The following is a 43,763-nucleotide window of genomic DNA, read 5'->3' as shown; positions in this document are numbered from 1 at the left end:
ACTAAAATATTCGACTTAACTCAAGTTGGTGGAAATGTGAATGACACACAAGTGGCAAACGATAACGATAACAAAGTTAACGGTTACTTGATGTTTGGTTTCTTAGGATTTATTTACCTAATTACAATCTACTGTCTTCTTAATTATGGACACTTTCCTTTGATGAGCGACTCCGCGTCTGAACACGGACCTGAAGTTGACAGACTGATGATGATTTCGATGGTTTTAATCTTTTTTGTGCAAACCGTTACACAAGCATTATTACACTACTTCGCTTTTAAATACAGAGGAAGGCAAGGACAAAAAGCACTTTATTTTGCAGATAATAACAAATTAGAATTTATTTGGAGTGTTATTCCTGCGATTGTTCTAGCCGGATTAATTCTATACGGTTTATATGCTTGGACAAATATCATGTTTGTGGATGAAAAAGACGAGCAAGACGCTATTGTTATCGAACTTTATGCACAGCAATTTAAATGGGAAGCCAGATATGCCGGAACAGATAATGTTTTAGGTAAAGCTAATGTTAGATACATTGAAGGTGTAAACACTTTAGGAGTTGATTTGTCTGACCCGAATGCACAAGATGATTTTACTTCAACTGAATTGCATATCCCAAAAGGGAAAAGAGTAATTTTTAAAATGCGTTCTCAAGATGTATTACACTCAGCCTATATGCCACACTTCAGAGCACAAATGAACTGTGTCCCGGGAATGGTAACCAACTTTTCTTTTATCCCTACATTGACTACTGCCGAAATGCGAGATAAACCGGCAATGATTGAAAAAGTAGCTACTATCAATGCGATAAGAGCTAAAAAAAGTGAAAAATTAGTAGCAGAAGGACAAACAGGTCTTGATCCGTATACTTTCGATTATATTTTGTTGTGTAACAAAATTTGTGGTTCTTCTCACTATAACATGCAAATGAAAATAGTAGTAGATACACCGGAAGAATATAAAAAATGGTTAAGTGAGAATGCTCCAAAAACTATAGTACAAGCGGTAAAAACAGCAACCGCAGAAGCAAAAGCTGCTGAAGTTCCGGCAGTAACAACTAAAGATACTACTTCTTCTAAAAGCAAAGACACAACTGTAGTTGCTCAAGCAGAAACTAAACATTAATAAAATTTAAAAGTTTACCAATATGTCAGCAGAAGCTCACAATCACGATCACGGTCACGACGAACACGAACACCACCATAAAGACACGTTCATTACTAAATATATTTTTAGTATTGATCACAAAATGATATCCAAACAGTATTTGATTACCGGTATCATTATGGGAGTAATTGGTGTTGGGATGTCAATGCTTTTCAGAATGCAATTGGCTTGGCCTGAAGAATCTTTTAAAATCTTTAGTTTTTTCCTTGGCGAAAGAATGGCTCCGGGTGGTGTTATGAATAACGAAACCTATTTGGCTTTAGTAACCATACACGGTACCATCATGGTATTCTTCGTATTAACAGCGGGTTTAAGTGGTACGTTTAGTAACTTATTAATTCCGTTGCAAATTGGTGCACGAGATATGGCTTCAGGATTCCTAAACATGGTTTCCTATTGGATGTTCTTCCTTTCAAGTGTGGTAATGGTTATATCGTTATTCGTTGAATCAGGTCCGGCTTCAGCAGGATGGACGATTTATCCGCCATTAAGTGCATTGCCACAAGCCATGTCAGGTTCAGGAGCTGGGATGACTTTATGGTTGGTTTCTATGGCCATCTTCATCGCCTCATCATTATTAGGTTCATTGAATTATATCGTTACGGTAATTAACTTAAGAACTAAAGGTATGTCAATGACAAGATTACCACTTACTATTTGGGCTTTCTTTATCACAGCCATTATCGGGGTTATTTCATTCCCGGTTTTATTGTCTGCCGCATTGATGTTAATCATGGACAGAAGTTTCGGAACTTCATTCTTCTTGTCTGATATCTATATAGCCGGAGAGGTTTTACATTACCAAGGTGGTTCACCGGTACTGTTCGAGCACTTATTCTGGTTCTTAGGTCACCCGGAAGTATACATCGTATTGTTACCTGCATTAGGAATTACTTCAGAAATTATTGCTACCAACTCACGTAAACCTATCTTTGGTTACAGAGCGATGATCATGTCAATTATTGCCATTGCATTCTTGTCAACCATCGTTTGGGGTCACCACATGTTTATTTCAGGAATGAATCCGTTCTTAGGTTCGGTATTTACCTTTACAACTTTATTGATTGCAATTCCGTCTGCGGTAAAAGCATTCAACTATATCACTACATTGTGGAAAGGAAACTTACAGTTAAATCCTGCCATGTTGTTCTCTATAGGTTTGGTTTCGACTTTCATCACAGGAGGTCTAACCGGAATTATTTTGGGAGACAGTACTTTGGATATTAACGTTCACGATACATATTTCGTAGTGGCCCACTTCCACTTGGTTATGGGTATTTCTGCACTATATGGATTATTCGCGGGTGTTTACCACTGGTTCCCTAAAATGTTCGGAAGAATGTTGAACAAAAACTTAGGATACGTTCATTTCTGGGTAACAGCTGTGTGTGCTTACGGAGTTTTCTTCCCAATGCACTTTATCGGAATGGCCGGTTTACCAAGAAGATATTATACCAATACTAACTTCCCGTTATTCGACGATTTACAAGATGTAAACGTAATCATTACAACGTTTGCTTTAATTGGAGGTGCTTTCCAATTGGTATTCTTATACAACTTCTTCAGTAGTATTTTCTACGGAAAAAGAACGGTTCAAAATCCATGGAAATCAAACACTTTGGAGTGGACTGCACCTATCGAACACATTCACGGTAACTGGCCAGGTGCTATTCCTGAAGTACACAGATGGCCATATGATTACAGCAAACCGGGTCATGATGATGATTTTGTGCCTCAAAATGTACCTATGAAACCGGGAGAAGAAGTATTACACCACTAATTCTTTCTATAAAATATAACAAATGCCTTTCCTAACCGAAAGGCATTTTTATTTGCAACCAACTTTGTTATATATTTGTGAGATGAATGAAAATTTAGATCCAACAAACCATAATTTTAATCCCGAAGAACTCGACCTCGAAAAAAAGTTAAGACCTTTAAGTTTTGACGATTTTACCGGTCAGGAACAAGTACTAGACAACTTGAAAGTCTTCGTTGAAGCTGCCAATCAAAGAGACGAAGCCCTCGACCATACGCTCTTTCACGGACCACCGGGATTAGGGAAAACTACTTTGGCCAATATCTTAGCCAATGAATTAGGCGTTGGAATAAAAATCACCTCCGGACCTGTTTTAGACAAGCCCGGAGATTTAGCCGGATTGCTGACCAATCTCGAAGAAAGAGATGTGCTTTTCATTGATGAAATCCATCGGTTGAGTCCTGTTGTAGAGGAATATCTCTATTCCGCCATGGAAGATTTCAAAATCGATATCATGATTGAATCCGGTCCAAATGCCAGAACCGTACAAATCAATTTGAATCCTTTTACTTTAGTTGGTGCAACAACACGTTCAGGATTACTTACCGCTCCAATGCGCGCGCGTTTCGGAATCCAAAGCCGTTTACAATATTACAACACCGAGTTGTTAACTACGATTGTCCAACGCAGTTCTGCTATTTTAAAAATGCCAATTACGATGGAAGCTGCGATAGAAATTGCCGGAAGAAGTAGAGGAACGCCTCGTATCGCTAATGCTTTATTGCGTCGTGTTCGAGATTTCGCCCAAATCAAAGGCAACGGAAAAATCGATATCGAAATCGCTCGTTTTTCCCTAAAAGCATTGCATGTTGACGCCCACGGTTTAGACGAAATGGACAACAAAATCCTTACAACCATCATCGAAAAATTCAAAGGCGGACCGGTCGGTTTATCCACTTTGGCCACAGCCGTTTCCGAAAGCGGTGAAACCATCGAAGAAGTATACGAACCATTTTTAATTCAAGAAGGATTCATCATCAGAACACCACGCGGAAGAGAAGTGACTGAGAAAGCTTATAAACACTTGGGAAAAATTAATACCAATATTCAGGGCGGACTATTTTAGGGCATTACCCTGCGGGTCGGGTTTTCCGCACTCGCTTTTTTTGCTGCACAAAAAAAAGCTCAAACAATCGCTCCAACCCCTAATGCAACATGAACTCCAACAAAGAAAAACATACCCAATTCATCAAGACCGAAGCCAAACGCCTCGGTTTTATGTCTTGTGGAATTTCCAAGGCGGGTTTTCTGGAGGAAGAAGCACCAAGATTGGAACATTGGTTAAACCAAAACCATCATGGGCAAATGAGTTACATGGAAGAGTATTTCGACAAACGCTTAAATCCAACATTATTGGTTCCCGATTCTAAAAGTGTTATTTCACTTCTTGTCAATTATTATCCTTCAGAATTCCAAAACCCCGAAAGCTATAAGATTTCTAAATATGCTTATGGTAAAGACTATCACAATGTCATCAAAAAGAAAGTAGTCAAACTTTTAAAATCTATCAAAAGAGAAATAGGCGACGTTCCGGGAAGAGCTTTTGTAGATATGGCACCCATTATGGACAAAGCGTGGGCCGCCAAAAGCGGTTTGGGATGGATTGGCAAAAACAGCAATTTATTGACTCAAAAAGTGGGCTCTTTTTATTTTATCGCGCAATTGGTCATCGATTTAGATTTAGAATACGACCACGCTACAACCGATCATTGTGGTTCTTGTACCGCTTGTATTGACGCTTGTCCGACGCAAGCCATAGTCCAACCTTATGTCGTTGACGGTAGCAAATGCATTTCCTATTTCACCATAGAACTCAAAGAAAATATGCCCCAAGAAATGAAAGTTAAGTTCGACGATTGGATGTTTGGTTGCGATGTCTGCCAAGATGTTTGCCCGTGGAATAAATTCTCTAAACCACATAACGAACCAGCTTTTTCACCTTATCCCGAATTGCTGTCTTACACCAAAAAAGATTGGGAAGAAATCACCGAAGATACTTTTGCCAAAGTTTTTACCAATTCACCACTCAAAAGAGCACAATGGGAAGGCGTAAAACGAAACGTTAATTTTCTGAAGTAGATTGTCTTTCAATAATATTGGTGTCCAGCTCTATAGTTTTAGGCTGAAAAGCGAGTAATTCTTTTTTAGTATTAATTTCTTCCAATAATAATTTAAACGACTGTACGCCCATTTCAAAACTAGGCTGGTCAACAGTGCTCAATTTCGGTGTAATCACTTGCGACATAAACCAGTTGCTGAATCCGATGACTTTTACTTGTTCCGGAACTTTGATTCCTACTTCATTAAAATAGGCCAAAACCCCAACGGCTACCAAATCAGTAATTACAAAAATACCATCCACATCAGGATGTTCTGTTGCTATTTGTTTGGCAAAAGCCAATCCTTCTTCAAAAGTCACATTTTTACAAGTATAAACCAGTTTTGAGTCAAAAGGGATGTCATTTTTCTCTAAAGCTTTTTTGTAACCCAAGAATCGGTCAATAGCATTTTGTGGATTCACCGGTCCGCGAATATGAGCAATTTTTTTACAACCTTTTTGAATCAGATGTTCTACCGCATTAAAAGCCGCTTTTTGGTCGTTGATAATCACTTTGGAACACGGAATTAATTTAGAGATTTTGTCAAACATCACAAAAGGAACTTCTTTGCGAAGTATTTCTTTGATATGTTCATCGTCGTTAGATTCATTGGAAAGCGACATGATAATGCCATCGACTCTTTTATTCATCAAAAGTTCGACTTGCTTTTTCTCCAATTCCAAAGATTCATTCGATTGGAGGATAATCACCAAGTAACCATTCTTCTCGGCTTCATCAATAATACCGTTAATTACATTGGAGAAAAAATGATGCACCACTTCCGGAATAATCAATCCGATGGTGCGTGATTCTTTAGTCCTGAGGTTTACGGCAAAACTATTGGGCGTATAACTGAGAGACTGTGCCAAATCCAAAACGGCTTTTCTCGTTTTCGGACTAACATCAGGGTAGTTTTTCAACGCTTTGGACACCGTAGTAATAGATATTCCTAAGGTTTCAGCAATTTGTTTCAAAGTAATGTCTCTCATTTAACAAATATCATAAAAAAATCCCAATCTTGTATCGAAAACGTTTTCGGTCTTTTCGAAAACGTTTTCGGTGATGATTTCCTAAAATTTTGTTAACTAAAAATATAATTTCGAAAAATAAACCAACAAAAATTACTAATCAAACAAATTACAAATGATGAAAAAAAGTACCTTATTTTTGAAAAGGATATTGTTTTTTATAGCCATAATGCTATGCAATCTCTCTTTTTCACAAAGCAGTAGCTTATCAGGAAAAGTTACCGATGCCAAAGGTGAAGCCGTTGTCGGCGCCAATGTGGTGTTGAGTAGCGGTTCTAAATCTACTTCAACCAATGCCGAAGGAGTATATACCTTTTCGGGCTTGACAGACGGTTCGGTTACAGTAACAGTTTCTTACATCGGTATGGCTACCGAAAAGAAAACGGCTAACTTAAGCGGAAACACCACTTTGGATTTTCAACTACAAGATGATTCTAAAGCATTAGAAGAAGTTGTGGTAACCGGTGTTGTTAATCCGAGAGCCAAAATTAAATCGAGTGTTTCCATCACAACTTTAGATGTGAAACAAGTAGAACAATCAGCGCCAAGATCAACTGCCGAAATCTTCAGAACTATTCCGGGGATTCGCTCAGAATCTTCAGGTGGTGAAGGAAATGCCAATATCTCAGTTCGTGGGGTGCCAATTTCTTCAGGAGGTTCAAAATATTTACAAATTCAAGAAGATGGATTACCGGTATTGTTATACGGTGATATCGCTTTTGCAACGTCAGATATTTTTACCAGATTCGATAGAAATGTTGCCAAAATTGAAGCTATTCGTGGAGGTTCTGCTTCTACACTTTCTTCTAATTCTCCTGGAGGTATTATCAACTTTATCAGCAAAACCGGTAAAACAGAAGGCGGAAGCATGGTGACCAGCTTTGGTTTAGACTATAATGACTTCAGAACAGATTTAGAATATGGTGCTCGTATCGGAGACGGATTGTATTTCCATGCAGGTGGTTTCTACAGAACCGGAGAAGGTGTAAGAAGTCCGGGTTTTACTGCCAATAATGGTGGTCAATTCAAAATGAACCTTACCAAAGAATTCGAAAACGGTTCGGTAACGGTTTACGCTAAATTCTTAAACGACAGAGCGGCGGCTTATATGCCAATGCCTATAAAAGTTACAGGAAGTAATTCTAGTCCGAATTGGAGCAGTATCAGCGGATACGATGCAACATCTGGAACGCAACAATCGCCTTACTTACTACACAATGTAGGTTTAGACGGAAACGGAAACGTAAGAAGAGGCAATGTAGCCGATGGAATGCACCCGGTTTCTAAAACCATCGGAGCTTCTGTTAACTTCGAATTAGCCGAAGGTTGGAAAGTGACCAACAACGGTCGTTTCTCTTCTAACAGCGGACAGTTTATTACTCCATTCCCGGCGGAAGTAGCTTCTGCAGCCACTATTGCTAACTCTTTCGGAGCTGGTTCAACATTGACTTATGCTAACGACGGAACTGCTTTTAACACGCCTAACGGTTTAGTATCAAGAATTCACATGTTTGATGTTGAATTGAACAATTTCAACAATTTCATGAACGATTTAAGAATCACTAAGAAATTTGATAAAGTTGGAGTAACTGCCGGTTATTTCAAATCGATTCAAAATATCTCTATGTCATGGTTGTGGAATTCATACTTACAAGAAGTATCAGACAACAATCCAAGATTAATCAATGTAACTGATGCAGGTGGAAATATGCTTTCTACTAATGGATTGTACGCCTACGGAGTTCCGGCTTGGGGTAATTGTTGTACCAGAAACTATGATACCCAATACAACGTGTCTGCGCCATATGCTAACGTGTCTTTCGAAGCCACCGATAAATTGTCTCTAGAGGGAGGAATTCGTTTTGATATGGGACAAGTAAACGGTTCTTTCGCAGGTTCGTCTCAAACAGTTTATGACATCAATAATGACAACGTAATTTCTGCACCTGAAACTAGTGTTTCTGCTATCAATACAGCCAATACAACAGCTGTTGATTACGACTACGATTATGTATCTTACACTTTAGGAGCTAATTATTTAATCGATGCCGGACAATCTGTTTTTGCTCGTTATAGTAAAGGTGCTTCTGCTAAAGCTGATAGAATTTTATTTTCAGGTTTAGATTACCTTGACGGAGATAAAATCAACTCTTTAGATTATTTAGCGCAAGCGGAATTAGGATACAAAAGAAAATTCTCTAAAGGTTATGTTTATGCTACTTTATTCAGCTCAACCACTACGGAAGAAGGCGGATTTGAAGCCACATCAAACAGCATCATCGAGAATGATTACCGTTCAATGGGTCTTGAGTTAGAAACCTCTTATAACGTTAACAACGATTTGAACTTACGCGGTGGATTTACTTACACTAAAGCCGAAGTTACTTCAGGAGCCAATAATGGTAACGAACCAAGAAGACAACCTAAAATGATGTACAACTTTATCCCAACATACAAATTCGGAAAAGCTAATAATACATTCGGATTGAGCTTTATTGGTCAAACCAAAGCTTATGCACAAGACAGCAACGAATTGGTGATGAACGGATTTGTAATCGTAAACGGATTTGTAGAATTCGGAATTACCAAAGGCTTATCTTTAAACTTAGCCGGTAATAACTTATTCAACACTTTGGCTATTACGGAGTCAGAAGAAGGAAGCATCACAGCCAATACCACTAATATCGTTAGAGCAAGACCATTACCGGGAAGATCACTTTCTATGGCATTGTCTTACAAGTTCTAAAACAACCTTTTCATGTTTAATTTGAGTAATTCCTATACCATAGTTTTATGGTATGGGAATTATTTTTAACCAAAGATTTTTTATCTTTAAATACTTCTTAAAAGTTATTCCAATGAAAAAATCAGTCGCATTATTTTTTTTCTTTATGTTTTTTGCCAGCAATAATTTGTCGGCACAAGAAAATCAGGCCCAAACCACAACAAAATCTGAAAAAACAGTAATGATTGTTTACGGCAGCGACGAGTGCCATCATTGTACAGATACCAAAAAATACCTCAAAGAAAACAACATCGAATTCGTATTTTACGACATCGATAAAAATCAGGATGCGTTGAAAGAAATGCTGTTTAAGTTAAAGCAAGCCAATATCAGCACCAATAATTTGTCCATTCCGGTAATCGATAAACAAGGCGTGATTTTTACCAATAACATTCCGTTTGAAGAATTTCTCAAGAAATTAAATTAACATCATGACTAAAAAAATACACCTAAGCTTTTGGCAAATTATCAATATGAATGTTGGTTTTTTTGGTATTCAATACAGCTTTGGGTTGCAACAAAGTGCTGTTAATCCTATTTACGATTTTTTAGGGGCTCATCCCGATGAAATACCGCTGCTAAATTTAGCCGGACCTTTAACAGGTTTGCTAGTCCAGCCTATTATTGGCGCTTTGAGTGATAAAACGTGGTCGCCAAGATTAGGCGGTAGAAGAAAACCATTTTTCCTAATCGGAGCTTTGATTTGCAGTTTGGCACTTTTTGCTTTCCCGTTTAGCAGTTCTTTATGGATGGCTGCCGGATTACTTTGGATTTTAGATGCAGGAAACAACACCGCCATGGAACCGTATCGCGCTTTTATCGCCGATAAATTAGACGAATCGCAACAGCCTATGGGTTTTCAAGCGCAAAGTTTTTTTACGGGATTCGGACAAACCCTAGCCAATATTTCTCTTTTTATTTTCCCGTTAATTTTTATTGGAACAACCGGTAAATTGCCCACTTGGGTTTTTGCTTCGTTTTTCCTGGGTGCAATTTGTTCTATTGCATCAGTTTGGTGGAGTTCACATACTACCAAAGAAATACCACCAACAGCAGAAGAGCTGCAAAAAATACAATCCGAACGCATTAGTCTTTTTACGCCTTTTATAGACATAGCAAAAGCCGTAAAAGAAATGCCCAAAGTAATGTGGCAACTGGCCTTAGTCTATCTGTTCCAATGGTATGCCCTTTTTTGTTATTGGCAAAATTCGTCCAAAAGCATAGCGCTTTCGGTTTGGAATACAACGCCCGAAAAAGACATGAAATTATATGGAGAAGCAGTCAGCTGGACAGGTTTGGTCAATGGTTGGTATAATGTAGTAACTTTTTTATGTGCCTTTTCCTTAGTTTATTTTGCCAAAAAATATTCGCCAAAATATGTGCATTTCAGCTGTTTGCTATTGGCCGCCATCGGATTTTTAGCATTTCCACACATTCATAATAAATACCTATTGTTCCCTGCCATCACCGGTTTTGGAATTGGTTGGGCCAGCATGATGGGCATTCCTTATTTAATGATTGTGGCCAATATTCCTAAGGAACGTTACGGTGTTTACATGGGAATTATCAATATGATGATTGTCATTCCAATGTTTATACAAACCATCACTTTTGGATTTATAATGAAGCATTTTTTAAATAATGATGCCAGATTAGCCATCACTTTCGCTGGTGTGTTGCTGGTAATCAGTGCTGTTTTAACCCTTTTTATTTCAACCAAAAAACAAGTTCTCAGTGAATAATATCGCCTACCATAAAGCCATTAACTTATTGCGAGATGTTGCCACACCCAATGGTTTTTTGGCCAGTGCCGAAAATACGACCAATTACAAAAGGGTTTGGGCTCGAGACGGCGTCATTTGCGGATTGGCTGCACTAGCTTCAGGCGATGATAAATTGATTGCGACTTTTAAAAATACTTTAGATACTTTGGCTAAAAACCAACATCCCATTGGCACTATTCCTTCCAATGTTTTAATATCTGACGAAAAAAGCGAAGTGAGCTATGGCGGTTTGGCCGGAAGAGTTGATGCCGTTACTTGGTTTATCATAGGCGTTTGCCAATATGCATATTACAAATCTGATGCTGCTATCGTATCCGAATACAATTCCGAAATAGAAAAAGCTTTGGGGTTGTTGGACGCTTGGGAATTCAACAACAAACACCTTTTATACGTGCCGCTTTCCGGAAATTGGGCCGATGAATACATTACTGATGGTTATGTTTTGTACGACCAATTGTTGCGCATTTGGGCTTTAAAAAGTTACAATCATTTTGTAAAAAGTGAGGTGCTTACAGACAAAATCGAAAAAATAACCACCCAAATAGAAATCAATTTCATACCCGATATCAAAGGAGAGAAATACCATGAACGAGCATATAATGAAGTCAGTTTTCAAGATTACATGCCGTGCTCGTTCTCTCCGTCGGGCTACAAAACCCAATTTGATGCTTTTGCCAATTCATTGGTTTTATTGTTGAATATTGGTTCGGCCGAATTCCAAACTAAGCTTTTAAATTATGCTGATACATTGGCTTCAGAAACGCATTTAGGATTATTGCCTGCTTTTTGGCCACCTGTTTTTGAAAATGACGAACATTGGAGTTTACTCAAAAACAATTGCAAATATGAGTTTAGGAATTATCCTTATGAATTTCACAATGCTGGAAGTTGGCCAATGGTCAACGGTTTTTTTGGATTAGCGCTTGTCTCTAAGGGAGAAAAGAAAAAGGCAACAACCATTTTAGAAAAAATAAATGAAGCTAATGCCAAAAAGGACTTTTCATTTTATGAAAATTTCAATACGCAAACATCTGAAACCAATGGGGTTTCTCTTTGTGCTTGGAGCGCTGCGGCTGCAGTATTAGTTAATCAATCATTACATAATAATTTTAAAATATTAATTTAATTTGAAATCAATTGACATCATATGCATAGGCGAAGTGCTAATCGATTTTATTGGACATGAAGTCAATACTTCTATCAATAGAACTAAAGATTATCATCGATTTCTGGGCGGTTCGCCAACCAATGTAGCCGTAAATGCTTCGCGTTTGGGGTTGAATGCAGTACTGGTAGCTTCTTGCGGACAAGATGGTTTAGGCGATTATGTCATACGAAAATTAAAAGCCAATCATGTAAATATTTCCTGTATCGGAAAATCGGAAACCGTACCAACGTCGGTGATTTTTGTGTCTAAATCAACTGAAACACCCGATTTTATTCCGTATCGCCAGGCCGATTGCGAAATTTTTGAAAGTCAATTACCTGATTCAGTAATAGCGGAAGCCAAAATATTTCACACTACTTGTTTTGCTTTAAGCAAGAATCCCGCAAGACAAACGATTTTAAATCGAGCCCAAAAAGCCAAAGCATTAGGGTTGCAACTGAGTATCGATATCAATTTTTCCGAACGCATTTGGCCCGACCGAGAAGAAGCTAAAAAAGTGCTTAAAGAATATTTGGCCAATGATCCGTTAGTAAAATTAAGCGAAGACGATTGTTACCGACTTTTCGCCGCCGTCAAATCAGAAGAATATATTTTCGACTATTTCCATAGTTTAGGCGCTTCGACCATTTGTTTGACCAAAGGAAAAAACGGGGTAGTGGTTTCAGATATTCATCAAGGTTTGTTTTTTCAAAAAGCCATTCCAATAGAGGAAGTAAAGGACACAACCGGCGCCGGTGATGCTTTTTGGACCGGATTTTTATACGCCCAATTGCATCAAAAAAGCTTAGAAGAAACCATGACCGTGGCGCAGAAGTTAGCGGCTATCAAATTGCAAAACGTAGGCAGATTGCCGGATAACATCAACATCAAAGCATTAATCCAAGAATAACCGCCATCCAGAAATTAAGTTAGTTAGAATGCCAAAAAGCTGTAATGATAAATTACGGCTTTTTTGTTTGTGAGTTTGTGTAAAAAGAAATCGTCAAAAATTTCCTTTTTACACCGATACTTCTACCTTTGTAAGTCAGAATAAAACAATCCAAAATGAATAAATACAGTAAGCGAAGAGAAGCACTTTTGTACCACGCCAAACCTACGCCCGGGAAAATTCAAGTAGTGCCTACCAAAAAATATGCGACCCAAAGAGATTTGTCTCTCGCCTATTCTCCCGGAGTTGCTGAACCTTGTTTAGAAATTGCCAAAGACGTCAACAACGTTTATAAATATACCGCCAAAGGAAACCTGGTAGCCGTAATCACTAACGGAACTGCCGTTTTAGGGTTAGGCGATATCGGTCCCGAAGCTTCAAAACCAGTAATGGAAGGGAAAGCATTATTGTTTAAAATCTTTGCCGGAATCGATGTTTTCGATATCGAAGTCGGAACAAAAGACATCGATGCGTTTATCGAAACCGTAAAAAATATTGCACCCACTTTTGGAGGAATCAACTTAGAAGACATTAAAGCACCGGAGTCATTCGAAATCGAAAGACGTTTGGTCGAAGAATTGAATATTCCCGTAATGCACGATGACCAACACGGAACGGCGATAATATCGTCGGCCGCGTTGTTGAATGCTTTAGAAATCGCCAAAAAGAAAACTACCGATGTCAAAATTGTAGTTTCCGGTGCCGGTTCTGCTGCTTTGGCTTGTGCTAATTTGTATATTTTATTGGGCGTCAAAGCCGAAAATATTATCATGTTCGACAAAGACGGTGTGCTTTCTTCTGAACGTACTGATTTGTCCGATTTGCAAAAAAGATATGCTCATGGTAAACCCGGAACGACTTTGGCGGAATCCTTAGTTGGTGCCGATGTTTTTTTAGGTCTTTCTGCCGGTAATATCATGTCGGCCGAAATGCTTTTAGGCATGGCCAAAAACCCTATTGTGTTTGCGATGGCCAATCCTGTTCCGGAAATCGATTATGATTTGGCAGTAAAAACCCGAAAAGACATCATCATGGCTACCGGACGTTCGGATCATCCTAATCAGGTGAATAACGTTTTGGGTTTTCCTTATATTTTCCGTGGAGCTCTAGATGTTAGAGCGACAAAAATCAACGAAGAAATGAAAATGGCAGCGGTACATGCTTTGGCTGAATTAGCTAAAGAACCCGTGCCTGAACAAGTGAATATTGCTTATGGCGAAACCCGTTTGAATTTTGGGAAAGAATACATTATTCCAAAACCATTCGACCCAAGATTGATTACGCAAGTGGCGCCGGCTGTAGCCAGAGCCGCGATGAATTCAGGCGTGGCTTTAAATCCGATTGCCGATTGGGACAAATATGAAGAAGAATTACTAGAACGATTAGGTTCCGATAATAAAATGGTTCGTTTGTTAACCAATAGAGCCAAAACCGATCCAAAACGAGTAGTTTTTGCAGAAGCTGATCATTTAGATGTATTAAAAGCAGCCCAAATTGCATACGAAGAAGGCATTGCTCATCCTATTTTGTTAGGAAATAAAGAATTGATTTTGGAACTCAAAGAAGAACTTGGTTTTGATGCTGATGTGCCTATTTTTGATCCAAAAACAAAAGAAGAAGACCAACGCCGAATGAAATACGCGGAAATTTATTGGCAGTCAAGACAACGAAGAGGAATCTCGTTATTCGATGCTCAGAAATGGATGCGCGAGCGGAATTATTTTGCCGCAATGATGGTAAACGAGGGCGATGCTGACGCTATGGTTTCGGGTTATTCGAGAAGTTATCCTTCAACGGTGAAACCTTTGATGCAATTGATTGGAAAAGCACCCGGAATTACCTTGATTGCAACCACCAATATGATGATGACCAATCGCGGACCAATGTTTTTATCCGATACGGCGATTAACCCGAATCCGACGGCAGATGAACTGGCAAAAATTGCATTGATGACCGCAAAAACCGTTAGAATGTTCGGAATGGAACCCGTGATTGCGATGGTTTCGTTTTCGAATTTTGGTTCATCAGCGCATGAAAGTGCTACCAAAGTTAGAGAAGCTGTAGCTTATTTGCATAAATATTATCCTGATTTAGTGGTGGATGGCGAGATTCAAACCGACTTTGCCTTGAATGCTGAAATGCTCAAAAATAAATTTCCGTTCTCTAAATTGGCCGGAAAAAAAGTTAACACGCTTATTTTCCCGAATTTGGAAGCCGCCAATATCAATTACAAACTGCTGAAAGAGTTATACAAAGTGGATTCTGTTGGGCCAATTATGTTGGGAATGGAGAAAGCAGTTCACATTTTCCAACTAGGTGCCAGTGTTGAAGAAATGGTAAATATGGTAGCCGTTTCGGTGGTTGATGCCCAAGAAAAAGAGAAGAGAAAAAAGATGACAACTAAATAGTTTTTGTAATATTGTTCAGATATTGCAAAGTGTTGATGTCAGTTGAAGAATTTTGCTATATTTGGAATAGATTTCAATTAAAATGATTGCACATATTCAAGGGAAATTAGTAGAAAAAACACCAACGGAAGTTGTAATCGACTGCAATGGTGTGGGCTACCATATTAATATTTCCTTGCACACTTTTTCGTTACTTCCCAACACTGATTTTATTAAGTTATACACGTATCTTCAAATTAAAGAAGATGCTCATTCGCTATTTGGTTTTGTGGAAAAATCAGAAAGGGAATTATTTAAGTTGTTGTTGTCCGTATCAGGAATAGGCGCAAGTATTGCCCGTACCATGCTGTCCTCTTTAGACCCGAAACAAATCATCCATGCCATTGGAGGCGGCGATGTGGGAACCATACAATCCATTAAAGGAATTGGCAATAAAACCGCCCAAAGGGTAATCTTAGATTTGAAAGAAAAAGTGTTAAAAATCTATGATTTAGAAGAAATTTCAGCTTCTCAACACAATATTAGCAGAGAAGAGTCGTTATCTGCTTTGGAGGTTTTGGGTTATGTTAGGAAAAATGCCGAAAAAGTGGTGGATAAAATCATCAAAGAAAACGCTGAAGCCACCGTTGAAACAATAATCAAACAAGCATTAAAAAATTTATAATTCTTGGAAACAATATACGCTACGAAATCATTTTTTAACTTGAAGAAATTCCTTTTGGGAGTGATTTTTCTTGTGGGAGCAAATGCCTTTTCTCAAGTTACGCCAACGCCAACACCAACACCTCAAGACAGTACAGGATATTCTACCGGAAGACTGGAAATCAAAAACCCCAACAGTATTGTTAATGCTTATAAATATGATCCGGTGACCAATCGGTATATTTACACCAGTACTTTTGAAGGATTTAACATCAATTATCCACTTATTTTAACGCCAAAAGAATACCAAGAATTAGTACTTCGCGAATCTATGCGCGAGTATTTTAAGAAAAAATCAGACGCTATTGACGGTAAAAAAGAGGGTAGTGAAGCCGATAAAAAAGATTTATTACCAAGATATTATGTGAATTCAGGGTTCTTTGAAACTATTTTCGGTGGAAATACCATAGATGTAAAACCAACCGGTTCCGTCGAAATGGACTTGGGCGTGCGTTATACCAAACAAGACAATCCGGCATTTTCTCCGCGAAACAGAGCACAAACTACCTTTGATTTCGACCAAAGAATCAGCATGAGTTTGATGGGAAAAGTGGGTACGCGTTTGAATGTAAATGCGAATTACGATACCGAATCGACTTTTGCTTTTCAAAACCTAATCAAATTAGAATACACCCCAACCGAAGACGATATCATTCAGAAAATTGAAGTCGGAAACGTGAGTATGCCGTTGACCAATTCGTTGATACGCGGTGCCCAAAGTTTATTTGGGGTCAAAGCCCAATTGCAATTTGGTAAAACCACCGTAACCGGAGTTTTCTCTGAGCAGAAGTCACAAACCAAATCGGTTTTGGCGCAAGGCGGCGGAACGATTCAGGATTTTGAAATCTTCGGATTAGATTATGACTCAGACAGGCACTTTTTCTTGTCCCAATATTTTAGAAATAATTATGACAGAGCGCTTGAAAGTTATCCTTTAATCAACAGCCGTGTTCAAATAACCCGTATTGAAGTTTGGGTAACCAATAGACAAAATCGCGTAAGCACTACCAACAATAACTTAAGAAATATTATTGCGCTTCAGGATTTAGGAGAAGCTAAATTGAACGGTTTTAACGATGATATCATTGTAGCTGTAGAACAAAACGAAATTGACAACAACAACTTCTTTTTAAGCACGCCGCTTGATGCGCCTTCAGACAATAAAAATAACAAGTACGATCCGGGATTGATTGTAACCGGAGGAGGTATACTTAACTCAAATATCCGCGATATTGTTACTTCTTCCGAAGGGTTTACTTATGCACCGGTAATTCCGCCAACGCCCGAATCTATTGCTGATGAAGGAACAGATTATTCGAAGTTGGAGAATGCCCGAAAATTAGCACCCAACGAATTTACTTTCCACCCGCAATTGGGTTATATTTCCCTGCAACAGCGATTGGCAAACGATGAGGTTTTAGCCGTAGCTTACCAATACACCATCGGAGATGAGGTATACCAAGTGGGAGAATTTGGTACAGACGGTGTAGATGCAACGATTGTAGACGAAACCGATCCTGCTAATCAAACCGTGTCTTCACAGAGTTTGATTTTAAAAATGCTGAAAAGTAACTTGACCAATGTGCAAAAACCAATTTGGAACTTGATGATGAAAAACATCTACCAAATTCCGGGTGCTTTTCAGTTAGAGCAGGAAGATTTCAGGTTTAATATTTTATATACAGATCCTTCGCCAATAAATTACATTACTCCGGTACAGGGAACAACATTCCCAACTACTACTGATCCGGACATGTTAGTGGCGGAAACCCCGTTGCTAAAAGTGTTTAATGTAGACCGACTGAATTATAACAATGACCCGCAAGCAGGAGGTGATGGTTTTTTCGATTTTATGCCTGGCTTAACTGTAGACCAACAAAACGGGCGAATCATTTTTACCACAGTAGAACCTTTCGGGAAATTGATTTTTGACAAACTAAAAACGCCCGGCTCTCCCGAAAATTATTATGGTGACCCAAATAGTTCAATTGATTATAATGCCAACCAACAAAAATATGTTTTCAGAAGCATGTATTCGAGTACACAGGCTGGGGCTTTACAAGATGCTGCTAAAAATAAATTCCAATTAAAAGGAAGATTTAAATCGGCTGGTGGTGATGGTATTCCAATTGGAGCTTATAATGTTCCAAGAGGTTCAGTTGTTGTTACTGCGGGTGGAAGAGTTTTACAAGAAGGCATTGATTATAGTGTAAATTACCAAGCAGGAAGAGTTCAAATCCTAGACCCTTCGTTACAAGCGTCAAATACACCGATTCAGGTTTCTGTAGAAAACAACGCCACTTTTGGTCAACAAACCAGAAGGTTTATGGGGATTAATGTTGAACACAAGTTTTCGGATAAGTTCTTGGTAGGTGGTACTTTTATCAAAATGACCGAAAGACCTTTTACTCAAAAATCCAATTACGGACAAGAATCTGTTAACAATACAATTTTTGGATTCAATGCCAATTATTCTACGGAGATTCCTTTTTTAACCAGATTGGCCAACAAGTTGCCTAATGTGGATACAGATGTGCCGTCAAACTTATCGGTAAGAGGAGAAGTTGCCTTTTTACAACCGGATACGCCAAAAGCAGATCAATTTCAAGGAGAAGCTACCGTTTATGTAGATGATTTTGAAGGTTCTCAGACTACTATTGATATGCGTTCTCCATTATCATGGACATTGTCCAGCGTACCGAAATGGCAATCCGGTGTAAGTTATCCCGATTTTGGTTCAACATCAGCGGATTTAAATTATGGACACAAAAGAGCCAAACTAAATTGGTACACCATTGACCCGACTATTTATGTACAAACGCCGGGAGATATTGGCCAAGACGGGATCTCTTTAAACAGCACGCGTAGAATTTTCAACAGAGAATTATTTCCGAATGAGGAACTTAGCGTAGGGCAAACAACTGTAATTAACACTCTAGATTTAACCTATTATCCACAAGAAAGAGGACCTTATAATTATAATCCTGAAGCATTGAATCCGTCAGGGTTTTTAAACCCTGAAAATAATTTTGGAGGGATTACTCGTGCGATTAATTCAACCAACTTTGAACAAAGCAATGTAGAATACATTCAGTTTTGGGTGATGGATCCTTATTATGATCCGGCCAACCCTTCGGCTGTTCCGAGTAATACCAATGTGGGCCAGCTGTATTTCAACTTAGGAGAAATCTCAGAAGATATATTGAAAGATGCGCGCAAACAGTATGAAAATGGTTTGCCTTCCAATGCTACTTCCACCGCACTGACTAGTCCAACGGTTTGGGGTAGAGTTCCTTCTTCTCAATCTTTGATTTATGCTTTTGATGTGGACGGTGCCAATAGAGCAGCACAAGACGTTGGTTATGACGGTATCAATGATGATGCTGAAAGAAACTTAGAGGATATTGGTGGCTATGCCACTTTAACCGATCCGGCAGCGGATAATTATCAGTACTTTTTAAGTGCTCCGGGAACCAGTGTTCAGGAACGCTACAGAGACTACAATGGTTTGGAAGGTAATTCGCCGGTAAGTGTTTCTGATGCCAATAGAGGTTCAACCACTATTCCGGATGTAGAAGACATTAACCGAGACAATACCATGAATACGGTGGATGCTTATTATGAGTATAAAATCGATATCCAACCTAATATGGTTGTAGGTCAAAATTATATCACTGACATAAGAGAGACCGAAATTCCCGACTTGCCTAACGGCACCACTACTAGTGCACGTTGGTATCAATTTAAAATACCCGTATCGCAACCTACCACTACCGTAGGAAGTATTTCCGATTTTCGCTCTATCCGTTTTATGAGAATGTTCATGACCGGATTTACTGCGCCGGTGACCCTTCGTTTTGGGGCTTTGGATTTGGTTCGTGGCGAATGGAGAAGATATGACCAATCATTCCAACCAACTGATAATGATCCGGATGATGATGACACCAACTTTGACGTATTGGCTGTAAATATTCAGGAAAATGCTCAAAGAGTGCCAATTCCTTATGTTTTGCCTCCGGGAGTTGTTCGTGAAGAAGCCAACAATAACAATCAAGTCATTAGCCAAAATGAGCAATCTTTATCTTTAAGAGCTTCAGGTGATGGTTTGGAAGTTGGTGATTCAAGAGCCGTATTTAAAAATGTCCAAGTCGATATGCGTCAGTTCAACAAACTGAGAATGTTTTTACACGCAGAAGCCTTGCCAACCGATGCTTCTCCGCTTCAAGATGACCAAATGTCGGCCTTTATCCGTTTCGGAAATGACTTCACCAATAACTATTACCAAGTTGAGATTCCTTTGAAAGTAACCGTTCCTAGTGTCGGTTCGGCAGATCCCGAATTAATTTGGCCGGAAGAAAACGAAATCAATTTGGCTATGACTTTATTGACCAGAATGAAAGTCCAGGCGCTAAGCTTTGATTTCACTTCTTTGCCACCTGCAGCTGACGGAGTTTACTATCCGGATGATAATACCACCGATGGGGATGGAGATGATGTATTAAGATTAGGAATCAAAGGAAATCCAAACTTCGGTCTGGTAAGAACCTTGATGGTCGGAATCAAAAATAACCACACCGATAGGGTTAGAGGGGAAGTTTGGTTCAACGAATTGCGTATCGCAGACATGAACAACAAAGGCGGTATGGCCGCAGTTTTAAATGTGGATTCTAATATGGCTGACTTTGCCACAATTTCGGCTACGGGAAGAATGAGTACCATTGGTTTTGGTGCTCTAGAAGAAGGGCCAAACGAAAGAAGCAGAGAAGATGTTCAACAATATAATATTGTAACTAATTTTAGTTTAGGCAAATTATTACCAAAAAAATGGGGTATCAATTTACCTTTCAATTATGCCGTTGGAGAGGAAACAATTACGCCGGAATATGATCCTTTTAACCAAGATATCAGGTTAGAGCAGTTGATAAATAATACTGCGGATGCAGCTGAAAGAGACAATATCAGAAACCGCGCGATTGATTATACCAAAAGAACCAGTATTAATTTTATAGGGGTTAAAAAAGAACGTGCCGCTGAGCAAAAACCACGCATTTACGATCCGGAAAATTTGACACTTTCGTATTCCTATAATGAAGTGGAAAAACACAATTATGAAATCGAAAACTATATCGACCAACAAGTAAGCACTTCTGTTGATTATACTTATGCCTTCAAACCAAAAACAATAGAACCATTCAAGAAAAGCAAGTTTTTCAAGAAAAGTGAGTATTGGAAAATGTTGAGTGATTTTAACTTCAACTATCTTCCGGCAAGTATTTCATTCAGTTCCAATATTATCAGACAATACAACAGACAACAGTTCAGACAAGTTGATGTTGACGGCATACCATTAGACCCATTATTCAGAAGAAACTATATGTTTAATTACCAATATGGTTTCAACTATAACATTACAAAAGCCCTAAAAGTAAATTTCACAGCTGCGTCACACAATATCGTTCGCTCTTACTTAAATGAAGACAACGTACCGGATAACAGTTATACCATTTGGACAGATTTTTGGAATATCGGAACGCCTAATCAACACAACCAACAGATTGTAGTGAATTACGATTTGCCAATCAACAAATTGCCTTTCTTGGCTTTTGTCAAATCGAGTTATTCTTATACCGGTGATTACAGTTGGCAGCGTGCTTCTTTAGCCATGCAAAGTGTGCCGTCTGTTGATGACCCGAATGTTTTCAATAATTTAGGAAACACTATTCAAAATTCAGGGTCACACCGTTTGAATACGGCTTTCAATATGGAGACTTTTTACAAATACATCGGATTGGGTAAAAAACCGGCATCGGCACCATCAAGACCGGCCGCCTTACCAAAACCGGGAGAGAAAATCACCAATACCAAAGCACAACCTGCAGGCAATACTAATGTGTTTTTGGATGGATTGAAAGGAGTTCTGACCAGTATCAAAAATGTTCAGATTAACTATACTCGAAATGAAGGAACGATGCTACCCGGATTCTTGCCTAGTTTAGGATTCTTTGGATCGGCCAAACCGAGTTTAGGTTTCGTTTTTGGAGCACAAGACGACATTCGTTATGAAGCCGCCAAAAGAGGTTGGTTAACCGACTATCAAGCTTTCAACCAAAACTACACTCAAGTTATTACCAAAACATTGGAAATGACCGCTAATGTGGATTTGTTCCCTGATTTCAAAATCGATTTGACTGCCAATAGAACTTATGCTGAAAACTATTCTGAACAATACGATGTTGATCAGAATACGATGCAATATATGCCACGTTCTCCTTATAGTTTTGGAAATTTCTCTATCTCAACAGTTATGATAGCCACTTCTTTCAGTAAAAGCGATGAAAATGGTTCGGCCACTTTTGATGATTTCAGAAATAACCGTTTAATTGTTGCCGACAGATTAGCGGCTCAATATTATGGTGGTGGCACGATTCCAAGATACGGCGATGCGATTCCGTTACCATCAGATCCAAATTATGATTTTTATGTCGCAAATGCCGAATATCCGATAGGTTTTGGGAAAAATAACCAAGCGGTTTTAGTTCCAGCGTTTTTAGCGGCTTATACCGGCGCTTCGGCCGATGGAGTTTCTTTAGGTGCTTTTAGAAATATCCCAATTCCAAACTGGAATGTTAAATACAGTGGGTTGATGCGCTATAAGTTCTTCAAAGATACTTTCAAACGTTTCTCCATTCAACACGCCTATAGAGCTTCTTATACCATAAATTCTTTCCGTTCTAATTTTGATTACAGCGCTACCAATAATGGTCAAGACAATGGCGGTATTGGTAACTTCTACAATAAAACGATTATTGCCAACATCAACTTGGTAGAACAATTCAACCCGTTAGTTCGACTTGATTTTGAAATGAAAAATTCCTTTAAAATTCTAGCCGAAATGAAAAAAGACAGAAGTTTATCAATGAGTTTTGATAATAATTTGTTGACCGAAGTGCAAGGTCATGAATACATACTTGGTTTGGGTTACCGATTTAAAGATGTGATTTTCTCCTCTCAACTGGCCGATGATCCATCCGGTATTATCAAAAGTGATATCAATGTAAAAGTTGATTTCTCATACAGAAATAACAAAACCATAGTGCGTTACTTAGATTATGACAACAACCAATTAGGCGGTGGTCAAAACATTTGGTCAGCCAAGTTAACCGCCGATTATTCATTTAGCAAAAACCTAACAGCCATTTTCTTTTATGACCATTCGTTCTCTAAACCGGTAATTTCAACCTCGTTCCCGCTAACCAACATCAGAACCGGATTTACCATGCGCTATAATTTCGGAAATTAATAAAGTTTTGAGCTAAAGATTTTATTAATCTCTGCAGAAATTATACTTTTGAGGAAAATTTTAAAACAACACAAAAAACAAACAAACTAATGAATATACCAAGTAATTTAAAGTATACCAAAGACCACGAATGGGTTTTAATTGATGGTGATGTTGCGACAGTAGGAATTACAGATTTCGCCCAAAAAGAATTAGGCGATATCGTATATGTTGAAGTCGAAACTTTAGACCAAACGCTAGATAAAGATGAGGTGTTCGGAACTGTTGAAGCAGTAAAAACGGTATCAGATTTGTTTTTGCCACTTTCAGGCGAAATCATCGAATTCAACGAAGACCTAGAAGTAACTCCGGAAAATGTGAATTCAGACCCATACGGAAAAGGTTGGATGATTAAATTAAAAATCAGCAACCAAGATGAAATCGGCGAATTGCTTTCAAGTGATGATTATAAAGCCTTAATCGGTGCTTAAAAAAACAATACTAAGTCTGGCCATTGGCTGGACTTTTTTAATAGCCGTTTTGTGTTTGGTCAAATTTGGTGATTTGCCAACAATTAAAGTTTCCGGTTTTGACAAGTATGGTCATTTTAGCTTTCATTTTGTTTTTACTATGCTTTGGGGTTACTATACTTGGCTTAAGCAACACTTGCTTAGCTTCAGAAAACTATTAGTTATAGTAATGATTTCACTTTGTTACGGAATCTTAATCGAGTTTTTACAAGAAACTTGTACCCAAACAAGACAAGCCGATGCGCTGGATGTATTGGCTAATTTTAGCGGAGCTATGACCGCTTTGTTGGTTTTTGTTTTGCTAAAGAAAGTAAAAAGAATATAAATCTGACCATCCTCACGGATAACCCTAAATGCCCGTCTTGTTTTTTAAGAATGAGACGGATTTTTTTTTACTTTTATGGCATGAAATCGCCACTAACTAGGAGTTTGTCGAAAACAATTGAAAATCATCGAATACCAACGAAGAATAAAATCATTGTGAGATAAACACCAATTAATAAAAAGCGATACCATTTATACCTACTGACAGATTGATTTTTACCTATATGAATATAAAACAGTATCTCGATTCTACCTATTTAAAAACAGCAAGCCAATCCGGTTTGTCGGAAGCAGAGAATGACACGATTGTTCAAGGTTTTATTCAGGAAGCTATTGAAGAAGGTTTTAAATTAATTATGATTAGACCCGATAAAGTTAAAATGGCAAAAGCGATGATTGTTAAAGCCAAATCTAAATTGTTTATCGGAACCGTGATTTCTTTTCCGGAAGGAACCAATTCATTAGAAGAAAAATTAGCCGAAGCCCAACAAGCTATTGAAGACGGCGTTGACGAAATTGATTATGTGTGTAATTACGAGGCATTCAAAAAAGGCGAAACCGATTTGGTAAAAGCAGAAGTATTGCAAGGCACCAAACTGGCATTCGAACACCATAAAGTAGCCAAATGGATTATCGAAGTAGCTGCTTTAACGGATGCTCAGATTATTCAAATTTCGGCTTTGATAAAAAATGTAGTCATCGCTAATTTTAAAGAAGATTGCTACCCGAATGTTTTTGTGAAATCGTCTACCGGTTTTTACAAAACAGAAAATAATTTACCCAATGGCGCTACTTTTCATACAATTGTCATGATGCTCGAAAACGCTTCACCTTTACCCGTAAAAGCAGCCGGTGGCGTACGCACTTATGAAGAAGCAGAAGAAATGATTCGTTTGGGTGTAAAACGCATTGGTACTTCTGCCGCCAAAACTATTGCTCATGGTCAAATCGCCTCGGGCAATTATTAATATTATTATTCCATTACAATGAAAAAGATATTCTCCATTTTATTTCTATTTACATTAGTTTCCAACGCCCAAGTAAGGCAAAAAAACACCGAGCGATTTCCGGTATTTCCGGCTTGTGAAGGCATGGAATTTTCGACTTTAGAGACTTGTTTTTATAACGAAGTGCAAACCTTTGTGTACAACAATTTCAAAGTGCCCGACAATTTAAAACAAAGCAATTTCAAAGGAAATGTCATCGTTCTTTTTGAAGTAACCGACCAAGGAAATTTCAAGGTGATTTATGTCGATGCCGTTGACGAAACATTAATAGCAGAAAGCAAAAGGGTTTTTGGGCAAATGCCAAAAATAAGTCCGGCCACTTATAACGGCAATCCGACTTATGCGAAATACACGATTAAAATTGCCATTCCACTACAAAGTGTGGCCGAAATGCAAGCACAAAAAGAAGCTGAAAAGGTATTAGAGAAAACGGCTCCGGTATATAAACCTAACGACAAGTTTTTAACCGAATTGGACAGCATTAAGTATAAAAAATTTGACAATCCTCAGTTTCAAAGTCATTTGAATATTTCGTTTTCGCACAGTTATTATGCGCAGTTTGATGATGAATTAAACCAAGTTGGGGCCAACAATCATACGGCATCAAAACCATTTTCATATTCGGATGTTTCCAAATATTACGATTTGGCTGCCGAAAATCAAAAATTAGCCAAGAACAAGCAAAGTTGGGGGGGCAAGAAGTTTTGGAATGAAAATTTGGTCCAAATCCAAGGTGAAGACTATTGGTTTACCCTAAACCCGATTTTAGATTTACAATTTGGAAAAAGCGACCCAAGTGAAGCCAGTTATACCTATGTCAATACGCGTGGAATTCAGTTCAATGGTGGATTAGGTAAAGAAATTAATTTCACTACAACCGTTTATGAAAGCCAAGGTCGTTTTGCCGATTATTTCAATCGCTATGCTGAATCGCTTGCACCTGCTGGTGGAAATCCAGCAATTATTCCCGGAATTGGTATTGCAAAAAGTTTCAAATCGGATGCGTATGATTTTCCTTTGGCGGAAGCCAATTTGGCCTATACACCAAGTAAGTTTATCAATATGAATTTGGGTTACGGTCGCAATTTTATTGGCGATGGCTATCGTTCGCTCTTGCTTGGTGATGGCGCGAGTCCGTATCCTTATTTTAAGTTGAACACTTCTTTTTGGAAGATAAAATACACCAATATTTACACTTGGCTAAAAGACGTTCGTCCGGATGTTACTTTAGACCGAACTTATGCCACCAAATTTGCAGCCAGCCATTATTTGAGTTTGAATGTGACCAAAAGATGGAACATTGGCTTGTTTGAATCGGTGGTTTGGACTAATAAAAACAATCGTGGTTTTGACATGAGTTTTGTGAATCCGATTATTTTTTATCGTTCGGTGGAGTTTGCTTCTTCGGCTCGAAGTGGGAATGCTTTGTTAGGCCTGACTTCTAAATTAAAGTGGAACAACCAAATACAGTTTTACGGACAGTTTTTGTTGGATGAATTTTCTTTGAACGATATCAAAGCAGGAGATAAGAGTTGGAAGAATAAATTTGGTTACCAATTGGGCGCCAAATATTTCAATGCCTTCAACATCAAAAACCTTTTACTGCAAGCCGAATACAATGTCGTTCGACCTTATGTGTATGCCCACAGTGAAGCGATAACCAATTATGGGCACAACAACCAAAGTTTGGGTCACCAATGGGGAGGAAACTTCAGAGAATTGATTGCCATTGCCAGATATCACAACGGACGTTATTTTGCTGATGCTAAAATCACCATAGGAGAACGCGGATTGGATTTTAACAACGCAACCGACACCTATAATTATGGTAGCGACATTTACAGAGACTATGATTTACAAAGACCTTATGACATTGGAGTGGTTATAGGTCAAGGAAACAAAACCAATATTTTCATCGCCGATTTGCAAGCAGGTTATTTAATTAATCCGGTCACAAATATGAAATTGTACGGTAGCTTAATCTACAGAAATTTTACACCGGCTACCGAAACTGCTTTAGCGGTAAAAGAGAGCACCACTTGGTTCTCTATCGGGTTGAGATGTGATATCTTCAATTGGTATTTTGATTATTAGGCATTTTGAAGTCCGTGCTTAACGGCTAAGCTGTTGCTTATCAGCAGTATTTTTTGTTTTTATTTAAGTTGAAACGATTGTTAAACTAATGCTAAAGTTATTTGGGCAGTAATATTTTGTTTAACTTTGTGTTGAAATAATTAAACAAAACCTGTTTCTTTATTTAACCCAAATCGTTTCCTACTAGTTTTTTTAACCATTTTTTTATTTGGTTACGCTTTTTTTGAAAATTAACAATTTCAATATTAACACAAAAACTATTCACTATGAAAAACAAAAACTTCAAAACAATTGCTGCTTTAAGAGCATTAGTATTAACCGCTTTCATTTCATTAGCCTTTTCTTCTTGTTCAACTGATGAAAATATTTCTGAAGATACAACTGCCTCAAAACTTTCAATTAAACAGACTTTTGATGAAATCAATCGTGCTCCGGCACCAGGAAATACATCTATAGCCGGTATTGCTGTTGGGGCAGGATTTAATGAATTGGTTTCTGCTTTAGTATATGTAGATAGCGAACTTAATACTGGTTTGGTTAATCTTTTCGCTAATGGAACAGAACAATACACAGTATTTGCTCCGACAGATCAAGCGTTCCAAAATTTGTATGCAGCATTAAATGTTGACAGTATTACAGATCTTCCAGCGCCACTGGTTCGCGATGTTTTATTATATCATGTAACGGAAGGTAGACGTGCTGCGAACAGTGTTGTGCCAAAAAGAGGTACTCGTGAAATAACTACGCTTTTGGGAAGTTCATTTTCGGTAACACCAACTGGGTCTATTAATGCAATAGGAAATACAGCTAACATAACAACGGCGAATATTTCTGCTTCAAACGGTATTATACATGTAATTGATACAGTAATATTACCTATTAATTAATTTATAGTTAGATAATTTTACCTTGGAAAGAGATCAATAGCAATTGGTCTCTTTTTATTTATAATCTATCAATGAAAATTTAATTTAAAAAGCAGATTTTCTTATTGTAATACTAAATAATATAAGCTTATACAGTCAGGTATTTAGCTACTACAATTTTCTTCTTTTTTGAGCATTATTTTATGAAATGTTTTTTTGTCAAATCGTTTTCTATAAAGTACCTTTGCGACAGTTTTTAAAACTTCGATGAACGCGACTGCTACTACATTTTCTCTTAAACAAATTGCGATTGATTTCAAGGAAATCACCAAGGCAGGTTTAGCTATCAGCGTGGTTTTTTCTTCAATAGCCGGTTATTTACTTGGCGTTGTGGATTTTCAGGATTTAAAAGTAACTACTTTATTGATGTTGGCTATTGGCGGTTACTGTATGGTTGGCGCTTCTAATGCTTTCAATCAAGTTATCGAAAAAGACTTGGATGCTTTGATGGACCGAACTAAAAACCGTCCGGTAGCTTCTGGGAGAATGTCGCCGAATCACGCATTGTTTGTAGCTAGTTTGTTGACGATTATCGGTTTGGTTTTATTGTACATGATTAATCCGAAATCGGCCATGTTTGGAGCGATTTCCATTTTTTTATACACCAGCATTTATACACCGTTAAAGGTTCACACGCCACTTTCGGTTTTTGTGGGTGCTTTTCCGGGTGCTATTCCTTTTATGTTGGGTTGGGTTGCGGCTACGGACCATTTTGGGATTGAAGCGGGAACACTTTTTTTGATACAATTTTTTTGGCAGTTTCCTCATTTTTGGGCCATTGGTTGGTTCTTGTATGAAGACTACCAGAAGGCAGGATTTTTTATGTTGCCAACGGGTAAAAAAGATACATCGACGGCTTTGCAGACCATTTTATATTCGGTTTGGTTATTGGTGGCTTCTTTATTGCCAAGTTTAGGCTATACCGGACGATTATTTATTTCGCCAATTGCGGCAGGAATTGTATTTTTGCTCGGGCTTTGGATGATTTATTACGCGGTAAAGTTATACCAACTCAGAACCGCCAAAGCTGCCAGAACGCTAATGTTGGTCAGCGTTTCGTATATTACTTTGTTACAAATAGTTTATATTACAGATAAATTTTTAAGATAGTTATGGCAACAACAACGATGTCTGCGGATGAGCATAAAGACAGAACAGCACGTTCAAAAAAATTACTTTTATGGTTTGCCATGGCCAGTATGACCATGATGTTTGCGGGAATTACCAGTGCATTTGTAGTAAGCAAGTCAAGGGAAGATTGGATGAATGATTTCCAAATGCCGGTGGCTTTTTACTTTAGTACTTTGGCTATTATTTTATGTAGCGTTACCTTTCATTTGGCCAAAAAAGCCATTGAAAAAGACAATCGCAGTGCAACAACTAATTTTCTTTTGTTGGCTTTAGGCTTGGGAATCACCTTTGTGTTTTTACAGTTTAAGGGTTTCGATCAGTTGATAGAACAAGGGTATTATTTCACCGGACCGGAGAGTAATATTGCAACAACTTTTCTTTATGTAATTGCTGTGGTGCACTTGGCTCACCTGGCCGGAGGAATGATTTCGCTTTTAATCATAATTTATAATCATTTTAAACAAAAATACAATTCAAGTCAAACGCTTGGAATTGAGCTAGGTGCAATGTATTGGCACTTTCTTGATTTCTTGTGGATTTGTTTGTTTTTCTTTTTATATTTCTTTAAATAAGAAAAAAAATCTAAATTTGGGAACTTTTTAACTATTAACTTTTATGGGAGCTACAGTTACTACTGGAAATACAAACGAAAATACTTGGGGCGGCGGAAATGAGCCAATGGGTGCCAGTTATGGTAAATTGATGATGTGGTTTTTTATCGTATCGGATGCCTTAACTTTCTCCGGATTCCTTGCTGCATACGGTTTTTCAAGATTTAAATTTATTGACAATTGGCCAATTGCCGACGAAGTGTTTACCCACTTCCCGTTTATGCATGGTGTAGACGCACCGATGTATTATGTAGCCTTGATGACCTTTATCTTGATTTTCTCTTCGGTAACAATGGTATTAGCCGTTGATGCCGGACACCAAATGAAACAGAAGAAAGTAGCATTTTATATGTTGCTGACTATTGTTGGTGGTTTAATCTTCGTAGGTTCTCAAGCTTGGGAATGGAAAAATTTCATCAAAGGAGAATTTGGCGCTATCGAAACCAAAGGCGGAAGTATCATTCAATTCGTTGATAAAACAGGGAAAAGAGTTAAATTAGAAGACTTTGTGGTTCAACTTCCGGAAGCGAGAGAAGAGCATAAAAGCAGTAATGGAATTTGGTTTGAAGAAGAAGGTTCATTACCGACTTATTCTGTGGCCGAAGTGCAAGCAGGGTTTAAAGCGCATCCAGAATTATTGGTCAGAACAGAAAAAATCTACAGAGATACACCGGAAGACAAAGCCAACAAAGCATTACAACCGGGATTGAATAAAAACAAACACAGAGAAATTCTAACAAGAGCCGAATCAGAAGTGATGGTTGGAAACGCTCATTTAGTAGTAGAAGGTGCCAACTTAGAAAGAAACGAATACGGCAGCAAGTTGTTTGCTGATTTCTTCTTCTTTATTACAGGATTCCACGGATTCCACGTATTCTCCGGAGTAATTATCAATATCATTATTTATTTCAATGTTCTCTTGGGAACCTATGAAAAAAGAAGAAACTATGAAATGGTTGAGAAAGTGGGACTTTATTGGCACTTTGTTGATTTAGTTTGGGTATTCGTATTTACATTCTTCTACTTAGTTTAATTATAGAAAACTTACATTATTATGTCACACGCACACGAACATGTATCAAATACATCAAGAATCTGGAAAGTTTTTACTTTTCTATCATTTGTAACTATTGTCGAGGTTTATTTAGGAATCATAAAGCCTGACTTTTTATATTTAAAAAACTTTTTAAGCATGAATTTGCTTAATTGGATATTTATTATTTTAACCTTGGTGAAAGCCTATGGTATTACTTGGGCATTCATGCACATGGAAGCTGAAAAATCTAGTTTGCGTTGGGCTGTAGTGGCCACCGTTATTTTCCTTGTATTATATTTACTTTTTATATTGTTAGTCGAAGCAGATTATATCTACGGGATTTTTAAAGATTCTACTATAAAATGGAATTTTTAACATTATATTAATTCAAAAAAAAGTCCCGAATCATTCGGGATTTTTTTATTTTTGTATAGCTGTATTTTAGCATTTCTAATGAAAAAAAATCTTGTCCTTTTCATCTTATTCGTCCTGCCCATTGTAGCTTATCTTTTCTTTGCTTCAGGCGTAAACAGTTTTATCACTTTGCCAACCATTACGCAAAGTATTCCCAATGTGGATGCCCAATGGAAATCGCTGAATGGCGAAAAAGTATCGTTGGATAAAAAGATAACCATTTTGGGTTTTGCCGGTCAGGATATCCTAGCCAACAGCGGTAATTTTTTTACGCTCAATCAAAAAATTTATAACAAATACAGAGCATTTAAAGACTTCCAGTTTGTGTTCATCGCGCCTCTAGGAACCGAAGACCAAGCCCAAAGACTTTTGAAGGAATTAGGGAAGATTAGCGATGTTTCAGGCTATCATTTTGTTTTTACCACACCGGAAGTGATTGAGACTTATCATGCCGATTTAAAATTATTGGGCAATTTGGATGCTAAATACGGAACACCTTATGTTTATATTGTTGACAAAAAAAGAAATCTTCGTGGCAGAAAAGGCAAAAGTGACAAAGGAAAACCGGAATACAAAGAGGGTTATAACACAACTTCGGCTGCTGATTTACACAATGATATGATGGATGATGTGAAGATTATTTTGGCCGAATACCGTTTGGCACTCAAAAGAAATAATGCCGACAGAGAAATTTAGAAACAGTACCCATGAAGAATAAATCATATATCGGATTATCGTTTATCATTTTGGTTTTCGGGATTATTTTTATTCCGAAAATCATCAACAGAATTAAAAACGGGACTGTCGTGCAAGGAGAACGAATTGATGCGGTTTCCAATCATAAAACTTCTGAAAACGGTTTGCTGACTATTGGTCCGGCACCAAGTTTCGAACTCACCGATCAAAACAATAAAAAAATTTCCAACGAGACTTATAAAGGCAAAGTATATGTATTAGAGTTTTTCTTTTCAACGTGTCCGTCTATTTGCCCGATTATGAATAAAAACATGGTAAGTATCCAAAATGAATTTTTCGGAAACCCCAATTTCGGAATAGCCTCAATTACCATTAATCCTGAGTATGATACGGCTGCCATTTTAAAAGAACACGCCGATTTAATTGGTGTAAAATCATCAAATTGGCACATGCTGACCGGAGACAAGGAATATATTTTCAATATTTCCAACAAAGGATTTAATATTTATGCCGGAGAAAACAATAAAGTAGCCGGTGGTTTTGAGCATTCGGGTCTTTTCGCCTTGATTGATAAAGACGGGAACATCAGATGCAGAAAGGACAAATTTGGCAATCCTATTTTATATTATGACGGATTAGAAAAAAAAGGCGTAAAAGCAATTACAGAAGACATAAAAAAATTATTAAATGAATAATCAAGAGAATCAAACATTAGAGCGAAAATTCAGAGGTTCCATTATTGCTGTTTCTATCATTATTCCGATAGCAGTTGCGGTTTTGTTTTCGGTTAAGTTAAAAGATTTTGGCATCAACATTGAACCCTTGAGTTTTTTGCCACCCATTTACGCGTCTATAAATGCAGCAACGGCTTTGCTTTTAATTATGGGTGTAATGGCTATAAAAAACGGCAACAGAAAAGTGCACGAAAGACTAATGACTTTGGCCATTGCGTGTTCGGTGGTTTTTTTGGTGATGTATGTGGCTTATCACATGTCGGCTGATTCTACCAAATACGGAGATATCAATGCTGATGGCCTTTTAGATGACACTGAAATAGCCAATGCCGGTTCGATGCGAACGGTTTACTTTTTTATTCTGATTACACATATTATTTTGTCTGTCGCCATTATTCCGATGGTGTTGTTTACTTATGTGAGAGCTTTAGCTGAGCGCTTTGACAAACATAAAAAATTGGCCAAAATAACTTTTCCGCTTTGGTTGTATGTAGCTGTTACAGGCGTGGTAGTATACTTGATGATTTCGCCTTATTATGCAAACTAAAGTTAAAAGGGATAAGAGGAAAGGGATAAGTCAAAAATTAGTGTTGCTAACTTTTGCCTTATGCTTTATGCCTATTGCCTCTTTTTCGCAATGCGCCATGTGCAGAGCCGCTTTGGAAAGCACCGGAGACAACAGCAAAGTCGAAGCGGTAAACGATGGGATAGTTTTTCTGATGGCCATTCCTTATATTATAGTGGCCGGAATAGGATTTGTGGTCTATAAAATGTATTACAAAAAAAAGTAAATTGTCATTTTTCTCGATTGCAAACTGAACACTGCCAACCGAACACTGAACACTAAATCTACTCCATTCCGTCAATTTTCACACTCATTTTTCCTGTAGTGGTAATGAATGCAATAATGGCTTTGTCGGTCACTTCTACTTTTTCAAATTCAAAATCATTCATCGTTCCATTTACGAAAACACCTTTCATCGGAGAGTAATTGTTCAAATATGGTAACAGGCTTTTTTTGCCTTCGTCCAAATTCTCTTTAATAGAATAACGACAGTTTTCCTGAATTTTTCTCAAAATTACACCTTGCAATAACCAGTTGGCGGTTCGGGTCAAGATGCCTTTAGAATTCAAAACATAATCCATTTGGTCAAAATAAATTTCTTTGGTAACCGCATTATAATTCGGTATGCCCGATAAATAAATTGTCCCGTTGATGCTGCCGCTCATGTTTAAAGCAATGATGATTTTACCGTCTTTTTGCCACATGGCCACATTCTCAACGATTATTTTTCGACTGCCCGAAGCAAATTCTTTGCCTTTGAAGTTAGCCGTAATGATTTGCGAAGCACTTTCATAGGTAGAAATAGCAGCCACGTTTGCGGAAACAGTATTTGGAATTTTGGTCACTGCCTTAAATTGAATCGCGTCTCTTTCAAAAGTATTTTTTGGTTTCAAACCCACCATGGTTTGCATATTGCATTTTAGACCTAAATCCATTTTGATTTGACTTTTTTCTAAAACCGCATCGGTAACATACACTTCAATAGGAATGAGTTTGAACCAAGTTTGGTATTGTTCGCTTGTAACAAATGGCGTGCTCATATTCTGCAAAACATCCAAAACATATGGCTTGAAATCACAGGAGTTTTCAATCGCTTCGTCTATTTTTTTAGCCACTTTCGATTTAAAAATAGAAAGCGTCGGATTGATGATGTAAGTAATGGGAACATATTTTCCGGCAACCAATATCGTCGGACTTTCAGACCATTCAAAGTCTTCAATCTTTGACGTGGTTGAGAGTTTCCAATTTGACAATTTCACATCGCTAATCATTGTAATTGTTCCGTTCAAATTGATTTCTCGAGTGTCGTTTAAGCCCAAGAAATCGGTGCCGTATTTTACTTTGGCCCAAATTTTTAAAGGCATAATGGTTTCAATTTTACCGTTTTTTTCTACCAACTTAATCGGAGCGGTTTTCCAAATCTTCATTTCGGTTTTGTCATCAGCCAGGTTAGAATCGTCGTAAATTTGACCATTCAAGGTTTTGTTCAATTGACTTTCTATTTCCTTCAAAGAAATCTCCAAAGGCATGTTCACAAAAGACGTTTTTGTTTTATAAACCATCGGCGCATCATTAGACGGAAGCGGTTTTAAAGCTTCAATTTTTTGAGTAGTCGAACAGCTGTTCAATAAGAACGAAAAGCAAATCACGAAGAGAATCGATTTTAGGGCTGACATAAACGAAAATATTTTTGTCAAAAATAGCGGTAAAATGGAAATAATATGTAACAAATTAAAAAAACTAAAGTCTAAAGGAATAAGTCATTGCTATCACAAGTAATTCAAAAGTTTTATCTTTGTTTGCCAAAGAATAGTAGTATTTCTGTTTATTATGAAAATCATCAAAATCGCTTGCCTCTTTCTACTGTTCGTCAGCATTTCTGTGCGTGCTCAACAAAAGAAATGGACCTTAGAAGAATGTGTTGCTTATGCTCTTGAAAATAATATTTCCATCCAACAATCGGAATTGGATTTAAAAGTATCTGATGTTCTAAAAATGGAAGCGTTAGGTAGATTCCTGCCGGATATTTCTGGAACGGCCAATTATGGAATCAATACCGGAGCCAACATTAACCCTGCAACCAATCAGTTTGAAAATCAGTCCTTCCGTTCGGCATCGGCCAATATTAATACCGGAATCCTTCTTTTTAACGGATTAGCCAATTGGAAAAATCTTCAAAGAGCTAAGATTAATAAACTAGCCAACACTTACAAATTGGATAAAATGAAAGACGACATTGCCTTGAGTGTTGCCAATTCGTATTTGCAGATTTTATTCAATAAAGAACAAGTAAAAGTGCTGGTCAATCAGAATAAAATCACCAAAGAAAACATCAAAAGGACAAAGGAGTTGATTGATGCCGGAACAGTTCCTGCCGGTGATATTTATGAATTACAAGCTACCGACGCTTCACAAGAACAGCAAATTGTAAATGCCCAAAACACGCTTTTTATTTCAAAATTAGGATTGGCCCAAACACTTTTGTTAAAAGATTACGCCAATTTTGATATTGCAGTCGATGACATGAATGTTCCGGCAACTGAAATTTTATTTCAAACACCTGAAGCCATTGCTATAAAAGCAAGAGAAGTTGTAAAAGACATCAAAATTGCTGCTACCAATTATGAAGAAGCGCAAAAAAGTGTATCGCTTGTCAAATCTGATTATCTGCCTAGACTATCAGGTTTTGTAGGTTACAATACGCGTTGGTCACAAAGTATTCCCATCGGTTTTGTAGATCAGTTGTCTGTTTTTGACGGTACCAATGTCGGTATTCAACTCAACGTTCCAATTTTAAACGGTTTTGCCACTCGCGGGAATGTACAACGCACAAAAATTAGTGCAGAACGCTCAAAATTATTGTTAGACCAAGCAGAATTGGATTTAGAACGAACCGTTTTTCAAGCCTATAACGATGTGTTGAATGCGCACAAAAGTTATGAAGCAGCAGTAAAAACAGCCGAAGCCAGAAAGTTGGCGCAAAATTTTTCTAAAGAACGTTTTGATGTCGGACTTTTAAATTCGTTTGATTACAGTCAAGCCCTATTAACCTACGAAAACGCACAATCAGAAGTAATCAGAACGAAGTACGATTATATTTTTAGAATAAAATTGTTAGAGTTTTATTTCGGAATCCCAATCATTCAAAAACAATAAATCATGTCAAAAAAGAAAATATATTGGTTAGTTGGAATAATCATAGTATTGTTAGTCCTATTAGTAGTTTTAAAGAAAAAAGGCGTAATCGGTGCAGATGATGGTATCATTGAAGTCGAAACTGCCAAAGCAGATGAAATCACCATTATCGAAACGGTTTCGGCTACGGGTAAAATCCAACCGGAAATTGAAGTAAAAATATCTTCTGAAGTGTCGGGAGAAATTATCGATTTGCCTATCAAAGAAGGACAAGTCGTAAAAAAAGGACAACTTTTGGTAAAAATTAATCCCGATTTATATACTTCAGGATACAACAGAACGATTTCCAATTTGTCGGGAACCAAAGCCGGTTTGAGTCAGGCCGACGCTGCGTTTAAAGAAGCCAAAGCCAGTTATGACCGAAGCAAAACACTTTTCGACAAAGGCATTATTTCCAGATCGGAATGGGACAAAGCCACAGCTGCTTTTGAAAGCGCCAAAGCCAGCAAAGAATCAGCTTATTATAACGTACAAAGTGCGAATGCTACGGTGAAAGAAGCCAAAGACAACTTGGGAAGAACTACAATTTATTCACCGGCTGACGGAACTATTTCTTCGCTTGGGGTTGAATTGGGTGAAAGAGTTTTAGGAACGCAACAAATGACCGGAACAGAAATCCTTCGTGTAGCCAATTTGGATAACATGGAAGTAGAAGTCGATGTAAATGAAAATGATATCGTGAAAATCAGCATTGGCGACAGCACCAATATCAGCGTTGATGCTTATTTGAAGAAAGAATTTAAAGGAATCGTTACGAGTATTTCAAACTCTGCCAGCACGGCAACTACGGCTGACCAAGTGACTAATTTTAAAGTAAAAGTCAGAATCCTAAAAGAGTCTTACCAAGATTTGCTAGAAGGAAAACCGGCTAGTTTTTCACCGTTCAGACCGGGAATGACGGCAACCGTTGATATTATTACCACCAGAAAAGAAAAGGTAATTGGTGTGCCAATCAGCTCGGTTTTGGTGAAATCGGATACTACGGCTACAAAATCCTATTTGGTTAAAGAGGAAAGTGAAGACAAAAAAGTGACCGCCAAAAGCGACAAAAAATTCGAATGTGTTTTTGTAAAAGAAGGAGGCAAAGCCAAAATCAGAGTCATCAAAACCGGGATTCAAGACGATACCAATATTGAAGTGGTTTCGGGTTTGAAAAAAGGTGATGTGGTAATTATCGGACCTTATACAACCGTTACCAAAGACTTAAATTCAGGAGATAAAGTGAAGTTGAAAAAAGACTCAGCCGAAGGCAAGAATAAAAAAGAATCGTCTGTCACAGTCTCTGCAAATTAGCCTAATCTCAAGTTGAATTATATTTTAAACATAGAAACCGCGACCAAGAATTGCTCAGTGTCTTTAGCCAAAGACGGACAAACCGTTTTGTGCCAAGAAATTGCTGAACAAGGTTATTCGCATGCGGAAAAATTACACGTTTTTATTGAAGATATTTTAAAGGAAGCCGGAATCACCGTTCGCGATTTGAAAGCGATTGCTATAAGCAAAGGTCCGGGTTCTTATACCGGTTTGCGCATTGGTGTTTCTGCCGCTAAAGGTTTGTGTTATGCGTTGCAAATTCCGCTAATTTCTGTCGACACTTTACAAGTTTTGGCCCAAAAAGTAACCCAATACGACGGCTTAATTATTCCGATGATTGATGCCCGAAGAATGGAAGTTTACAGTGCAGTTTTCGATGCAAATCACCAAAAGATAATGGAAGTTCAAGCCGAAGTTTTAACCGAAAACAGTTACGCCGACATTACGGAAACCGTTTATTTTATTGGTGATTGTCAGGAAAAATGCCAAACAGTTTTGACCAAAGATAACTTTGTGTTTTTGTCCGAAATTGTATTTCCTTCCGCCAACGAAATGAGTCCAATCAGCTTTGAAAAATTTACCAAAAATGAGTTTGAAGATGTGGCTTACTTTGAGCCGTTTTATTTGAAGGATTTTATGCTGAACAAAAAATAATTACTCTTTCGAAGATTCTCTGACGTAAGGTTGGGTCACTATGCCCGCAGCGTCAAATGCTTCTTTACAATTCTCCAAAATATCTGAAGCCATCATACCGAAATCCGCATTTTTTGCCCAAGGATTTATGGCTAAAATGATGGCCGAATCGGTTAGGCTTTTGACACTAACGGTTGGTGTCGGATTTTTCAAAACTTTTGGGTGCTCTTGCATTACTTTAATAACTATGTCTTTCGCGGTTTTGATATTGGTATCATACGAAAGTGAGAAAACCAAATCCGCTCTGCGATTGCCTTGCATCGAATAATTGATGATTACGCCATTCGATAAGATTCCGTTGGGCACAAAAATTGTTTGGTTGTTGCCGTTAATTAGCTTGGTTACAAAAATCTGAATTTCAAGCACAGTTCCAATCGCACCTTGCGCTTCAATGGTATCGCCCACACGAAAAGGTTTGAATAAAATAATCAACATTCCTCCTGCAAAATTGGAAAGCGAACCTTGTAAAGACAAACCGATAGCCAAACCTGCAGCACCAAGAATAGCTACGAATGATGAAGTTTCAATGCCCAATTTGGAAATAAAACTCACAAATAACAAAACGCGCAATGCCCAAAGTAAACTATCGGCCAAGAATTTCGATAATGTGGGGTCAAATTCCCTTTTCACCATGATTTTTCTAACCAAACGATTGGTAATTCGGATGGCATACAAACCAACGACTAGGATGATTAGCGCTGAAATTAATTTCGGAGAATAATCAATTAATAGGGTTGTAAATTTTTCTGCGTATTCGGCAAAGGAATGAATCGAAAGCGAGTTGTTCATAGTCAAGGTGTAAAAAAAATCCCGAAAGAATCGGGATAATTATTGGTGCAAAAATAATAATTTTTAAAATTAATCGGCGTCTTCTTCGACACGATTTACCGTTTCTTTAACGGTATCTTCCGCTTCTGAAGAGGCATCACCTGTAAAAGAACTTATTTTTTCTTTTACAGAATCAGTTGCGTTATCGGTAAACTCGCTTATTTTTTCCTTAGCACTTTCCACTACATTTTCAATAGTTTCAGTCGCTTGCGGAACATATTCGCTTATTTTTTCTTTGGCAGCATCAGCCATTTCCTCAACCTTATCTATCATCGGTTCAGCCATTTCTTTTACTTTTTCAATAGCGTCATCGGCGAAATTCTGTGCTTGTTCTCCGGCTTTTCCTTTGGCACCGCCAAACAAATTTTTAAAAAAATCTCCAAATCCCATACCTGTAGTTTTTATTGGTTAATAATAACAATATTACGATTTTTTCTAGGAATTTAATGTTATTTTGTTGATAATTTGTTGGAAATCAGCGGTTGGAATATCGCAGGTTTTGTTTTGGCACAAATAAAATAAGGTTTGATTTTCCTCAAATCGATTTTCTAAAAAAGGAAGTTTGGAATCAGTCTTGGAGCCTGAAATAATTATATTCGGCAAATATTGTTGGTTGATTTGGCCCAAATAATCAAACGCTTTTTCACCACAAATCGCCAATTCTTTATTTTGTTCCGAATAATTTAAAAGTACGTTCAGCCAGTTCGAAAATGCCGAAGGATAATCAATCGTTGGGATGATATTTTGTACCATTTGCTCAGCAATATTTTCGTAATAACTATTGCTGAAATAAATGCCTAATCGAAATAAATTGCTTGCCATGACTGAGTTGGCTGCCGGAATCACATTATCTTCGACTTCAAAATGCGTGGTGATTAACGCTTCGTCTGTTTTGGACGTATACGAAAAGAATGCCGCTTTTTCATCATAGAAATGATCAAAGCTATAATCCGTCAACTGCTTGGCATTTTGCAACCAATGTTCGTCTAAAGTCGTTTCGTATGAAGCAATAAATACGTGAATCACATGGGCATAATCTTCCAGATATGCATTGATGGTAGCTTTTCCGTTTTTATAGGTTCGGAATAAATGGCCTTCTGCACTCCAGAGATTTTTAGTAATGAAATCAGCATTTTGCAAAGCAATGTCTAAATATTTTGGGTTGCCCAAAGCTTTGTAAGCCTCGATAAAACCTTTGCCCATAATGGCATTCCAAGAAGTTAAACACTTGTCGTCTAATCTTGGTTTGCTGCGCTTTTCTCTTTCGGAATACAGTTTTTGTTCCCAAGTTTTTTTCTTTTGCGCCAATGTTTCTATGCCAATGTATTGATTTTCAGCTATTTGTTCTAAAGATTGGTTCTGAATCAAAACATAATTGCCGTGTTCCCAATGCCCGAATTCATTGATATTGAAAACTTCCGAAAACAAGTCGAAATCTTTGCCGAGTAATTCCAATAACTCTTCTTTAGTCCAAACATAAAACGCGCCTTCTTCCAAATGATTTTTGGCATTCAAACTGTCGGCATCGAGTGCAGAATAGAAACTTCCTTCTGAAGTCAGCCATTCTTTTTCGACGAAAGTCAAAGTCTTTTCGATGACTTCTTTGTACAATGGATTTTGGGTTAATTTGTAGGCATTCGCGTAAAGCGAAACCAATTGGCCATTGTCGTACAACATTTTTTCAAAATGCGGCACGTGCCACTTCATATCTACAGAATAGCGTGAAAACCCGCCATCAAGCGTATCGAATAAACCGCCGTAAGCCATTTTGGTTAACGTCAAGTTCGTGAAATCCAATAAGCTTTGGTTTTGGGTTTGGTAACCGTAACGCAAAAGGAATTCGTAGTTGGTTGGCATCATAAACTTGGGTGCGCGAGCCATACCGCCAAAATCCCAATCGAAGCTTTTTTGCCATTTTTCGATTAGTTTTTCTAGGCTGTCTAAATTGTGTTCAATAGGCGAATCGATTTTTGGAATTACGCTTAAAGATTGTAAACCTTCATGTAGTTGTTGGGCATACTCGAAGATGGTTTGCGGGTTTTGGGTGTAAATTTCCTGAAGTTTCTCTAGGGAATTAATCCAGTCATTTTTACGGAAATACGTTCCGCCCCAAATCGGTCTGCCGTCGGGTAAAGTCACTACATTCATAGGCCATCCGCCTTGACCGGTCATGACTTGCACGGCTTTCATGTAGACGGCATCGATATCCGGACGTTCTTCGCGGTCGATTTTGATATTGACAAAATGGGCGTTCATTACGGCAGCGACTTCGTCGTTTTCAAAACTTTCGTGTTCCATCACGTGACACCAATGGCAAGCCGAATAGCCTATACTGATGATGATGAGTTTGTTTTCTTTTTGGGCTTGTGCCAAAGATTTTTCGTTCCAGGCTTTCCAATGCACGGGATTGTTGGCGTGTTGTAAAAGATATGGACTGGTTTCTAAGTGTAGTTCGTTCATGTTTTATTTTTTAGCCCCGACCTGCCTGCCGGCAGGCAGGTTGCAGCGGGAAACAGCTCCTAAAATTAGATAAAAAAAGCGCCCGATTTGGACGCTTAAAATTAGTTTTTTATTTTGAATAAATGCTTATCCGTTCAATGCTTCAACCACGATATCTTTGTCGTTGAGCATATCTTTGAGCATGTTTTCGATACCGTTTTTCAGGGTGAAAGTCGAGGAAGGACAACCGTTGCACGAACCTTGTAGTACTACTTTTACGCGTTTTTCATTTTCATCATAGGAATCAAAAAGGATGTTTCCGCCATCGGCAGCTACAGCCGGTTTTACGTATTCTTCAAGGATATTGATGATTTGTTGTGAAGTAGTATCGAGGTTGTCGAAATTTTTGATTTGTTGTTTTTCTTGTTTTTCGTCATTGACAATCATGGTTTCGTCTAGAACTGTTCCGCCGTTTTCGATGAATTGTTTGATGAAGGTGCGAAGTTCTAAAGTGATTTCTTCCCAAGAAGTGCTTTCGTATTTGGTTACCGAGATGTAGTTTTCGGTGATAAAAATTTCTTTTACGAAGTGGAATTTGAATAATTCCTGTGCTAGTGGAGAGGCTTGTGCTTCGTCTATATTTTTGAATTCGACTGCGGTTTTGGTCAAAGCTTTATTGACTACAAATTTAAGCGAAGCCGGATTGGGTGTGGTTTCGCCGTAAACTGTGATGGGCTGTTTTTTGGTTTTATTTTCGCTTGGCAAAACGATTACGCCGCCATTGTTGACGAAATTTTCAATTTGCTCAGCTACAGCATCTTGCACATCTGACCAATCCACTATGCTGAATCGTTCGATGGCGATAAAGTTTCCGGAAATGTAAACGGTTTTTACAAAAGGCAAGTAAAAAAGTTGTTGTGCCAAAGGGGAATTTTTGGCTTCATCGATATTTTTAAATTCGAAGTTTTCATTTTGTGTAATGAAATCGGGGAACTCAAATTTTATTATTGTTGGGTTTTGTGTTTCTTTTATGGCAATTTTCATTGGAACAGTATATTTTTCTGCAAATTTAACAAAGATATTTTCTGTGAATAGTTATATTTGGACAATTAAACAATAAATTAACATTAAGTGTTGTTCTTTTGAGGAATAATGCTTTTAAATTTCGTATGCATGAAACGAATTTTATTATTTATTCCGATATTTTTATTGACATTCAAATCGTTAGCTCAACCAATAACGGTTAATAATACTACCTATACAGTTCCGCAGTTGGTTCAGGATGTTTTATTTGCTTCGGGATCCGTCGGATCTTCTTGTGTTGGAACTATTAGCAACATATCTTGGAGCACAGGAAGTGGTGCTAGTAACGGGAGTAGTTTTGGTTCTTCCAATGGGATAGGCTATTTCCAGAATACCAATCCAAATTTTCCTTTAACTTCAGGTGTGATTTTGAGTACCGGTAATGCTATGAGTGCGCCAGGGCCTAATAACACAACGTTGAGTGACGGTTCAAATGCATGGGTAGGCGACAATGATTTATTTAATTACATTACGGGATTAGGAATAGATCCGGCCTTAACAGATTATAACAATGCAACGATTTTAGAGTTTGATTTTACGCCTTTGACCAATCAAATGAGTTTTGATTTCCTTTTTGCATCGGAAGAATACGGAACTTTTCAATGTGCGTATTCTGACTCGTTTGCGTTCTTTTTGACTAATGTTACGGCAGGAACGGCTACTACAAATTTGGCATTAGTGCCCAGTACAACTACACCAATTTCGGTAGTAACTATCCGTGATGATGCACACAATGCAGGTTGCGGTTCTGTAAATCCAACCTATTTCGGGAGTTTTAACGGTGGGGCAAATGCGGCCAATTCGGCAACCAATTTTAATGGAGAAACTGTATTAATGACAGCTAATTCAACGGTTATTCCAAATAATGTTTATCATATTAAATTAGTTATTGCTGACAGGAATGACAATTCCTATGACTCCGCGGTTTTTTTAGGCGGCGGTAGTTTTGATATTGGCTCAGCCAGTTTAGCAG

General features: G+C 37.9%; 35 protein-coding genes. 29 read left to right on the top strand and 6 right to left on the bottom strand.

Translation table 11 applies throughout. The annotated features are described in order from the left end of the window. The 4 genes from ACK4HO_RS10085 to queG form a co-directional block, all read left to right on the top strand. Positions 1–1,128: cytochrome c oxidase subunit II (locus ACK4HO_RS10085; protein ID WP_409665453.1), on the top strand; the 1,128-nt coding region annotated here is incomplete at its 5' end. A gap of 22 nt (positions 1,129–1,150) precedes the next feature. Continuing rightward, positions 1,151–2,950, top strand: coding sequence for a cbb3-type cytochrome c oxidase subunit I (locus ACK4HO_RS10080; RefSeq protein ID WP_409665451.1), 1,800 nt, complete (start codon positions 1,151–1,153; stop codon positions 2,948–2,950). Between the two features lie 82 nt (positions 2,951–3,032). Beyond that, positions 3,033–4,055 (top strand): Holliday junction branch migration DNA helicase RuvB, encoded by a 1,023-nt coding sequence (ruvB, locus tag ACK4HO_RS10075; RefSeq protein ID WP_409665449.1) that lies wholly within the window; start codon positions 3,033–3,035, stop codon positions 4,053–4,055. Positions 4,056–4,144: 89 nt separating this feature from the next. Continuing rightward, positions 4,145–5,068 (top strand): tRNA epoxyqueuosine(34) reductase QueG, encoded by a 924-nt coding sequence (gene queG / locus ACK4HO_RS10070; protein WP_409665447.1) that lies wholly within the window; start codon positions 4,145–4,147, stop codon positions 5,066–5,068. Here queG and ACK4HO_RS10065 read toward each other — a convergent pair. Further along, the gene (locus ACK4HO_RS10065; protein WP_409665445.1) at positions 5,052–6,077 is read right to left on the bottom strand and encodes a LacI family DNA-binding transcriptional regulator; all 1,026 of its coding nucleotides are present in this window, start codon (positions 6,075–6,077) and stop codon (positions 5,052–5,054) included. The two genes, queG and ACK4HO_RS10065, sit on opposite strands and share 17 nt — an antisense overlap. Positions 6,078–6,231: 154 nt before the next feature. On the opposite strand from ACK4HO_RS10065, the gene ACK4HO_RS10060 reads away from it, so the two are divergent. The 21 genes from ACK4HO_RS10060 (at position 6,232) to ACK4HO_RS09960 (ending at position 33,464) form a co-directional block, all read left to right on the top strand. Continuing rightward, a complete protein-coding gene (locus ACK4HO_RS10060) occupies positions 6,232–8,862 on the top strand; it encodes a TonB-dependent receptor domain-containing protein (RefSeq protein WP_409665444.1) in 2,631 nt (876 codons plus the stop codon). Positions 8,863–8,974: 112 nt separating this feature from the next. Then, entirely contained in the window at positions 8,975–9,328 is a 354-nt protein-coding gene (locus ACK4HO_RS10055; protein ID WP_409665442.1) for a glutaredoxin family protein, read from the top strand. Between the two features lie 4 nt (positions 9,329–9,332). Further along, a complete protein-coding gene (locus ACK4HO_RS10050; protein WP_409665440.1) occupies positions 9,333–10,643 on the top strand; it encodes an MFS transporter in 1,311 nt (436 codons plus the stop codon). Further along, the gene (locus tag ACK4HO_RS10045) at positions 10,636–11,811 is read left to right on the top strand and encodes a glycoside hydrolase 100 family protein (protein ID WP_409665438.1); all 1,176 of its coding nucleotides are present in this window, start codon (positions 10,636–10,638) and stop codon (positions 11,809–11,811) included. Before ACK4HO_RS10050 ends, ACK4HO_RS10045 begins: the two co-directional genes overlap by 8 nt. A gap of 1 nt (position 11,812) precedes the next feature. Continuing rightward, a complete protein-coding gene (locus ACK4HO_RS10040; protein WP_409665436.1) occupies positions 11,813–12,742 on the top strand; it encodes a carbohydrate kinase family protein in 930 nt (309 codons plus the stop codon). 155 nt (positions 12,743–12,897) lie between these two features. Then, entirely contained in the window at positions 12,898–15,189 is a 2,292-nt protein-coding gene (locus tag ACK4HO_RS10035) for an NADP-dependent malic enzyme (RefSeq protein ID WP_409665434.1), read from the top strand. Positions 15,190–15,271: 82 nt separating this feature from the next. Further along, complete coding sequence (ruvA, locus tag ACK4HO_RS10030) at positions 15,272–15,853, top strand: Holliday junction branch migration protein RuvA (RefSeq protein WP_409665432.1); 582 nt, start codon at positions 15,272–15,274, stop codon at positions 15,851–15,853. Between the two features lie 39 nt (positions 15,854–15,892). Beyond that, positions 15,893–23,191 (top strand): cell surface protein SprA, encoded by a 7,299-nt coding sequence (gene sprA, locus ACK4HO_RS10025; RefSeq protein WP_409665457.1) that lies wholly within the window; start codon positions 15,893–15,895, stop codon positions 23,189–23,191. Between the two features lie 89 nt (positions 23,192–23,280). Then, positions 23,281–23,661, top strand: coding sequence for a glycine cleavage system protein GcvH (gene gcvH / locus ACK4HO_RS10020; protein ID WP_409665430.1), 381 nt, complete (start codon positions 23,281–23,283; stop codon positions 23,659–23,661). A 73-nt stretch (positions 23,662–23,734) separates the two neighbouring features. Continuing rightward, positions 23,735–24,025: a VanZ family protein gene (locus ACK4HO_RS10015; RefSeq protein WP_409665428.1), complete on the top strand. Its 291-nt coding sequence runs from the start codon at positions 23,735–23,737 to the stop codon at positions 24,023–24,025. A 223-nt stretch (positions 24,026–24,248) separates the two neighbouring features. Then, positions 24,249–24,992, top strand: coding sequence for a deoxyribose-phosphate aldolase (gene deoC / locus ACK4HO_RS10010; protein ID WP_409665426.1), 744 nt, complete (start codon positions 24,249–24,251; stop codon positions 24,990–24,992). Positions 24,993–25,010: 18 nt separating this feature from the next. After that, positions 25,011–27,125: a gliding motility protein RemB gene (locus ACK4HO_RS10005; protein ID WP_409665424.1), complete on the top strand. Its 2,115-nt coding sequence runs from the start codon at positions 25,011–25,013 to the stop codon at positions 27,123–27,125. 266 nt (positions 27,126–27,391) lie between these two features. Next, on the top strand, positions 27,392–28,012 hold the full coding sequence (locus ACK4HO_RS10000) for a fasciclin domain-containing protein (protein WP_409665422.1): 621 nt from the start codon (positions 27,392–27,394) through the stop codon (positions 28,010–28,012). 246 nt (positions 28,013–28,258) lie between these two features. Continuing rightward, entirely contained in the window at positions 28,259–29,161 is a 903-nt protein-coding gene (gene cyoE, locus ACK4HO_RS09995; RefSeq protein WP_409665420.1) for a heme o synthase, read from the top strand. A gap of 2 nt (positions 29,162–29,163) precedes the next feature. Continuing rightward, positions 29,164–29,754 carry a heme-copper oxidase subunit III gene (locus ACK4HO_RS09990; RefSeq protein ID WP_409665418.1) on the top strand — a complete coding sequence of 197 codons (591 nt, stop codon included), beginning with the start codon at positions 29,164–29,166 and terminating at the stop codon, positions 29,752–29,754. Between the two features lie 43 nt (positions 29,755–29,797). Continuing rightward, positions 29,798–30,826: a cytochrome c oxidase subunit 3 gene (locus ACK4HO_RS09985; RefSeq protein WP_409665415.1), complete on the top strand. Its 1,029-nt coding sequence runs from the start codon at positions 29,798–29,800 to the stop codon at positions 30,824–30,826. 21 nt (positions 30,827–30,847) lie between these two features. Further along, a complete protein-coding gene (locus tag ACK4HO_RS09980) occupies positions 30,848–31,204 on the top strand; it encodes a cytochrome C oxidase subunit IV family protein (protein WP_409665412.1) in 357 nt (118 codons plus the stop codon). Between the two features lie 78 nt (positions 31,205–31,282). Next, complete coding sequence (locus tag ACK4HO_RS09975) at positions 31,283–31,939, top strand: hypothetical protein (protein WP_409665409.1); 657 nt, start codon at positions 31,283–31,285, stop codon at positions 31,937–31,939. An 11-nt stretch (positions 31,940–31,950) separates the two neighbouring features. Continuing rightward, the gene (locus tag ACK4HO_RS09970; RefSeq protein WP_409665406.1) at positions 31,951–32,634 is read left to right on the top strand and encodes an SCO family protein; all 684 of its coding nucleotides are present in this window, start codon (positions 31,951–31,953) and stop codon (positions 32,632–32,634) included. Next, positions 32,627–33,220, top strand: a complete 594-nt coding sequence (locus tag ACK4HO_RS09965) for a DUF420 domain-containing protein (RefSeq protein ID WP_409665404.1) — start codon at positions 32,627–32,629, stop codon at positions 33,218–33,220. Before ACK4HO_RS09970 ends, ACK4HO_RS09965 begins: the two co-directional genes overlap by 8 nt. Positions 33,221–33,260: 40 nt before the next feature. Beyond that, complete coding sequence (locus ACK4HO_RS09960) at positions 33,261–33,464, top strand: hypothetical protein (protein ID WP_409665455.1); 204 nt, start codon at positions 33,261–33,263, stop codon at positions 33,462–33,464. Between the two features lie 58 nt (positions 33,465–33,522). Here the strand turns inward: ACK4HO_RS09960 and ACK4HO_RS09955 are convergent, their stop codons facing one another. Further along, on the bottom strand, positions 33,523–34,914 hold the full coding sequence (locus tag ACK4HO_RS09955; RefSeq protein WP_409665401.1) for a DUF4403 family protein: 1,392 nt from the start codon (positions 34,912–34,914) through the stop codon (positions 33,523–33,525). Positions 34,915–35,068: 154 nt separating this feature from the next. On the opposite strand from ACK4HO_RS09955, the gene ACK4HO_RS09950 reads away from it, so the two are divergent. Genes ACK4HO_RS09950 through tsaB form a run of 3 tightly spaced genes read left to right on the top strand, consistent with a single transcriptional unit; the run spans position 35,069 to position 38,401 of the window. Further along, on the top strand, positions 35,069–36,394 hold the full coding sequence (locus tag ACK4HO_RS09950; RefSeq protein ID WP_409665398.1) for a TolC family protein: 1,326 nt from the start codon (positions 35,069–35,071) through the stop codon (positions 36,392–36,394). Positions 36,395–36,397: 3 nt separating this feature from the next. After that, on the top strand, positions 36,398–37,726 hold the full coding sequence (locus ACK4HO_RS09945) for an efflux RND transporter periplasmic adaptor subunit (RefSeq protein ID WP_409665395.1): 1,329 nt from the start codon (positions 36,398–36,400) through the stop codon (positions 37,724–37,726). A gap of 12 nt (positions 37,727–37,738) precedes the next feature. After that, on the top strand, positions 37,739–38,401 hold the full coding sequence (gene tsaB, locus ACK4HO_RS09940; RefSeq protein ID WP_409665392.1) for a tRNA (adenosine(37)-N6)-threonylcarbamoyltransferase complex dimerization subunit type 1 TsaB: 663 nt from the start codon (positions 37,739–37,741) through the stop codon (positions 38,399–38,401). On the opposite strand, the gene ACK4HO_RS09935 is transcribed toward tsaB, so the two are convergent. The 4 genes from ACK4HO_RS09935 to ACK4HO_RS09920 form a co-directional block, all read right to left on the bottom strand. Next, positions 38,402–39,229 carry a mechanosensitive ion channel family protein gene (locus ACK4HO_RS09935; RefSeq protein ID WP_409665389.1) on the bottom strand — a complete coding sequence of 276 codons (828 nt, stop codon included), beginning with the start codon at positions 39,227–39,229 and terminating at the stop codon, positions 38,402–38,404. 69 nt (positions 39,230–39,298) lie between these two features. After that, on the bottom strand, positions 39,299–39,658 hold the full coding sequence (locus tag ACK4HO_RS09930) for a hypothetical protein (RefSeq protein ID WP_409665386.1): 360 nt from the start codon (positions 39,656–39,658) through the stop codon (positions 39,299–39,301). A 45-nt stretch (positions 39,659–39,703) separates the two neighbouring features. After that, positions 39,704–41,728 carry a thioredoxin domain-containing protein gene (locus ACK4HO_RS09925; RefSeq protein WP_409665383.1) on the bottom strand — a complete coding sequence of 675 codons (2,025 nt, stop codon included), beginning with the start codon at positions 41,726–41,728 and terminating at the stop codon, positions 39,704–39,706. Positions 41,729–41,854: 126 nt separating this feature from the next. After that, positions 41,855–42,751, bottom strand: a complete 897-nt coding sequence (locus ACK4HO_RS09920) for a NifU family protein (protein WP_409665381.1) — start codon at positions 42,749–42,751, stop codon at positions 41,855–41,857. A 129-nt stretch (positions 42,752–42,880) separates the two neighbouring features. Between ACK4HO_RS09920 and ACK4HO_RS09915 the strand changes: the two genes are divergently transcribed. Further along, a partial coding sequence (locus ACK4HO_RS09915) for a choice-of-anchor L domain-containing protein (protein WP_409665378.1) occupies positions 42,881–43,763 on the top strand: 883 nt, incomplete at its 3' end.

It is taken from the genome of Flavobacterium sp. (genome assembly GCF_046296355.1).
Taxonomy (GTDB): domain Bacteria; phylum Bacteroidota; class Bacteroidia; order Flavobacteriales; family Flavobacteriaceae; genus Flavobacterium.
The sequence above is the reverse complement of the archived record's forward strand: the minus strand, read 5'-3'. Positions and strand labels throughout refer to the sequence as shown.

Bases quoted from the DNA above. Each gene is read 5' to 3' on its own strand.
- ACK4HO_RS10080 (WP_409665451.1), top strand. From the start codon at position 1,151: ATGTCAGCAGAAGCTCACAATCACGATCACGGTCACGACGAACACGAA.
- ruvB (WP_409665449.1), top strand. From the start codon at position 3,033: ATGAATGAAAATTTAGATCCAACAAACCATAATTTTAATCCCGAAGAA.
- queG (WP_409665447.1), top strand. From the start codon at position 4,145: ATGAACTCCAACAAAGAAAAACATACCCAATTCATCAAGACCGAAGCC.
- ACK4HO_RS10065 (WP_409665445.1), bottom strand. From the start codon at position 6,077: ATGAGAGACATTACTTTGAAACAAATTGCTGAAACCTTAGGAATATCT.
- ACK4HO_RS10060 (WP_409665444.1), top strand. From the start codon at position 6,232: ATGATGAAAAAAAGTACCTTATTTTTGAAAAGGATATTGTTTTTTATA.
- ACK4HO_RS10055 (WP_409665442.1), top strand. From the start codon at position 8,975: ATGAAAAAATCAGTCGCATTATTTTTTTTCTTTATGTTTTTTGCCAGC.
- ACK4HO_RS10050 (WP_409665440.1), top strand. From the start codon at position 9,333: ATGACTAAAAAAATACACCTAAGCTTTTGGCAAATTATCAATATGAAT.
- ACK4HO_RS10035 (WP_409665434.1), top strand. From the start codon at position 12,898: ATGAATAAATACAGTAAGCGAAGAGAAGCACTTTTGTACCACGCCAAA.
- ruvA (WP_409665432.1), top strand. From the start codon at position 15,272: ATGATTGCACATATTCAAGGGAAATTAGTAGAAAAAACACCAACGGAA.
- gcvH (WP_409665430.1), top strand. From the start codon at position 23,281: ATGAATATACCAAGTAATTTAAAGTATACCAAAGACCACGAATGGGTT.
- deoC (WP_409665426.1), top strand. From the start codon at position 24,249: ATGAATATAAAACAGTATCTCGATTCTACCTATTTAAAAACAGCAAGC.
- ACK4HO_RS10005 (WP_409665424.1), top strand. From the start codon at position 25,011: ATGAAAAAGATATTCTCCATTTTATTTCTATTTACATTAGTTTCCAAC.
- ACK4HO_RS10000 (WP_409665422.1), top strand. From the start codon at position 27,392: ATGAAAAACAAAAACTTCAAAACAATTGCTGCTTTAAGAGCATTAGTA.
- cyoE (WP_409665420.1), top strand. From the start codon at position 28,259: ATGAACGCGACTGCTACTACATTTTCTCTTAAACAAATTGCGATTGAT.
- ACK4HO_RS09990 (WP_409665418.1), top strand. From the start codon at position 29,164: ATGGCAACAACAACGATGTCTGCGGATGAGCATAAAGACAGAACAGCA.
- ACK4HO_RS09985 (WP_409665415.1), top strand. From the start codon at position 29,798: ATGGGAGCTACAGTTACTACTGGAAATACAAACGAAAATACTTGGGGC.
- ACK4HO_RS09980 (WP_409665412.1), top strand. From the start codon at position 30,848: ATGTCACACGCACACGAACATGTATCAAATACATCAAGAATCTGGAAA.
- ACK4HO_RS09975 (WP_409665409.1), top strand. From the start codon at position 31,283: ATGAAAAAAAATCTTGTCCTTTTCATCTTATTCGTCCTGCCCATTGTA.
- ACK4HO_RS09970 (WP_409665406.1), top strand. From the start codon at position 31,951: ATGAAGAATAAATCATATATCGGATTATCGTTTATCATTTTGGTTTTC.
- ACK4HO_RS09965 (WP_409665404.1), top strand. From the start codon at position 32,627: ATGAATAATCAAGAGAATCAAACATTAGAGCGAAAATTCAGAGGTTCC.
- ACK4HO_RS09955 (WP_409665401.1), bottom strand. From the start codon at position 34,914: ATGTCAGCCCTAAAATCGATTCTCTTCGTGATTTGCTTTTCGTTCTTA.
- ACK4HO_RS09950 (WP_409665398.1), top strand. From the start codon at position 35,069: ATGAAAATCATCAAAATCGCTTGCCTCTTTCTACTGTTCGTCAGCATT.
- ACK4HO_RS09945 (WP_409665395.1), top strand. From the start codon at position 36,398: ATGTCAAAAAAGAAAATATATTGGTTAGTTGGAATAATCATAGTATTG.
- ACK4HO_RS09935 (WP_409665389.1), bottom strand. From the start codon at position 39,229: ATGAACAACTCGCTTTCGATTCATTCCTTTGCCGAATACGCAGAAAAA.
- ACK4HO_RS09930 (WP_409665386.1), bottom strand. From the start codon at position 39,658: ATGGGATTTGGAGATTTTTTTAAAAATTTGTTTGGCGGTGCCAAAGGA.
- ACK4HO_RS09925 (WP_409665383.1), bottom strand. From the start codon at position 41,728: ATGAACGAACTACACTTAGAAACCAGTCCATATCTTTTACAACACGCC.
- ACK4HO_RS09920 (WP_409665381.1), bottom strand. From the start codon at position 42,751: ATGAAAATTGCCATAAAAGAAACACAAAACCCAACAATAATAAAATTT.